This window comes from Methylobacterium sp. PvP105, assembly GCF_017876975.1.
Taxonomy (GTDB): Bacteria; Pseudomonadota; Alphaproteobacteria; order Rhizobiales; family Beijerinckiaceae; genus Methylobacterium; species Methylobacterium radiotolerans.
The window spans coordinates 98,631-155,256 of the sequence record NZ_JAGIPA010000005.1 but is presented as its reverse complement, the minus strand read 5'-3'; the positions used below and the strand labels follow the sequence as shown (position 1 = coordinate 155,256).

50 protein-coding genes are annotated in these 56,626 nt (G+C 72.1%); 30 read left to right on the top strand and 20 right to left on the bottom strand.

Annotated features, from left to right (window positions below; translation table 11 throughout):
* Positions 1-247: 247 nt before the first annotated feature.
* A complete protein-coding gene (locus J3A75_RS34320) occupies positions 248-2,515 on the top strand; it encodes a CDC48 family AAA ATPase (RefSeq protein WP_209651251.1) in 2,268 nt (755 codons plus the stop codon).
* Positions 2,516-2,653: 138 nt separating this feature from the next.
* Here J3A75_RS34320 and J3A75_RS34315 read toward each other — a convergent pair whose 3' ends face one another.
* Entirely contained in the window at positions 2,654-3,493 is an 840-nt protein-coding gene (locus tag J3A75_RS34315; protein ID WP_209651250.1) for an aldo/keto reductase, read from the bottom strand.
* Between the two features lie 283 nt (positions 3,494-3,776).
* Here J3A75_RS34315 and J3A75_RS34310 point away from each other — a divergent pair, with 283 nt between their 5' ends.
* The 3 genes from J3A75_RS34310 (at position 3,777) to J3A75_RS34300 (ending at position 8,772) form a co-directional block, all read left to right on the top strand.
* Entirely contained in the window at positions 3,777-6,476 is a 2,700-nt protein-coding gene (locus J3A75_RS34310; protein ID WP_209651249.1) for an excinuclease ABC subunit UvrA, read from the top strand.
* 94 nt (positions 6,477-6,570) lie between these two features.
* Positions 6,571-7,254 carry a type 1 glutamine amidotransferase domain-containing protein gene (locus J3A75_RS34305; protein ID WP_012329537.1) on the top strand — a complete coding sequence of 228 codons (684 nt, stop codon included), beginning with the start codon at positions 6,571-6,573 and terminating at the stop codon, positions 7,252-7,254.
* A gap of 231 nt (positions 7,255-7,485) precedes the next feature.
* Complete coding sequence (locus tag J3A75_RS34300; RefSeq protein ID WP_209651248.1) at positions 7,486-8,772, top strand: hydantoinase/carbamoylase family amidase; 1,287 nt, start codon at positions 7,486-7,488, stop codon at positions 8,770-8,772.
* Between the two features lie 11 nt (positions 8,773-8,783).
* Here the strand turns inward: J3A75_RS34300 and J3A75_RS34295 are convergent, their stop codons facing one another.
* Together J3A75_RS34295 and J3A75_RS34290 are read right to left on the bottom strand one after the other, a co-directional pair.
* Positions 8,784-10,103 (bottom strand): dihydroorotase, encoded by a 1,320-nt coding sequence (locus tag J3A75_RS34295; RefSeq protein WP_127993118.1) that lies wholly within the window; start codon positions 10,101-10,103, stop codon positions 8,784-8,786.
* A 13-nt stretch (positions 10,104-10,116) separates the two neighbouring features.
* Positions 10,117-10,797 carry an aspartate/glutamate racemase family protein gene (locus J3A75_RS34290; protein ID WP_209651247.1) on the bottom strand — a complete coding sequence of 227 codons (681 nt, stop codon included), beginning with the start codon at positions 10,795-10,797 and terminating at the stop codon, positions 10,117-10,119.
* A gap of 169 nt (positions 10,798-10,966) precedes the next feature.
* Here J3A75_RS34290 and J3A75_RS34285 point away from each other — a divergent pair, with 169 nt between their 5' ends.
* Positions 10,967-12,433 (top strand): amidohydrolase family protein, encoded by a 1,467-nt coding sequence (locus J3A75_RS34285; RefSeq protein WP_209651246.1) that lies wholly within the window; start codon positions 10,967-10,969, stop codon positions 12,431-12,433.
* A gap of 13 nt (positions 12,434-12,446) precedes the next feature.
* On the opposite strand, the gene J3A75_RS34280 is transcribed toward J3A75_RS34285, so the two are convergent.
* The 6 genes from J3A75_RS34280 to J3A75_RS34255 all read right to left on the bottom strand — a co-directional run bounded on the left by J3A75_RS34280 (position 12,447) and on the right by J3A75_RS34255 (position 18,571).
* Positions 12,447-14,039 carry an ABC transporter substrate-binding protein gene (locus J3A75_RS34280; RefSeq protein ID WP_029358152.1) on the bottom strand — a complete coding sequence of 531 codons (1,593 nt, stop codon included), beginning with the start codon at positions 14,037-14,039 and terminating at the stop codon, positions 12,447-12,449.
* Positions 14,040-14,227: 188 nt separating this feature from the next.
* On the bottom strand, positions 14,228-15,394 hold the full coding sequence (locus tag J3A75_RS34275; protein WP_209651245.1) for a M24 family metallopeptidase: 1,167 nt from the start codon (positions 15,392-15,394) through the stop codon (positions 14,228-14,230).
* 26 nt (positions 15,395-15,420) lie between these two features.
* The gene (locus J3A75_RS34270; protein ID WP_012329544.1) at positions 15,421-16,101 is read right to left on the bottom strand and encodes a GntR family transcriptional regulator; all 681 of its coding nucleotides are present in this window, start codon (positions 16,099-16,101) and stop codon (positions 15,421-15,423) included.
* A 69-nt stretch (positions 16,102-16,170) separates the two neighbouring features.
* Positions 16,171-16,980 (bottom strand): transporter substrate-binding domain-containing protein, encoded by an 810-nt coding sequence (locus J3A75_RS34265; protein WP_116656624.1) that lies wholly within the window; start codon positions 16,978-16,980, stop codon positions 16,171-16,173.
* A 66-nt stretch (positions 16,981-17,046) separates the two neighbouring features.
* Positions 17,047-17,730: an amino acid ABC transporter permease gene (locus J3A75_RS34260; RefSeq protein ID WP_012329546.1), complete on the bottom strand. Its 684-nt coding sequence runs from the start codon at positions 17,728-17,730 to the stop codon at positions 17,047-17,049.
* Positions 17,731-17,764: 34 nt separating this feature from the next.
* The gene (locus J3A75_RS34255; protein WP_012329547.1) at positions 17,765-18,571 is read right to left on the bottom strand and encodes an amino acid ABC transporter ATP-binding protein; all 807 of its coding nucleotides are present in this window, start codon (positions 18,569-18,571) and stop codon (positions 17,765-17,767) included.
* 431 nt (positions 18,572-19,002) lie between these two features.
* On the opposite strand from J3A75_RS34255, the gene J3A75_RS34250 reads away from it, so the two are divergent.
* The 5 genes from J3A75_RS34250 to J3A75_RS34230 are packed head-to-tail and all read left to right on the top strand — an operon-like array spanning position 19,003 to position 23,265.
* The gene (locus J3A75_RS34250; RefSeq protein ID WP_209651244.1) at positions 19,003-20,259 is read left to right on the top strand and encodes a Zn-dependent hydrolase; all 1,257 of its coding nucleotides are present in this window, start codon (positions 19,003-19,005) and stop codon (positions 20,257-20,259) included.
* Between the two features lie 26 nt (positions 20,260-20,285).
* The gene (locus J3A75_RS34245) at positions 20,286-21,059 is read left to right on the top strand and encodes a LamB/YcsF family protein (protein WP_012329550.1); all 774 of its coding nucleotides are present in this window, start codon (positions 20,286-20,288) and stop codon (positions 21,057-21,059) included.
* On the top strand, positions 21,052-21,786 hold the full coding sequence (gene pxpB, locus J3A75_RS34240) for a 5-oxoprolinase subunit PxpB (RefSeq protein WP_012329551.1): 735 nt from the start codon (positions 21,052-21,054) through the stop codon (positions 21,784-21,786). Before J3A75_RS34245 ends, pxpB begins: the two co-directional genes overlap by 8 nt.
* Entirely contained in the window at positions 21,779-22,813 is a 1,035-nt protein-coding gene (locus tag J3A75_RS34235; protein WP_012329552.1) for a biotin-dependent carboxyltransferase family protein, read from the top strand. The genes pxpB and J3A75_RS34235 overlap by 8 nt, the downstream gene beginning before the upstream one ends.
* Before the next feature lie 38 nt (positions 22,814-22,851).
* Positions 22,852-23,265 carry a VOC family protein gene (locus J3A75_RS34230; protein WP_012329553.1) on the top strand — a complete coding sequence of 138 codons (414 nt, stop codon included), beginning with the start codon at positions 22,852-22,854 and terminating at the stop codon, positions 23,263-23,265.
* A gap of 51 nt (positions 23,266-23,316) precedes the next feature.
* On the opposite strand, the gene J3A75_RS34225 is transcribed toward J3A75_RS34230, so the two are convergent.
* The 10 genes from J3A75_RS34225 to J3A75_RS34180 form a co-directional block, all read right to left on the bottom strand.
* The gene (locus J3A75_RS34225) at positions 23,317-24,912 is read right to left on the bottom strand and encodes an ABC transporter substrate-binding protein (RefSeq protein WP_053620966.1); all 1,596 of its coding nucleotides are present in this window, start codon (positions 24,910-24,912) and stop codon (positions 23,317-23,319) included.
* 133 nt (positions 24,913-25,045) lie between these two features.
* Positions 25,046-26,569: a class I adenylate-forming enzyme family protein gene (locus J3A75_RS34220; RefSeq protein WP_053621002.1), complete on the bottom strand. Its 1,524-nt coding sequence runs from the start codon at positions 26,567-26,569 to the stop codon at positions 25,046-25,048.
* Complete coding sequence (locus J3A75_RS34215; RefSeq protein WP_209651243.1) at positions 26,566-27,378, bottom strand: VOC family protein; 813 nt, start codon at positions 27,376-27,378, stop codon at positions 26,566-26,568. The genes J3A75_RS34220 and J3A75_RS34215 overlap by 4 nt, the downstream gene beginning before the upstream one ends.
* Positions 27,375-27,794 carry a PaaI family thioesterase gene (locus J3A75_RS34210; RefSeq protein WP_012329557.1) on the bottom strand — a complete coding sequence of 140 codons (420 nt, stop codon included), beginning with the start codon at positions 27,792-27,794 and terminating at the stop codon, positions 27,375-27,377. The genes J3A75_RS34215 and J3A75_RS34210 overlap by 4 nt, the downstream gene beginning before the upstream one ends.
* A gap of 64 nt (positions 27,795-27,858) precedes the next feature.
* Positions 27,859-28,875: a zinc-binding dehydrogenase gene (locus J3A75_RS34205; RefSeq protein WP_029358139.1), complete on the bottom strand. Its 1,017-nt coding sequence runs from the start codon at positions 28,873-28,875 to the stop codon at positions 27,859-27,861.
* Between the two features lie 31 nt (positions 28,876-28,906).
* Entirely contained in the window at positions 28,907-29,887 is a 981-nt protein-coding gene (locus J3A75_RS34200) for an ABC transporter substrate-binding protein (RefSeq protein WP_053620969.1), read from the bottom strand.
* Between the two features lie 61 nt (positions 29,888-29,948).
* Positions 29,949-30,764 carry an ABC transporter permease gene (locus tag J3A75_RS34195; protein WP_209651242.1) on the bottom strand — a complete coding sequence of 272 codons (816 nt, stop codon included), beginning with the start codon at positions 30,762-30,764 and terminating at the stop codon, positions 29,949-29,951.
* Entirely contained in the window at positions 30,758-31,525 is a 768-nt protein-coding gene (locus J3A75_RS34190) for an ABC transporter ATP-binding protein (protein ID WP_058606951.1), read from the bottom strand. The genes J3A75_RS34195 and J3A75_RS34190 overlap by 7 nt, the downstream gene beginning before the upstream one ends.
* Positions 31,522-32,286, bottom strand: coding sequence for a GntR family transcriptional regulator (locus tag J3A75_RS34185; RefSeq protein ID WP_012329562.1), 765 nt, complete (start codon positions 32,284-32,286; stop codon positions 31,522-31,524). The genes J3A75_RS34190 and J3A75_RS34185 overlap by 4 nt, the downstream gene beginning before the upstream one ends.
* Before the next feature lie 365 nt (positions 32,287-32,651).
* Complete coding sequence (locus tag J3A75_RS34180; RefSeq protein WP_012329563.1) at positions 32,652-33,182, bottom strand: MarR family winged helix-turn-helix transcriptional regulator; 531 nt, start codon at positions 33,180-33,182, stop codon at positions 32,652-32,654.
* Positions 33,183-33,303: 121 nt separating this feature from the next.
* Between J3A75_RS34180 and J3A75_RS34175 the strand changes: the two genes are divergently transcribed.
* The 13 genes from J3A75_RS34175 to J3A75_RS34115 all read left to right on the top strand — a co-directional run bounded on the left by J3A75_RS34175 (position 33,304) and on the right by J3A75_RS34115 (position 48,059).
* Positions 33,304-34,587, top strand: coding sequence for an amidohydrolase/deacetylase family metallohydrolase (locus tag J3A75_RS34175; protein ID WP_024827374.1), 1,284 nt, complete (start codon positions 33,304-33,306; stop codon positions 34,585-34,587).
* Between the two features lie 10 nt (positions 34,588-34,597).
* Complete coding sequence (locus tag J3A75_RS34170; protein ID WP_209651241.1) at positions 34,598-35,467, top strand: alpha/beta hydrolase; 870 nt, start codon at positions 34,598-34,600, stop codon at positions 35,465-35,467.
* Positions 35,464-37,818, top strand: a complete 2,355-nt coding sequence (locus J3A75_RS34165) for a xanthine dehydrogenase family protein molybdopterin-binding subunit (RefSeq protein WP_209651240.1) — start codon at positions 35,464-35,466, stop codon at positions 37,816-37,818. Before J3A75_RS34170 ends, J3A75_RS34165 begins: the two co-directional genes overlap by 4 nt.
* Entirely contained in the window at positions 37,815-38,687 is an 873-nt protein-coding gene (locus tag J3A75_RS34160) for an FAD binding domain-containing protein (protein ID WP_029358126.1), read from the top strand. Before J3A75_RS34165 ends, J3A75_RS34160 begins: the two co-directional genes overlap by 4 nt.
* The gene (locus J3A75_RS34155) at positions 38,684-39,883 is read left to right on the top strand and encodes a 2Fe-2S iron-sulfur cluster-binding protein (protein ID WP_209651239.1); all 1,200 of its coding nucleotides are present in this window, start codon (positions 38,684-38,686) and stop codon (positions 39,881-39,883) included. The genes J3A75_RS34160 and J3A75_RS34155 overlap by 4 nt, the downstream gene beginning before the upstream one ends.
* Before the next feature lie 34 nt (positions 39,884-39,917).
* The gene (locus J3A75_RS34150) at positions 39,918-41,066 is read left to right on the top strand and encodes an ABC transporter substrate-binding protein (protein WP_024827369.1); all 1,149 of its coding nucleotides are present in this window, start codon (positions 39,918-39,920) and stop codon (positions 41,064-41,066) included.
* A gap of 82 nt (positions 41,067-41,148) precedes the next feature.
* Complete coding sequence (locus J3A75_RS34145; RefSeq protein ID WP_012329570.1) at positions 41,149-42,021, top strand: branched-chain amino acid ABC transporter permease; 873 nt, start codon at positions 41,149-41,151, stop codon at positions 42,019-42,021.
* Positions 42,018-43,052 carry a branched-chain amino acid ABC transporter permease gene (locus J3A75_RS34140; RefSeq protein ID WP_209651238.1) on the top strand — a complete coding sequence of 345 codons (1,035 nt, stop codon included), beginning with the start codon at positions 42,018-42,020 and terminating at the stop codon, positions 43,050-43,052. Before J3A75_RS34145 ends, J3A75_RS34140 begins: the two co-directional genes overlap by 4 nt.
* Complete coding sequence (locus J3A75_RS34135) at positions 43,049-43,867, top strand: ABC transporter ATP-binding protein (protein WP_209651237.1); 819 nt, start codon at positions 43,049-43,051, stop codon at positions 43,865-43,867. Before J3A75_RS34140 ends, J3A75_RS34135 begins: the two co-directional genes overlap by 4 nt.
* Positions 43,860-44,564, top strand: coding sequence for an ABC transporter ATP-binding protein (locus J3A75_RS34130; protein WP_012329573.1), 705 nt, complete (start codon positions 43,860-43,862; stop codon positions 44,562-44,564). The genes J3A75_RS34135 and J3A75_RS34130 overlap by 8 nt, the downstream gene beginning before the upstream one ends.
* Positions 44,557-45,003 (top strand): Rieske (2Fe-2S) protein, encoded by a 447-nt coding sequence (locus J3A75_RS34125; protein ID WP_024827367.1) that lies wholly within the window; start codon positions 44,557-44,559, stop codon positions 45,001-45,003. Before J3A75_RS34130 ends, J3A75_RS34125 begins: the two co-directional genes overlap by 8 nt.
* Positions 45,004-45,600: 597 nt before the next feature.
* The gene (locus J3A75_RS34120; protein WP_012329575.1) at positions 45,601-46,197 is read left to right on the top strand and encodes a response regulator; all 597 of its coding nucleotides are present in this window, start codon (positions 45,601-45,603) and stop codon (positions 46,195-46,197) included.
* Positions 46,194-48,059, top strand: coding sequence for a hybrid sensor histidine kinase/response regulator (locus J3A75_RS34115; protein ID WP_116656610.1), 1,866 nt, complete (start codon positions 46,194-46,196; stop codon positions 48,057-48,059). The genes J3A75_RS34120 and J3A75_RS34115 overlap by 4 nt, the downstream gene beginning before the upstream one ends.
* Positions 48,060-48,211: 152 nt before the next feature.
* Here J3A75_RS34115 and J3A75_RS34110 read toward each other — a convergent pair whose 3' ends face one another.
* A complete protein-coding gene (locus J3A75_RS34110) occupies positions 48,212-48,655 on the bottom strand; it encodes a PACE efflux transporter (RefSeq protein ID WP_012329577.1) in 444 nt (147 codons plus the stop codon).
* Positions 48,656-48,744: 89 nt separating this feature from the next.
* Between J3A75_RS34110 and J3A75_RS34105 the strand changes: the two genes are divergently transcribed.
* The 7 genes from J3A75_RS34105 to uraH all read left to right on the top strand — a co-directional run bounded on the left by J3A75_RS34105 (position 48,745) and on the right by uraH (position 56,623).
* Positions 48,745-49,653 carry a LysR family transcriptional regulator gene (locus J3A75_RS34105; protein WP_012329578.1) on the top strand — a complete coding sequence of 303 codons (909 nt, stop codon included), beginning with the start codon at positions 48,745-48,747 and terminating at the stop codon, positions 49,651-49,653.
* Positions 49,654-49,799: 146 nt separating this feature from the next.
* Positions 49,800-50,702: a LysR family transcriptional regulator gene (locus J3A75_RS34100; protein ID WP_029358118.1), complete on the top strand. Its 903-nt coding sequence runs from the start codon at positions 49,800-49,802 to the stop codon at positions 50,700-50,702.
* 125 nt (positions 50,703-50,827) lie between these two features.
* Positions 50,828-51,991, top strand: a complete 1,164-nt coding sequence (puuE, locus tag J3A75_RS34095; RefSeq protein WP_024827364.1) for an allantoinase PuuE — start codon at positions 50,828-50,830, stop codon at positions 51,989-51,991.
* Between the two features lie 176 nt (positions 51,992-52,167).
* On the top strand, positions 52,168-53,667 hold the full coding sequence (locus tag J3A75_RS34090) for an NCS1 family nucleobase:cation symporter-1 (protein ID WP_012329581.1): 1,500 nt from the start codon (positions 52,168-52,170) through the stop codon (positions 53,665-53,667).
* Positions 53,668-53,832: 165 nt separating this feature from the next.
* A complete protein-coding gene (locus J3A75_RS34085) occupies positions 53,833-54,582 on the top strand; it encodes an aspartate/glutamate racemase family protein (RefSeq protein WP_116656634.1) in 750 nt (249 codons plus the stop codon).
* Positions 54,583-54,678: 96 nt separating this feature from the next.
* Positions 54,679-56,046 carry an MFS transporter gene (locus J3A75_RS34080; protein WP_012329583.1) on the top strand — a complete coding sequence of 456 codons (1,368 nt, stop codon included), beginning with the start codon at positions 54,679-54,681 and terminating at the stop codon, positions 56,044-56,046.
* Between the two features lie 25 nt (positions 56,047-56,071).
* The gene (uraH, locus tag J3A75_RS34075) at positions 56,072-56,623 is read left to right on the top strand and encodes a hydroxyisourate hydrolase (RefSeq protein WP_245365033.1); all 552 of its coding nucleotides are present in this window, start codon (positions 56,072-56,074) and stop codon (positions 56,621-56,623) included.
* Positions 56,624-56,626 lie beyond the last annotated feature (3 nt).

Below are 56,626 nucleotides of genomic sequence, written 5' to 3'. Positions count from 1 at the left end.
AATAGCATATCATCAAGGATCGCATCCTGAACTGCGTGCAGGCCCGCTTGTTCTGGAGATGCGGAGGCTCCCGGACCGTGTCCGGTCGTCGCGTCCTGACCGGCCCTTGGCGGTGCCGCCTCGGACCGTCGCGACGCAGCCGCCATGGTCGTGGCGGCGCGGGCATGTCCTGGCTCGATCCGAACCATCCGGATCACCGACGGTTGACCAGATGTCGTCATGACCGAGGTCCTGCCCGGGAGTTCAGATGGCTGACGCCGAGGAGCGGGCGCTCAGATTGCAGGTCGCCAATGCACGCCCCCAGGATTCGGGGCGCGGCATCGCCCGACTCGGCCATGCAGCGCTGACCCAGCTCGGCCTGCGCGAGGGCGACGTTGTCGAGGTCGTCGGCAAGCGCCACACCGCGGCGATCGCGGTCGGTCCCTACGATGAGGACGAGGGCCTGAACCTCGTTCGCCTCGACGGGCTGCAGCGCGTCAACGCCGGCACCGCGAGCGGCGACCATGTCGAGATCCACCCCGCGGAGATCCGGCCGGCCGCCCGCGTCGTCGTCGCGCCGGCTCAGAAGAACATGCGCTTGCAGGGTTCGGGGGAGGCCCTGCGCCGCACGCTGTTCCGGCGGCCGCTGGTTTCGGGCGACGTCATCTCCACATCGACTCAGTCGCGCGCCGCGTCCGACCCGCGCGTTCCACCGGAGCTGCGCCCGTATCTCGAGGGGCCGTCCTACGGCCTGCAGGAGATCCGCCTCGTCGTCGTCGCCACACAGCCCCGCGGCATCGTCTACGTGGCGGAAGGGACACAGATCGAACTCCGGCCGCTCTTCGAGGAGCCGAAGGACGGGCGGCGCGCCGACGTCACCTACGACGATATCGGCGGCCTCGGCGACACCGTCGATCAGATCCGCGAGATGGTCGAGCTGCCCCTGCGCCACCCAGAGCTGTTCCAGCGTCTCGGCATCGATCCGCCGAAGGGCGTGCTGCTGCACGGACCGCCCGGCACCGGCAAGACCCGGCTGGCGCGGGCGGTGGCCAACGAGACCGAGGCCCGGTTCTTCCACATCGCCGGGCCCGAGATCATGGGCAGCCGGTACGGCGAGTCCGAGCAGCGCCTGCGCGAGGTCTTCCAGGAAGCCGCTCAGAGCGCGCCCTCGATCATCTTCATCGACGAGATCGACTCGATCGCCCCGAAGCGCGAGCAGGTGACCGGCGAGGTCGAGCGCCGCATCGTCGCGCAGCTCCTCACGCTGATGGACGGGCTGGAGCCGCGCCAGAACATCGTGGTGATCGGCGCGACGAACCGGCGCGACGCCATCGACGAGGCCCTGCGCCGGCCTGGCCGCTTCGACCGCGAGATCATCATCGGCGTGCCGGACCAGCCGGGCCGGCGCGAGATCCTGGGCATCCACACCCGCGGCATGCCGCTGGCGGAGGATGTCGACCTGGATGAGGTCGCGCGCACCACCTACGGGTTCGTCGGGGCCGATCTCGGCGCGCTGGTGCGCGAGGCCGCCATGGACGCGGTGCGCCGGATCCTCCCGGAGGTGAACCTGCGCGACGGTATCCCGGCGGAGATCCTAGAGGGCCTGAGCGTCCGGCGCGACGACTTCCTCTCGGCGATGAAACGGATTCAGCCGTCGGCGCTGCGCGAGATCATGATCCAGGTGCCGGACGTGACCTGGGACGATGTCGGGGGACTCGCCGAGGCCCAGATGCGCCTGCGCGAGGGCGTCGAGCTGCCGCTGCGGTCGCCGCAGGCCTTCCGCCGCATCGGCATCCGGCCGGCCAAGGGCTTCCTCCTGTTCGGGCCACCCGGCACCGGCAAGACGCTGCTCGCCAAGGCGGTGGCGCGGGAGTCGGACGCGAACTTCGTCGCGACGAAATCCTCCGACCTCCTGTCGAAATGGTACGGCGAATCCGAGCAGCAGGTCTCGCGCCTGTTCCAACGCGCCCGGCAGGTGGCGCCGACGGTGATCTTCATCGACGAGATCGACAGTCTCGCGCCAGCGCGGGGCGGGGGTCTCGGCGAGCCCGCCGTCACGGAGCGCGTCGTCAACACACTCCTGGCCGAGATGGACGGGCTGGAGGATTTGCAGGGGGTTGTCGTGATGGCGGCCACAAACCGCCCGAACCTGCTCGACCAAGCGCTGCTGCGTCCGGGACGGTTCGACGAACTCGTCTATGTGCCGGTTCCGGACATCGCCGGCCGTCGCCGGATCCTGGCCATTCACACGCGGGACATGCCGCTCGCGGAAGATGTCGATCTCGACGTGATTGCCGAGCGGACCGCCCGCTTCACCGGCGCGGATCTGGAAGATCTCACGCGCCGCGCCGGTCTGCTGGCGCTGCGCGAATCGCTGGAGGCGGCCCAGGTGCAGCGTGCACATTTCGAACAGGCTGCCCGTGAGACCCGGCCTTCGGTCATACCCGAGATGGAGCGGGAATACGAGGAGATGCTGCGCACCTTGAAGCAAGAGGGCCCGCAGCGCCAACCGATCGGCTTCCTATCCCCGCGCTGAGGCGGCCCACCAGGCGAAAGGGCGGGCGGCGCCCGAAACGGGATCACGTCAGGGATTTCTTCGAATCGGACGCCGCGTCCGCTGACCAAGGCAGGCCATGCGCGAGCGCCCGTTTCGGCCGAGCGGGCATCCTGGCGCCTACAGCATCGGCAGCCGACGCGGCCGCGGCCCGAGCGGGAACGCCGCGTCGAGCCGGGCGAGCTCGGCATCCGTCAGCGAGAGCGCGCTCGCGCCCGCGTTGTCGGCGGCATGCTCTGGGCTGGACGCCTTGGGGATCGCGAAGGTCGACGGCCTCCGCACGAGAAACCGGAGCGCGACCTGGCGTGCGGTCGCGCCGTGGTTGGCCGCGATACTCTCCAACAGGCGGCCGCCCGGCGTGCGGGGGCCGGGGAAGCTGCCATGACCGAAGGGGCTGTAGGCGACGACGGCGATGCCGTGCGCCTCGCACCAGGGCTGGACCGCGTGCTCGATCGCGCGCTCCTCCAGGTGGTAGAGCACTTGGTTGCAGGCGATGCGGCCCTCGCCGCCGGCTTCCCACGCGGCCTCGAGGTCGGGCACGTCGAAGTTGCTCACCCCCCAGGACAGGATCTTGCCCTGCTCGCGAAGCCGTTCGAAGGCGGTGAAGGTGTCCTCGAGCGGGTGCGGACCGGGCCAGTGCAGGAGGTAGCAGTCCAGCCTGTCGGTGCGCAGACGCGCGAGGGAGCGCTCGCACGCGGCCACCGTCCCGGCGCGCGAGGCGTTGCTGGGGACGACCTTGGAGACGAGGAACACCGCGTCGCGCCGTCCGGCGATCGCCTCGCCGACCACGATCTCGGCGTCGCCGTACATCTCGGCGGTGTCGACGTGGGTCATCCCGAGATCGAGGCCGCGGCGCAGGGCAGCGACCGCGGTGGGCCGGTGCGCGTCGTCGATGTACCAGGTTCCCTGCCCGATCAGCGCCACCTCGTGCGGCACGAGACCGAAGGGACGTCGTTCCATTTGCAACGGCTCCCTTGAACGACGTGTGCTCTGCAGCGCCGGTTCGGGCTGCAGGTCACACCCGGCCGCGGCGGGCCGCGATCGTCCCTGTGCGCGGGCGGACAGCCTGATCACTGCGGGCTCGAAGGCCGGGATCCCGATCCTTGTCGTGAAAGACAAACGTCGGCCGTAGCCCCTGGTTTGCTACGGGGTGTCCCTAAGGATGGTCTCGCGCGTTGACTCTATCCGCGGTCCAGCGGCGTTTGCTGTTTTACGCGAGAGTGCCCGCCGAGAGAGCGATCCGATGGACCAGCCGACGCCCAGGGAACCCGGCAGGATCGCGCGATCCGGCGTCGGACGGCCGGGCTACGTCACGGTAAAGGGCGCCCGGGAGCACAACCTGCGCGACGTCGACGTGGAACTGCCGCGCGACGCCCTCGTCGTGTTCACGGGGGTCTCCGGCTCCGGCAAGTCCTCGCTCGCCTTCGGTACGCTCTATGCGGAAGCCCAGCGGCGCTACTTCGAGTCGGTCGCCCCCTACGCGCGGCGGATGATCGACCAAGTCGGCGTGCCCGACGTCGATTCCATCGAGGGCCTCCCCCCGGCGGTCGCCCTGCAGCAGCAGCGCGGCACGCCCAGCGCCCGCTCCTCGGTCGGCAGCGTCACCACCCTGTCGAGCCTCGTGCGGATGATGTACTCGCGCGCCGGCACCTACCCGCCGGGCCAACCGATGCTCTACGCGGAGGACTTCTCGCCCAACACGCCCCAGGGCGCCTGCCCGTCCTGCGGCGGGCTCGGGCGGATCTACCGGGCCACGGAAGCCTCCATGGTGCCCGACCCGTCGCTGACGATCCGCGAGCGCGCCGTCGCGGCCTGGCCGCAGGCCTGGGGCGGCCAGAACCTGCGGGACATCCTGGTGAGCCGGGGTGTCGATGTCGACACGCCGTGGAAGGACCTGCCGCGGGCGCTCCGGGACTGGATCCTGTTCACGGACGACCAGCCGCAGGAGCCGGTCTATGCCGGGCTCTCCCCAGAGCAAACGCGCCTCGCCCGCCAGCGCCGCCTGGAGCCGAGCTACATGGGCACGTTCACGAGCGCCCGCCGCCACGTGCTCGGGACCTTCACCAAGTCGCAGAGCGCGCTCATGCGCCGACGGGCGGCGCGCTACCTCGTCAGCGAGGACTGCCCCGCCTGCCACGGCAAGCGCCTGAAGCCCGAAGCGCTCTCGGTCACCTTCGCGGGCTTCGATATCGGCGACCTGTCGCGCATGCCGCTCTCCGAGCTCGCCGCGGTGATGCGGCCGGTCGCCGAGGACCGGCTGCCCGATGACGACGCCGACGCCAGCGCCGGGTCCGGGACGCTCGATCGCGAAGTGGGCCGGCGCGATCGGGCCCGGCGGGCCGCCTCCGGAGCGTCGGCCCATGCCGGCGCGCCGGACGTGCGCGCGACCCCGAACCTCTCGATCGAGAAGCGGCTCGCCGCCCAGCGCCTCGCCGCCGATCTCATCGACCGGATCGGGACGCTCACGGAGCTGGGCCTCGGCTACCTGTCGCTCGACCGGGTCACCACGACCCTGTCGTCGGGCGAGTTGCAGCGCCTGCGCCTCGCCACCCAGCTGCGCTCGCAGCTCTTCGGCGTGGCCTACGTGCTCGATGAGCCGACGGCCGGCCTGCACCCCGCCGACGGTGACGCCATGCACGACGCGCTTGCCGGGCTGCTCGCCTCGGGCAACTCGCTGTTCGTCGTCGAGCACGATATCGGCACGATGCGCCGCGCCGACTGGCTGGTCGATGTCGGTCCGGCGGCGGGCGAGCACGGGGGCACCGTGCTCTACAGCGGCCCGCCGGAGGGCCTGCGCGCCGTGGAGGCGTCGCGCACGCGCCTTCACCTGTTCGGGCTCGCCGAGCCGCCGCTGCGACCGCAGCGCGAGCCCGCGGGATGGCTGCGCCTGGAGGGGATCGTCCGCAACAACCTGCGCGACGTCTCGGTCGCGTTCCCGCTGGGATGCCTCACCGCCGTCACGGGCATCTCGGGCTCCGGCAAGTCGAGCCTCGTCAGCCAGGCCTTGCTGGATCTCGTCGGCGACCGCCTCGGCCGGCCCGTCGACACCGACGACGAGCCGGACGATCCCCTCGACGCGGCGCCGGGCCCGACGGAGGGGCGCATCGCCGGCGGCCTGGAGGGAATCCGCCGCTTGGTCCAGGTCGATCAGAAACCGATCGGGCGCACGCCCCGCTCGAACCTCGCGACCTATACTGGCCTGTTCGACGGCGTCCGCAAACTGTTCGCCGCCGCGCCCGAGGCCCGCCGGCGCCGCTACGATGCCGGCCGCTTCTCCTTCAACGTCGCGAAGGGCCGCTGCCCGGCCTGCGACGGCGAGGGTTTCGTCAGCGTCGAACTCCTGTTCATGCCGAGCGTCTACGCCCCCTGCCCGACCTGCCATGGGTCCCGCTACGCGCCGGAGACGCTGGCGGTCACCTGGAACGGGCTGACCATCGCGGACGTGCTCGGGCTGACCGTCGAGCGGGCCTGCGAAGCCTTCGCGGACGAGCCCGCCGTACTGCGGCCGCTCACCGTGCTGCGGGATCTCGGCCTCGGCTACCTGCGCCTGGGCCAGCCGGCGACCGAACTCTCCGGCGGGGAGGCCCAGCGGATCAAGCTCGCGACCGAATTGCAGAGGGGGCAGCGCGGGGGCACGCTCTACGTCCTCGACGAGCCGACGACCGGGTTGCACCCGACCGATGTCGACCGCCTCATGCTCCAGCTCAACGGCCTGGTCGATGCGGGCAACACGGTCGTCATGGTCGAACACGACATGCGCGTCGTCGCGGCGGCCGATCACGTCATCGACGTGGGGCCCGGCGCCGGAAACCTCGGTGGCACGATCGTGGCGGCCGGCCGCCCCGAGGTGGTGGCCCGGGCGCGGGCGAGCCGCACGGCACCGTACCTGCGGGAGGAGCTTGAGGCCGACGCCAACGGGGGCTGGCAGCCCCGAGATCCGTGATGGCCCCGCCGACCCGGTTTCTGGGCTCGGCCGGCACCGGACGCGGGTGACGGCATCCAGGACGACTGACCCAGACCAGCCCCGGAGAATGACCATGAAGATCCTGATGGTGCTGACCTCCCACGACCGGCTCGGCGATACCGGCCGCAGGACCGGCTTCTGGCTCGAGGAGCTCGCCGCGCCCTACTACGTGTTCAAGGATGCCGGTGCGGAGGTGGTCCTCGTCTCGCCGAAGGGCGGGCGTCCGCCGCTCGATCCGAAGAGCAGCGAGCCGGGTTCTCAGACCGACCTGACCCGGCGCTTCGAGGCGGACGGCGAGGCCAACGCCGCCCTGTCAAGCACGGGCCGGCTCGACGGCGTCACCCACGCGGGCTTCGACGCGGTGTTCTATCCCGGCGGCCATGGCCCCCTCTGGGATCTCGCCGAGGACCCGGCCTCGATCCGGCTGATCGAGACGACGCTCCGGGCCGGCAAGCCGGTCACCCTCGTCTGCCACGCCCCCGGCGTGCTGCGTCATGCCAAGACGCCCGACGGCCAGCCGCTCGTCGCCGGCAAGGCGGTGACCGGCTTCACCAACACCGAAGAGGAGGCCGTGGGCCTGACCGCGGTGGTTCCCTTCCTCGTCGAGGACGAGCTCAAGCGGAAGGGCGGCCTGTTCTCCAAGGCCGGCGACTGGCAGCCCTACGTGGTCGGGGACGGGCTGCTGATCACCGGCCAGAACCCGGCCTCGTCCGGACCGGCGGCCGAGCGCCTCAAAGCGACGCTCGACGATCGATGACCGGAGGGGGCGCATACCGGCCGGTTTGGGCTTCGGATCCCCGCGACGCCGGCGCCGCGGGGCTGACCCGCGCCTCTGGTCGCACGGCCGGCGATCCGGCAGACTCGGCCACCGTGACGGGGCCCGCCGCTCCGGCGGCCGCTTGATGACGCGCCCCCCGGCGGGCCGGCACGAAAGTGGCAGGGGCGACCGGCGGGCCCGTCCCGGGGCCCCGCCCGGGGAGGCGTAGCGATGGACCGCGTGTCCGCCATCAAGGCAGCCGTGCGCGCGCAGCACGGCCGGGTCGAGGCCCTGTTCGCGGAGCTGGCCCGGTGCGGCCGGACGGAGCCGGGCTTCACCCGCCCCTCCTACAGCCCGGAGGAGACCGCGGCGCACGCGGTGGTCGCGCGCTGCGCTGCGGATCTGGGCCTCGCGATCGGCCGGGACGCCGCCGCCAACACCGCGATGACGCTGCTGGGGCGGGACCGGACCCTGCCGCCGATCCTGATCGGCTCCCACCTCGACACCGTGGCCCAGGGCGGCAACTTCGACGGCGCCGCCGGCGTGGTGGCCGGGCTCGCCGCCGTCGCGGCGATCCGCGTGCTCGGCCTGGAGCCGGAGCGGGACATCACCGTCCTCGGCATCCGCGCCGAGGAGAGCGTCTGGTTCCAGGTCTCCTACATCGGCAGCCGCGCGGCGCTCGGAGCGCTGCCGGACGGGGCGCTCGACGCGGCCCGGATCGACACCGGCCTCAGCCTCGCCGCCCACATCGCCCGGGAGGGCGGCGACCCGGACGCGCTCGTCCGCGGCCCGGCCGCCCGCGCCGCCGCCGCGATCCACGCCTTCCTCGAGGTGCATATCGAGCAGGCGCCGAGCCTCGAGGAGGCCGGGATCTCGGTCGGCTTGTGCACCGGGATCCCCGGCAACGTCCGCTATCCTGACGTCCGCATCGCTGGCCGCTACGACCATGTCGGGACGCCGCGCCGCTTCCGGCGCGACGCGGCCATGGCGGGGGCCGAGATCGCTCTGGCGCTGGACCGGGTCTGGGCGGAGCGCGAGGCGGCCGGCTGCCCGATGGCCGTCACCTTCGGCCGGTTCCACACCGACGCCGCTGCGCACGGCCTGACGACCGTACCGGGTGAGTTCCGGTTCAGCCTCGACATGCGGGCCTACGCCGCCGGGGTGCTGGCCGCGCTGGAGGCGGCGTTCCTGGCGGCGGTGGCGGAGGTGTCGGCGCGCCGCGGCGTGACGGTGACGCTTGGCCCGCGCGCCGAGGCGGGCGTCGGGACTGTCGCGCCCCGGATCCGCGACGGGTTCGCGGCGGCCGCGGACGCGCTCGGCATCGCGACGCGGCTCCTCGGCAGCCCGGCCTCCCACGACGCCGCCGCCTTCGCCAAGGCCGGCGTGCCGATGGCGATGCTGTTCGTGCGCAACGCCAACGGCAGTCACAATCCCGACGAGACCATGGCGATCGACGACCTGCTCGACGCCGTGGCGATCCTCACCGCGTGGCTGGTGGCGGAGACGTGCGGCGGCTGAGGGGCGCCCCGTCAGGCGGCGAAGCGCGCGAGGCGACCGACGGGTTCGCCCAGCACCGCGTCGTCGCGCATGACGGGGGTCCCGCGCACGATCGTGGCGACGGGCCAGCCGGTGACCTCGAGGCCCGCGAAGGGCGTCCAGCCGCAGGGCGAGGCGATCCACGATTCCTCGATCCTGCGGTGGGCCTTCAGGTCCACCAGGGTGAAGTCCGCGTCGTAGCCGGCGGCGATGCGGCCCTTGCCCAAGAGCCCGTAGACGCGGGCCGGCCCGGCCGCCATCAGGTCGACGAGGCGGGCGAGGGACAATCGCCCCGCCGCCACGTGATCGAGCATCACCGGCACCAGGGTCTGGACCCCGGTGAGGCCGGCCGGGCAGTCCGGCCAGGGCTGCGCCTTGGCCGCCCGCGCGTGGGGCGCGTGGTCGCTGCCGACCGTGTCGACGGTGCCGTCGCGCACGGCCGCCCAGGCGGCCGCCCGGTGGCGTGCGTCGCGGATCGGCGGGTTCATCACGCCGAGCCCGCCCAGCGTGTCGTAGCATTCCGGCGCCACCTGGGTCAGGTGGTTGACCAAGACCTCGACGGTGGCGACGTCGCGGAAGTCGCGCAGGTAGGCGAGTTCCTCCGCGGTCGAGACGTGGAGGATGTGGGTCGCCCGGCCGGTCCTGCGCGCGAGGGCCATGAGGCGCCGCGTGCCCAGGAAGGCGCATTCCGGGTCGCGCCACGCCATGTGAGTCCGGTAGGGCTGCCCCCGGCTGAACAGCGCCTTGCGCGCCTGGAGCCGGTACTCGTCCTCGCTGTGGAAGGCCATGCGCCGGTGGCCGGCGCGCATCGCCCGCTCGAGGTGCGCGTCGTCCTCGATCATCAGCGCCGCCGTGGAGCTGCCGGCGAAGACCTTGACGGCGCAGACCCCGGCCTCGCGTTCCAGGGCCGCGAGCGCGTCGATGTTGGTCTTCGTCCCGGCCACGTAGAGGCCGATGTCGCACCAGCTGCGGCCCGCGACGTAGTCGCGCTTCCAGGCGACGCGCCCGGCGTCGGCGATCGGCGGGACCGTGTTGGGCATGTCGAACAGCGTGGCGATCCCGCCGAGGATTGCGGCCCGCGTGCCGGTCTCGATCGTCTCCACCGCCGGGTCGCCGGGATCGCGCAGGTGGACGTGGCTGTCGATCAGGCCGGGCAGGACGTGCAGGCCCGCGGCGTCGATCACCGCCTCCGCGGTCGCACCGGCCGGGACCCCGAGGGCCGCGATGCGCCCGTCGCGGACCCCGACATCCATCGTGTCGGAGCCCCAGGGTGTCACGCAGGTGCCGCCGCGGATCAGGAGGTCGTAATGCATGCCCGGTTCCTTCTCACGGGGCCGTCCGAAGCAGCACGGCCCCGAGGGCCGCGGCGGCCGCCTGCTGGCAGGGCTCGATGACGGGACACCCGATCGCGCTCGCCACGGCGGCCCGGTGGCGCGCCATGCCGGCGCAGCCGAGCACGACCACGTCGGCGCCGTCGCGCTCGACCAGGGTCCGACCGGCCGCGATCAGGCGCGAACCCATCGCGGCGTCCGCCGTCTCGGAGGCCCGCGCCTCGACGGGTCGGCTTCCGGCATAGCGATCCCCGACGCCCATCTGGCGCACCATGCGGCGCTGGCGCCGGACGCTGCCCTCCGACAGGGCCACGATGCCGAAGCGCTCCCCGAGCGTCAGGGCCCGCAGGATCCCCCACTCGGCGATGCCCATCACCGGGCGTCCGCGGGCCGCCTCCCGGACCGCGTGCAGGCCCGGATCGCTGAAGCAGGCGATGACGAAGGCGTCGGACGGATCGTCCGCCACGCGCCGCACGAGCGGCAACACCACCGAATCCGCGTCCTGCTGGGTCGCGATGCTCTCCGGGCCCTCCGGCAGGTCGGTCACCGCGAGAACGGGGCCGCCCGGCAGGCGCAGCGGTGCCAGCGCGGCGTCGATGGCGTCCGTCACCGCCTGGGACGCGTTCGGGTTGATGACGAGGATGCGCGGGGGCGCGGTGGTGTCGCGAGGCTGCACGGCGCCCTCTCTCTGAACGCGGTTCGATCCGGACCGACCTCGATGCCGCGACATCGACCGCTCTGTCGTGACCGCGGAGGGGTCCAAGCGAAACCCGGGCCGCACGGCCGCCGGTCCGAGTGCGAGGCACCGATCTTGCCCGCCCGCCGACGCAAGCGAGAGGTTATCGATGCACGACGAAGCTCCGGACGCCACCGCCGCCGTCACCCTGGTCAAGGGAGCCCGGTGGGTCGTCGCCTGGGATCCGGACAGCGGCGGTCACGTCTACCGCACCGACGCGGACGTCGCCTTCGCGGACGGGGCCCTCGTCCATGTCGGGCCGGGCTACGCGGGTCCCGAGCCGGCCCGGACCATCGACGCCTCCGGCTGCATGGTCATGCCCGGGCTCGTCGACATCCACACGCACCTGTTCTCGGAACCGATGAACAAGGGCATGTGGGACGAGGTCGGCAGCCAGCGGCTCTACAACACCTCGCTCTACGAGTACCTACCGATCCTACGGCCCGACGCGGAGGGTACCCGCGCCGCCTACGGGGTGGCGCTCGCCGAGCTGGCGCTCTCGGGCGTCACCACCGTCTGCGATCTCGCCCTGCCGAGCGAGGGCTGGCTCGACCTCCTCGGCGCCTCGGGCCTGCGGGTCTGCATCGCCCCGATGTTCCGGTCGGGGCGCTGGCTGACCCGGAACGGCCACAGCGTCGAGTACGAGTGGGACGCGGCGGCGGGCCAGCGCGGCCTGGAGCAGGCGCTCGCCGAGATCGAGGCCGCGCGAAGGCACCCGAGCGGGCGCCTGTTCGGCATGCTCTGCCCGGCGCAGGTCGATACCTGCACGGCGGAGCTGCTGCGGGACGCTTACGCCGAGGCGGTGCGGCGCGACCTGCGCTTCCACACGCACGCGGCGCAATCGCTGTCGGAGTTCCACGAGATCACCCGCCGCAGCGGGATGACGCCGATCGAGTGGCTCGACGACCTCGGCGTGCTCACCGAGCGGACCATCGTGGGTCACGGGATCTTCCTGGACGACCACCCCTGGACCCACTGGCACAGCCCGGGCTCGGACATGCGCCGCTTGGCCGAGCGCGGCGCCACGGTCGCCCACTGCCCGACGGTCTTCGCCCGCCGCGGCATCGCGCTCCACCATTTCGGGCGCTACCTCCAGGCGGGCGTCAACATGGGCATCGGCACCGACGTCTACCCGCACAACATGCTCGACGAGATGCGCCTGGTCTCGTACCTCGCCCGGGTCGTCGCCGAGAATCCCCGCGACACCCGCGCGGCGGACGTGTTCCACGCCGCCACGGTGGGGGGCGCCAGGGCGCTCGGGCGCGGCGATATCGGCCGTCTCGCGCCGGGCTGCAAGGCCGACTTCGTCCTCGTCGACTGCGCGCATCCCGCCATGCGGCCGTGCCGCGATCCCGTGCAGTCGCTGATCTACTCGGCCGGCGACCGCGCGGTCCGGCAGGTCTTCGTCGGCGGCCGCGAGATCGTGCGCGACGGCCGCGCCCTGACGATCGACTATGCGGCGGCCGCGGCGGCGCTGGAGGAGGCGCAGGGCCGCGCGCTGGCGCAGATCCGGCAGCTCGACTGGGCCGGGCGCGGCCCCGACGCCATCGCGCCTCCGACCTTCCCGGGGCTGTGAGGCCCCGCGCTCCTCAGGCGGGCCGGACGTTCCAGAAGGTCGGGAACCCGTCGAGGATGCCGGTGAGCCGGGAGCGGTAGGCGGTCGGCTGCAGGTACTGCCCGAGGGGATAGTAGGGCACGTCCTGCATCGCCTGGAGCTGGATGTCCCGGCAGAGCGCGGCGCGCGCCGCCTCGTCCGGGGCGGTGAGCCAGGCGTCGCGCAGGGACTCGATCCGCGGGGTCGTGGCCCAGCCGGCGTAGCCGGTCTCGCCGGTGCCGCGCAGGGCGATGTAGCCCGCGGGGTTGAGCCAATCCATGCCGGACCAGTTGGTGACGAAGGCGCTCCAGCCGCCCTCGGAGACCGGCCCCTTGCGGTTGCGCCGCTGCAGCATCGCGTTGAACTCGACCGCGTAGACCTCGACCGTCATGCCGACGCGCTGGAGCAGGTCGGCCGCGACTTGGCCGAGCGCCAGAAGGGGCGCCGAGTTCGACGGCACCATCAGCAGCACGGTCTCGCCATTGTAGCCGGCCGCCTCGAGGTCGGCGCGCACCCGCGCCGGATCGCGCGGATCCGTGAGCGGCTGCAATCCGTCCGTCGAGGCCATCGGCGTGCCCGGGCAGAAGAAGCCGAGGGGCACGTGGAACAGGCCGGGATCCTCGGCGCCGACGACCCCCTGCATGCAGGCGGTCTGGTCGATCCCACCCCAGAGCGCCCGCCGGATCGCCGGGTTGTTGAAGGGCGGCTGCAGGTGGTTGACCCGCAGCATGGTCACGAAGCCGGTCGGGTCGAGGACGCGGGTGCTCACGCCTTTGGCGGCGTGCAGGAGCCCGAGCTGGTCGTGCGAGGCGTATTCCTGCCAGTCCGCCTCGCCGGCGATCAGCGCCGAGGTCGCCGTGGAGGTGTCGCCGATCACGCGCCACTCGACCCGGTCGAAGTGGACGACCTTCGGACCCGAGGTCCAGGTGAGCGGGCCGTCCCGGCGCGGCACGTAGCCCTCGAAGCGGGTGTAGACGACGCGGTCGCCGGGCACCCGCTCGTCCGCCTTGAAGCGGAACGGGCCCGAGCCGATGAGCTCCGGCACCTGCTGGAACGGGTCGGTGGCGGCGAGGCGCTCCGGCATCATGGCGCAGACCGGGACGGACGCCTTGCCCAGCGCGATCGGCAGCAGCGGGAACGGGTGCTTGAGGCGGAACCGGATCGTCCGGTCGTCGGGCGCGGAGAGCTCGTCGGTCGCCTCCATGAGGGAGCCGCCGAACGGGTCGCGCTTCGCCCAGCGCCGCAGGGAGGCGACGCAGTCGCGGGCCAGCACCGGCGTCCCGTCGTGGAAGCGCAGGCCCTCGCGCAGGGTCAGGTCCCAGCGGCGCCCGTCCGCCTCGACGCGGTGGCCCTCGACCATCTGCGGCGTGGCGCGATAGGCCGCGTCCATGCCGTAGAGCGTGTCGAAGACCATGTAGCCGTGGTTGCGGGTGATGTACGCGAAGGTCGTCACCGGATCGAGGGTGACGAGATCCTGCTGCGGGATGAAGCGCAGGGTCCTGGCAGCCTCCGCACGGACGAGGGCCGGCGCCGCGACGGCGCCGGCGACGAGGGCGCCGGCTCCCTGCAACAGCGTGCGTCGCTTCATCCGAAACCTCCCGCTCTGCTCCGGCACCGCGCCTCGCGCGCCTGCGGCCCGAGGCCCCGCTGGGCGCCCGGCCCGGCATCGCTTGCAGGAACGGGGCCGGCTTCCGCTCGGGGGGGACCGGCCGGCCCTCGACCGGGGGCGCGAGGCGGCGGCCCGTCAGTCCGACCTCCGTTCGTGAAAGCAGCGCCTCACCGCAGCGACAGGGTGCGGGGCAGGTCGGACAGGGGCTCGGCCCCGCTGGCGGTGACGATGACGGTCTCGGACGCGCCGACCGTCCAGGCGCCGTAGCGGCGCAGGGTGGCCGGCAGGTGGAAGACCATCCCGGGCTCGATCGGCCGGTCCTCACCGGTGAAGAGCGAGAGCAGACCGCCCTCCCCCCAGTCCGGGGCGAAGGCGACGCCCATCGAGTAGCCGATGCGCTTGCGGAAGGCCGGGCCGTAGCCCGCCGCGTCGATGACGGCCTGCGCCGCTTCGTGGGGAGCCGAGCAGGGATGGCCGGGGCGAATCGCGTCGAGTGCCGCGTCGAGGGCGCGCAGGGCGCAGTCCATCATCCGCGACGCCTCGTCCGGCGGCGGGCCGATCCAGACGCTGCGCATCAGCGCCGCGTGGTAGCGGGCGTGGCTGCCGGCGAGTTCGAGGAAGACCGCGTCGCCCGGCTCCAGCCGTCGCCGCCGCCACGTCATGTGCGGCAGCCCGCTGCGCGGGCCCGACGCGACCAGGGGCTCCATCGCCATGGCCTCGGACCCGGCGGCCGTCGCGGCCGCCAGCATGGCGGCGGCGACGGCGTTCTCGTCGGTGCCCGCCGCGCAGGCATCGAGCCCCGCGGCGAGCCCGGCCTGCGCGTACCGGGCGGCGGCCCGGATCGCCTCCAGCTCGGCCGCCGACTTCATCGCCCGCAAGGGGGCCAGGAGGCCGGAGCCGTCGGGCAGCGGGCCGCGGCCGAGGGCAGCGTCGATCCGTCCCGCGAGCGCCGGCGAGACGAACCAGCCGTCCCGCTCCAGGGCCGGCCGGGCGAGCCCGCGCCGGCGCACGAGGGCCGCCAGGGCCTCGACCGGGTCGGCGCCGTCCGGATAGGCCTGGATGTCGTCGAGCCACGTGTTGGCGGCCGCACCCGGCAGTTCGAGCTGCCGGACGAGGAGCGCCGGGTCGCCCTCCACCGGCACGAGGAGGGCCTGGAAGGCGAAGTAGCCCGCGGTCTGGCGGCCGGTCAGCCAGTAGATCGTCTCCGGGCCGGTCACCACCAGGGCGTCGTGGCCGGCCGCCGCGATGGCGGCCCGGGCCGCCCCCTGCCGGGCGGCGAACTCCGCCTCCGGGAAGGCCGCCTCGCGGCCGCGCAGGTCCGTGAACTCGTGCATCGCGCCGCCCTCGTCTCAGACTGCGCTCAGACTTCGCTCAGGCGTCGGATGATGCCCTGCTTGAAGTTCTCGAGATGGGCCGCGATGGCGTCCGCCGCCGCCGCCGCGTCCTTGGCCCGCAGGGCGGCGACCACCGCGAGGTGTTCGCGATGGACCGCCTCGAACCGCTCGGGCATCCGGCTCAGGTTGAACATCTGCGTCTTGAGCCGCAGGTCCTTGATCGTCTTGGCGAGGATCGCGTTGTGGCTGTGATCCGCGATCAGGTCGTGGAAGCGCCTGTCGACCTCCCAATTGCCCGGCGCGTCCGGATCGCCCGCCGCCAGAAGCGACTCCATCTGCCGCTGCAGGTCCGCCAGCACCGCGTCGGCGATCCGGCCGGTGGCCAGCGTGACGCTCTCCCGTTCCAGCAGGCGGCGGACATGCAGGATCTCGATCAGCTCGCGCAGGGAGAACTCCTTGACCACGAGCATCCCGCCGGGCTGCCGCTCGATCAGCCCCTCGGTCTCCAGGCGCGACATCGCCTCGCGGGTCGGGGTCCGCGAGATGTCGAGCATCTCGGCCAGGCGGCGCTCGTGCAGCACGGTGCCGGCCGGAAGGTCGCGGCGGACCAGCATGTCGAGCAGACGGTCGTAGGCCATCTGACCGAGACTCTGCTCGCGCCGGGCACTGAGCGCCGTCGTGTAGGACGATGCGTCGAGGGTCTTCATCGCGTCCTCCCGGGGCGGCCGACCGGGCCGCCCCCTGTTTTCTTTTTCTCTGGCGTCCGGCGCGCCCGCCTACATGGCAGGCGTGCGGATCGGCTCCTTCGGGGCCGGGTCATAGCCGATCAGCGGCGTGACGAGCTTGGCGTAGGTACCGTCGGCGACCATCTCGGCCAGGGCCTTGTTGACGGCGGCGTGCAGGTTCGGCTTGCCCTTCTTGATGGCGAAGCCCTTCTGGACCGTGCTGAGCGGGGTCTCGATCATCACCAGCGGCAGCTTGCGCGCCTTGATCGCGTAGTTGCCGGCCACCGCGTCGTTGATCACCGCGTCGATGTTGCCGCCGACGAGGTCCTGCATGGCGTCCGCGGCGGTCTTGTAGCTCTTCAGGGTGGCACCGTGCTCCTCGGCGAGCTTGCCGAAGGTCGAGGCCGAGAGGGCGCCGACGTTGCGGCCCTTGAGATCGTCCGGCCCCTTGATGCCGGTATCCTTGCGGGTGACGATCCGCGCGCCGGATTCGAGCCACCCGTCCGCGAAGGCGACCTGCTTCTGGCGGGCGGGGGTGATGTCCATCGACTCGCTGGTGATGTCGTACTGATCGGCCATCAGGCCCACCAGCAGAGCGTCGAACTTGATGTTGACCGGGCTGTATTCGAGTCCGAGCCGGCGGCAGACCTCGCGCATGACCCGGACCTCCAGGCCGTCGAGCTCGCCGCTCGGCGTGCGCATGCTGAACGGCGCGAAGGTGCTGTCGGTGGCCACGATCAGCTTGCCGGGCTCGATCAGCTCGAGCTTGCCCTCGGCGGCGTGGGCCGGTGGAGCGGCGAGGAGGCCGGTGCCGAGGCTGGCGCAGAGGGCGGCGAGGGCGAGGACGTGGCGGCGGTTCATGGCAGTCTCCGGTCTCGGGACGGGGCGGGAGGGGTCGGCCGCGGCCCGTCCCGCGGCGGGTGAGGCTCAGGACAGGCGGGCGTAGCGCCGCTCGAAATAGGCCGAGAGCTGCGACAGGATCGACGTGAGGCCGAGGTAGATCAGCGCCGCCGCGATGTAGAAATCGAACGGCCGGAAGGTCGTGGCGATCATGAGCTGCGCGTAGAGCGTCAGCTCGACCACCGTGATCGTCGACAGGAGCGAGGTGTTCTTGACCGCCGAGATCGCCTCGTTGGTCAGGGACGGCAGGATCATGCGGAAGACCTGCGGCAGGACGATCCGGACCATCATGATCCGCGGGTTCATGCCCAGCGCGAGCGCCGACTCGACCTGACCCCGGGGGATCGCCGCGAGGCCGGCCCGGATGGTCTCGGCCACGTAGGCGCCGCTGCTGACGCCCAGCGCGATGATGCCGGCGGTCACGGGCGAGAGCTTCACCCCGATCTGCGGCATGCCGAAATACACGATGAAGACCTGGATCAGGGTCGGCGTGCCGCGGATGAACCAGACGTAGAAGCTCGCCAGCGCCCTGAACGGCGCGAAGGACGAGCGCTTGCCCAGCGCCCCGAGCAGGCCGCAGACCCAGCTCACCAGGATGCTCGCCACCGTGACGCCGAGCACCACCAGGGTCGCCGAGAGGAAGCCGGGGCCGTAGGTGACGACCTCGTCCGAGAGGGTGAGCCACAACTCCTGCAACGCCGTGCCAGTCATCGCCGTCCGATCTCCTTGGGGATGGGCCGGCGGCTCACGCCGTCTGTCCGGGCGCGGCGGGCTGATGCAGCACGCGCCGGAGGAACTGGCGCAGCCGCTCGCTCCGGGGCGCGCCGATGATGTCGTCCGGCGGCCCGTCCTCGGCGATCACGCCGCCGTCGAAGAACAGGGTGCGGGTGCCGACGTCCCGGGCGAACGCCATCTCGTGGGTGACGAGCAGCATCGTCATCCCGTCCGCCGCGAGGGAGCCCATCAGCGCCAGCACCTCGCCCACCAGCTCCGGGTCGAGGGCCGAGGTCACCTCGTCGAACAGCATCACCTTGGGCGCCATCGCCAGGGCGCGCACGATCGCCACGCGCTGCTGCTGCCCGCCGGAGAGCTTCGACGGGTAGGCGTGCCGCTTCTCGTAGAGGCCGATGCGCTGGAGCAGCGCCTCGGCCTCCGCGACCGCCTGCCGCCGCGGCAGCCGGCGCACCCGGATCGGCGCCTCGATGACGTTCTCCAGCACGGTCATGTGCGGCCAGAGATTGTAGCTCTGGAAGACCATGCCGATCCGCGCGCGCAGCTCGCAGAGCTGCTGCGGCGTCGGCTGGCGGCGGGCGCCCTGCTCGTAGTCGAAGGCGAAGCGCTCGAAATCCATGAAGCCGGAGGTCGGCGTCTCCATGAGGTTCAGGCAGCGCAGGAACGTGCTCTTGCCCGAGCCGCTCGCGCCGATGATCGACACGACCTCGCCCTCGTGGATGTCGAGGGAGATGCCTTTCAGGACCTCGTTGGCGCCGTAGCTCTTGTGCAGCTTCCTGATCTTCAGGAGCGGAGGCGCGGCCGTCTCGATCTGAGTCATCGTCGAACCCGATGTGATGCGATTCCGTCGCGGATCTCTGCTTCGATCCACGCCAGATCGGCGCCTGTTTTTCAATATTTTGCTTGTCAAAGCCGTCGTATGGGAGCTTTTATTTCGCCATCTGACCCGTTTTACGTTGCCAAGTCCGCTTCGATGTCTTAGCAGAGCCGGTATACCGCCGGCATTCAAGCGGTATTTTTGAGCATGGCTTCCTTCGACATGGTCATCGAGCCCCTGGATCCCGGTCTTCCCTTCGCGATCGCGCAGGACCCGTGCCTCATAGTTCAGCCGATGGTCCGGCTCGGGCCGGCGCATCGGCGGGCTGCGGCCTTGGAATCCCGGGCCGCCACCGGCCGCGGTCCCGCGATCCGCGCCGAACCGGATGGCGGCGATCGGCGACGGTCGGAGGCCGCACGCACGGGGCAGGCGGCATGACCGGCCTCGCGATCGACCCGGATTTCTGCGCGGGCCTGTTCGCCAAGCTCCTGGCCTTCAGCCAGGACGCGCCGGGCGTGACGCGGGCGGCCTACGGCGCCGGCGAGGAGCGCGCCCACGCTCTGATGCGGGCCACCGGACTGGCGCTCGGACTCACCGCCGAGACCGACGCGGCCGGCAACCTGTTCCTGACGATGGCGGGGCGCGAGCCGGCGCTGGCGCCCTGGATGGTGGGCTCGCACGTCGACACGGTGCCCCACGGGGGCAATTTCGACGGGGCGGCGGGCGTGATCGGCGGCCTCGCGGCCGTGGAGGCCCTGCGCCGAGCGGGCGTCGTGCCGGCGCGGCCCGTGACGGTGGCGGTGTTCCGGGCCGAGGAGAGCGTGTGGTTCCCGGCCTCCTATGTCGGCAGCCGGGCCGCCTTCGGCCTGCTGCCGCCGGAGGTGCTCGACCTGCCCCGCGCCGATACCGGCCGGAGCCTGCGCGACCACATGGCCGATCTCGGCTTGCGGCCGGAGGCGGTGGCGCGGGGCGAGCGGCTCCTCGACCCGGCGCGGATCCACGGCTTCGTGGAGATGCATATCGAGCAGGGGCCGGCGCTGGAGGCGGCCGGGATCCCGGTGGGCTTCGTCACGGCGATCAGCGGCAGCTTCCGCTACCGCAAGGCGGCTTGCTTCGGCCGCTACGGCCATTCCGGGGCCGTGGCGCGGAGCGAGCGCAGCGACGCCGTCTTCGCCCTCGCCGACCTGATCACCGGGCTGGACGCGCTCTGGGGCACGCTGGAGGCGGAGGGCTGCCCGGCCACGATCACGCTGGGCGAGGTCGGCACCGACCCGGTCCAGCACGCCTTCGCCAAGATCCCCGGCGAGGTCCGCTTCTGCCTCGACGTGCGCAGCACCGAGCCGGCCGTTCTCGACCGGATCGAGGCGGCGCTCGCCGAGCGCGTCGCCGCCGTCGAGGCCGCCCGCTCGGTGCGCTTCGTCCTGGGCGAGCGCACCGGCAGCACGCCGGCGCGGATGAGCGCCGCGCTGGTCGAGGCCCTGTCCGGACACGCGCACCGGCTCGGGATGCCGTTCCGCACGATGGCGAGCGGGGCGGGGCACGACACCGCGACGCTGGCCGGCCAGGGCGTGCCGAGCACCATGATCTTCATCCGCAACCAGAACGGCAGCCACAACCCGGACGAGGCGATGCGGATCGAGGATCTGTGCGCGGCCGCGACCCTGGTGGCCCACTTGGTCGCTGAAGCCTGACCCCGCGCGCGAGAAAGGATGCACCGATGATCGTCGATCTGAACTGCGACATGGGCGAGGGCTTCGGCGTCTACCGCCTGGGCGACGATGCCGAGATGCTGACCGTGGCGACCTCGGCCAACATCGCCTGCGGCTTCCATGCCGGCGACCCGCTGGTGATGCACGAGACCCTGAGCCGCGCCGCCGCGAACGGCGTCCAGGCCGGCGCCCATCCGAGCTTCCTCGACCTCTGGGGCTTCGGCCGGCGGCCGATCCACGGCGAGCGCCCCGCCGACATCGAGAAGGCGGTCCTCTACCAGGTCGGCGCCCTCCTGGCGCTCGCGCAGGATGCCGGCTGCCCGGTGCGCCACGTGAAGACTCACGGGGCGATGGGCAACATGGCCAACGAGGATGCCGACCTCGCCCTGGCTGTGGCGCGGGCGATCCGCACCCTCGACCGCGACCTGATCTTCGTGGTCATGCCGGGCCTGGAGACCGAGCGGGCCGGCGAGAAACTCGGGCTGCCGATCGCGCGCGAGATCTACGCCGACCGCGCCTACGCGGATGACGGCACCCTGGTCTCGCGCAAGCTCCCCGGCGCCGTGCTGCACGATCCCGACGCCGTCTCGCAGCGCGTGGCGCGGATGCTGGAGGACGGGGCGATCACCTGCCTGTCCGGGCGGCGCATCCCGACGCGGATCGACACGGTCTGCGTCCACGGGGACACGCCCGGCGCCGTCGCCATGGCCCGCCGCCTGCGCGCGGAGTGCGCCGCCAAGGGGATTGCCCTGCGCCCGATGGCGGAGGTGCTGGGTGTCTGAGCCCGGCTACCGCCTCCTCGATTGCGGTGACCGGGCCCTCACGGTGGAGCTCGGCCGAACGGTCGATCCCGCGGTCAACGCGCGGGTCATCGCCCTCGACGCGGCGCTCCGCGGCGCCGGCCGTCCCGGCCTCCTGGAGACCGTGCCGACCTACCGCTCGCTCCTCGTCCTCTACGATCCGGACCTGCTGCCCCGGGCCGACCTCGTCGCGCTGATCGCCGCGCACTGGCCGCCGCCGGACGGGGCGGCGGGGTCCCTGCGCCGCTGGCGGGTGCCGGTCCATTACGGCGGCGCGCACGGCGCCGACCTCGACGACCTCGCCGCCGGGGCCGGGCTCAGCCCGGAGGCGGTGATCGCCCTTCATTCCGGCCGTGACTACCGCGTCTACATGATCGGGTTCGCCCCCGGCTTCGCCTATCTCGGCGGCCTCGATCCCCGGCTCCACGCGAGCCGGCGCACCGATCCCCGACCGAAGACCCCGGCGGGCAGCGTCTCGATCGGCGGGAACCAGACCGGCGTCTCGCCGCCCCTGGAACTGCCGAGCGGCTGGCAGCTCATCGGCCGCACGCCCGCGCGGTCCTACGATCCGGCCCGGGCCGAGCCGTTCCTATTCGCGGCCGGCGACCTGATCCGGTTCGAGCCGATCGACCGCGCCGCGTTCGACGCCCTCAGCGAGGCCGCCCGCGCCGGCGAGACCGTCGCGACCCTGGAGCGGATCGATGCCTGAGGGCCTGCGCGTCATCGCCCCCGGCGTGTCCTCGACCCTGCAGGATGCCGGGCGGCCGGGCTACCTGCGCTACGGCATCTCGGGGTCCGGCGCGATGGATCCCGACCTTCTGGCTCTGGCCAACGGACTCGTCGGCAACCCGCTCGACGCCGCGGTGATCGAGATGGCGATGGTCGGTCCGACGCTCGTCTGCGAGACGGACATCTGCCGCGTCGCGCTCGCAGGGGCACCCTTCGCGATGAGCGTGAACGGGCGCCCCCTCGACCCGTTCACGGCCCACGACCTGCGGCGGGGCGACCGGCTCGTCCTCGGCGGCCCGCGGCAGGGCCTGCGCGCCTGCCTCGCGGTCGCCGGCGGTCTCGCCGTCGCGCCGATGCTCGGCAGCGTCGCGACGCACACGCGCACCCGCCTCGGCGGCCTCGACGGCAATCCCCTGGCGGCGGGCGACCTGCTGCCCCTCGCGGCGCCCGCGCCCCGCGACCGCCCTCTGACCCTGCCGACGGCCCACCGGCCGACCTTCGGCGGACCCATCCGGGTGGTGCTCGGGCCGCAGGCCGACGGCTTCACCGAGGACGGCCTGCGGACCTTCCTCTCCGAACCCTACACCCTCACGGCGCGGGCGGACCGGATGGGCTGCCACCTCGACGGGCCGCCGATCGCCCACGCCGACGGCTTCAACATCGTCTCGGACGGGATCGTGAACGGCTCGATCCAGGTGCCCGGCCACGGGCGGCCGCTGATCCTGCTCGCCGACCGCCACACCACCGGCGGCTACCCGAAGATCGCCACCGTGATCTCGGCGGATCTCGGCCGCCTCGCGCAGGTGCGGCCGGGCGAGACCATCCGGTTCGCGGCCGTCGCCGTCGCGGAGGCCCAGGCCATCGCCCACGCGGCGCGGCGCGGCCTGGCCGCGCGGTTGGCGGCGCTGGTGCCGGCCGGCGGCGGCGATCTCGACAGCGCCTTCCTGCTGTCCTGCAACCTCGTCGGCGGCGTCGTCTCGGCGCGCGCCCTCGACCCGGCGCCCTGACGGCGTCGCACCCCCTCCCACCCAGCAAGAGACCGTCGATGCTCACGCCGTTCCATCTCGCCTACCACGTCACCGACCTCGACGCGGCGCGCCGCTTCTACGGCGGCGTCCTCGGCTGCCAGGAGGGCCGCAGCACCGAGACCTGGGTCGATTTCGACTTCTTCGGCCATCAGCTCTCGCTGCACCTGGGCGAACCCTTCGCCACCACCCGGAGCGGGAAAGTCGGCGACCACACGGTGATGATGCCGCATCTCGGCGTGGTGCTGCCGCTCGACGCCTGGGAGGCGCTCGCCGGCCGCGTCGAGGCGGCCGGCATCGCCTTCGACATCCCGCCGGTCGTCCGCTTCGCCGGCGAGCCCGGCGAGCAGCGCACGATGTTCTTCTTCGATCCGAGCGGCAATCCGATCGAGATCAAGGGTTTCCGGGATCTGGCCGGCGTCTTCGCGCACTGAGGCGCGCGCGCCCGTCGCCGACGGCGACGGGCGGCTCGGACGGGCCGCCCGTCAGGCGCGGCGGGCGTTCCAGAAGACGAACTGGCCGTCGACCACGTCCCGGAGATCGCGCCGGAAGGCCGTCCGGTAGAAGTACTGGCCGGTCGGCAGGTACGGCACGTCGCGCATCGCCAGGGTCTGCATCTTGGCCGCGATCGTCTTGCGCGCCGCCTGGTCCGGCGCCTCGATCCAGGCCTCGCGCAGGCTCTCCAGTTCGGGCAGGTCAGGCCAGCCGAAGAAACCCTTCTCGCCGCCGCAGCGCAGGACCTGCTCCACGACCGGGTTGGCCATGTCGAGGCCGGTCCAGGTCGTGGTGAAGATGTTCCAGCCGCCCTGGTCGGGGGGCGCCTTGCTGGCGCGGCGCGTGACCAGCGTGCCCCAGTCGGACACGACGTACTGCACGTTCATCCCGAGGCGCTGGAGCAGGTCGTGCATGATCTCGCCGAGGGCGCCGAGCACGGGGTTCTCGCTCGTCGACATGAGCACGACGCGCTCGCCCTTGTAGCCGGCCGCCACGAGGTCGCGCTTGGCCTTGGCGAGATCGCGCGGCCGGGTGAGCACGTCGAGGCCGGCATCGGTCGCCATCGCGGTCCCCGGCGTGAACAGGCCGACATCCTTGCGCCACAGCTTGGGATCGTCGCCGGCGGCCGCCGCCATGAAGTCCGCCTGCGACAAGGCCTCGAGGACCACGCGCCGGACCGCGGGCTTGTCGAAGGGCGGATAGAGGTGGTTCATGACCCCGGTGCCGAGGTTGCCGAGCGGCGAGGCGAGCTGCGTGGCGATCTGCGGGTGGGCCTGCAGGGTCGGCACGAGATCGCTGATCGGGTTCTCCCACCAGTCGACCTCGCCGTTCTGGAGGGCGGCGGCCGCGGTGCCGGGGTCGGGCATGACCTGCCACTCGACCCGCTCGAAATGGACCCGCTTCGGCCCGGCCACCCAGGAGACCGGGCCGTCCTCCCGGGGCCGGTAGTCCGGGTTGCGGTCGTAGACCACGCGGGCGCCGACGAGCCGCTCCTTGGCGTTGAACCGGAACGGGCCGGAGCCGATCAGCTCGGGGATCTGCTGGGCCGGGTCGATGGCGGCGAGGCGCTCGGGCATGATGACGAGGACCGGCGGCCCGAGCTTCGCCAGGGTCTCGAGCATGAGCCCGTAGGGCCGCTTCAGGCGGATGACGAAGGTCCGGTCGTCCGGCGCCTCCAGGGCGTCGGTGCGCGCCATCAGGGCCTGTCCGAGGCTGTCGCGCTGCGCCCAGCGCCGGATCGACGCGACGCAGTCGCGGCCCCGCACCGGCTCGCCGTCGTGGAATCTCAGGCCCTCGCGCAGCCGGAAGGTCCAGCGCCGCCCGTCCTCCTCGACCGTGTGGCCCTCGACCATCTGCGGCTGCGGCGTGAACTGCGCGTCGAGGCCGTAGAGCTGGTCGAACACCATGAGCGCGTGGTTGCGCGTGACGTAGGCCGTGGTCGTCACCGGATCGACGATGGTGAGGTCGGATTGCGGCACGAAGCGCAGGACGCTCGCCCGGCCGCCCTGGGCCAGGGCCGGGCGGGCCGGCAGGAAGGGCGCGGCGGCCGCGGCGGCGGTACCGCCGAGGAAGGTTCGTCGCAGCATCGGGGTCACTCCTGGCGTTCCGGGTCAGGCGGGCGGGGACGGGTGCGCCGGGCGGCATCCCTCGCGAGGATGCCTTCTGCGGGCGCGCATTCCGTAGGAACACAACCTGCAAGGGCCGTTCCGCCCGGGCCGGTCACCGGGCCCGGACGGCCTCTTCGGCGCGCCGGCGCAGGGCCGCGCGGTCGATCTTGCCGGTCGAGGCGAGCGGCAGCGCCTCGACGAACCAGACCCGGCGCGGGTGCTGGTAGGCGGGCGCGTGTTCGAGCGCGTGCTCCTTGAGGGCGGCCTCGTCGACGGTGGTGCCGGGCCGGCGGACCGCGAAGGCGACGGGCTTGGTGCCCTTGATGGCGTCGTCCACGGGCACCACGCAGGCCTGGAGCACCGCGGGGTGGCGCTCCAAGACCAGCTCGACCTCGCCGGGGAAGATGTTCTCCCCGCCCGAGACGAACATGTCGTCGGTCCGGCCGAGGAAATAGTAGAACCCGTCCGCGTCGCGGCGGAAGACATCGCCGGTGTCGTAGAACCCGTCCGGGGTGATCGGCACGGGGACGTCCGGCCGGTTGTGGTAGCCCAGCATGATCGCGGGGCTGCGCATCTGCAGGACGCCGGTCTCCGGGGCGTCCGGTCCGACGAGGCGCACCGCGACCCGGGGGTGCGGCGCGCCGACGGAGGCGACCGGCGTGGGCAGGCCGTCCGGATGGTCGCCGAACACGACCGGGCCGCCCTCGGTGGTCCCGTAGGCGTTGAGGATGCGCGCGTTCGGCAGGAGGGCGCGGATCTGCCGGGCCAGGGCGTCGCTGACCGGCGCCGAGCCCATCCGCACCGTCCGCACGCGGGTGAGGTCGGCCTCCGCCAAGACATCCCGCTCCCGCAGCATCATGGCGATCATCGGCGGCACGGCGGTGAGCCACGTGCAGCTTTGGCGGTCGATCGCCGCGATGTAGGCCCGCGCCTCGAACTGCGGCAGCAGCACCATCGTGGCGCCGGCCGCGCAGACGAGGAGCGCCAGGGCCAGCGCGTTCATGTGGTAGAGGGGCGCCGCCACGAGCAGCCGTTCGTCGCGCAGGTCCGTGTCCGCGGCGCGGGTCCGGGCCACCCAGAGGTGGCTGGCATGGCTCAGCCGCACGCCCTTCGGCCGGCCCGTGGAGCCGGAGGTGTACAGGAACAGCGCCGCCTCGTCGGGCTCGGGCACAATCGGCGCGAAGGGCCCGGGATCGAGCCAGGCCGCGAAGCCCTCCGGTCCGTCATCGTCGAACCCGGCGACCCGGACCCCGGGGCCGAGCCCCGCCAGCACGTCCCGGCGCGGGCCGTCGCAGAGCACGAGCCGGGCCCCGCAATCGGCGAGCACGGCGGCGATCGTGGCCGGCGGAAACTTGTGGTTGACCGGGACCGGGACCACCCCGGCCCGCATCGCGCCGAGCAGGGCCGCGATCGTGTCGGGCCGGTTGGCCGCGAGGATCGCGAGCCGCGCGCCGCGGCCGATCCCGCCGCGCACGAGACCGCGCGCGAAGGCGTCGGCCCGGGCATCGAGGTCGGCGCGGGTCATCACCGTCGCCCCGACCCCGGGGTCGACGCCGATGATCAGCGGCCTGTCCGGCGACCCGGACCGGTCGACGAGATCGCCGAGATTGGTCGGACCCGTGGCCGCGCGCGTCATGGGGCCGCCCTGCACGGGAGACGGAGGTCGAAGGCCGGCAGCGTCAGCGTGGCCGCCTCCGGCCCGTGCCTGACCCAGGCCGCCTCCGGGAGCGCGACCGCGCGGGCCTCGAGGGCGTCGAGGCCGCGGAAGCGCAGGGTCAGGGCGGCGAAGCGGGCGGCCGGCCCCGGCACGATCGCGACCCGCGTCTCCCCGAGCCGCAGGGTCCAGCCATCGCCTGTGGCCTCGGCCGCGGTGCCTGTCGCGGCGGCGTAGAGAGCGGCGTCGGCCTCGGGCGCCGGGCTCTCGATCGTCAGCGCGTCGATGCCCGAGAAGCCGTTCGGATGGTCGAGCCATTCGGGGCGCCAGACCAGATCCGGGGTCCGGTGCTCGCAGTGGTAGAGGCGGCCCGCCGGGAACCGGTCGGCCGGCACCCGAACCGTGCGGAACCGGGCCGCCGCCTCGCGGCCGTCGACGGTGACCGGGCGCGAGAAGGCGACGGGCGGTCCGGCCGCCAGCCCCAGAGCGGCCAGCCGCGCCTGGGTCGCGTCGGCGTCCCGGCTCGCCACGACGAGCCCGTTCAGGCCGAACGGGCTGTCCAAGACGTCCTGCCGCTGCGGACCGGTGTCGGGCACGCCCACGAGTTCGAGGTACGGGCCCGCCGTCATCATTAGGTGGTTGATGGAGCCGAGCGAGTGGTGGCCGCGCGGCGTCAGGCGGAATCCGAGGGCGGCGAACAGGTCCGCCGCCTCGTCCATCCGCCGCAGCACGTTGATCACGACGTGGTCGAGGGCCCCGTCCGCCGGGGCGCCGGGGGCCTGCCCCATCATCTCGCCGGCGCCGTCATGTAGACGCCCCGGCCGCTCGCGAGCAGGCGCCCCGCGTCGTCGAGGATCTGCGCCTCGGCCACCGAGAGCTGGTTGCCGAACTTCACCACCGTGCCGCGGCAGGTGAGATCGCCCTGCATCGCGGCGCGGTGGTAGTCGACCCGCAGGTCCACCGTGGGGACGCCGCGGCCGGTCTTGGAGACCAGCGCCCAGTCGGCGGTGAGATCAACGAGCGTCGCCAGGATGCCGCCGTGGACGTAGCCGCGCTCGGCGTTGACGACCCATTCCGGCCGCCACGTCGCCTTCAGCTCGATCGTGCCCTCGCCGACGGCGACGACGGAGAGCCCGAGCCACTGGTGGAACGGGCCGCGCAGCAGCAGCGCCTCGACCTGCTCCTTGCTGAGGGGGGTGTCGGACATGGCTTCGGGATCTCCTTGGGCGAGGGCAGAGGCGACGACGCGCGCCGGACCGGCTCGGGCGGTGTCAGGGGGTGACGACGATCTTGCCCATGACCTCGCGGTCGCGGATCATCCGCAGGCCTTCGGCGGCCTCTTCGAGAGGCAGGATCTTGTCGATGGTCGGCTTCAGCGTGCCGGCCTGGATCATGTCCATCAGGGCCGACAGGTCGTCGTCGTAGAAGCTGTTCGAGCCGATCACCCTGAGCTCGAAGCTCCAGATGTAGCGGAGATCCTCCTTGGGATCGTGCCCCGCGGTCGCCCCGCAGACGAGCAGCGTCCCGCCGCGCTTCAGGCACTTGAGCGAGGGGACCCAGGTGTCGCCGCCGGTGAAGTTGATCACCACGTCGACGCCGCCCTCGTAGGTCCGGCGCTGCGGCTTGCCGTACTGCTGGATCGCCCACTTGGAGAAGTCGGTCTCGCGGTAGTTGACGACGTGGTCGGCCCCGAGCGCCTTGAGCGCCGCCATCTTCTCCGCGCTGCCAGCGCAGGCGATCACCTCGGCGCCGAGCTGCTTGGCCAGCATCACACAGCCCGTGCCGACGCCGCCGCTGGCACCCAGGATCAGGACCCTGTCGCCCGCCTTCACGGTGTTGTGGGTGATCAGCATGCGGTGGGCGGTGCCGTAGGCCACCGGCAGGGAGGCGGCGTCCGCGTAGCTCACGTCCGGCGGCATCGCGATCAGCTGGCTCGTCGAGACGCGGCAGTACTCGGCCATGCCGCCGTCGAGCATCTCGCCCATCAGGCCCTTGGCCTTGTTGAGCGGGTTGACCAGGACCCGGTCGCCGACGTGCCACTCGGCGACGCCCGCGCCGAGCTCGACGATCTGGCCGGCCATGTCGAGGCCGATGACCACCGGCATCGGCACCTTGATGCCGGGCATGCCCTTCACGGTGAACACGTCGTGGTAGTTGAACGAGGACGCGCCGACGCGGATCAGGACCTCGCCCGGGCCGGGCGACGGCTTCGGGTAGTCGTCGACCACTTTCAGCGTGTCGATGTCGCCGTGCGCCTCCAGCACGAGCGCCTTCATCGTCTGAGCCATCGTGGAAACCCTCTTCTGCAGGTCGGAAAGGCTACGGGATCGACTTCGACCGCTCGTAGGGGCCGGGAACCAGGGCCGTGTCGGGCAGGCTGCCCTGGACGGCGCCGACCGCCTTGAACACCTCGAACTCCCGCTTCAGCGAGGCGATGTCGGCGGGCTCCAGACTGACCGTGTAGATGCCGTCCCAGAGACCCGCGTAGGCGGCGGCGTCGGCGTCGCTCAGGTTCGCGGCCGCCGTCAGGATCTTGGCCACGCCCGGCTTGTCGGCCTGGCCGAAGGCGTAGGCCTTGCGCATCGCGGCCACGACCTTGGCGGGGGCGTCGGGGTTCTGCGTCATCCAGGCGTTGCGCATGAGGCCGACGCCGAGGACAGGCGGCGCGTCCTGCCGGGTGAGGCGCTTCCACTCCTCCCGGAAGGTGCCGAGGCGGCGCAGCTTCACGTCCGGCAGGAGCGCCAGGGTCACGGTGCGCAGGGCCGCGGCGTCGATGTCCTTCTGGACGAGGAATTGTGCCAGCCGGGAATCGTTGCCGGGCACGGCCTGGTAATCCGCGGGCTTGAGCCCGTGATTGGTCTCCAGGATCGCCGCCGCGATGGCGGCGGTGCCGCTGCCGGCCGGCGAGGTGCCGATCTTCTTGCCCCTGAGGTCGGCCATCGTCTTGATCGGCGAGTCCGCGGGGACCACGAAGTCGAGATCGGCCACCTGCGTCGCCAGGACGATGCTCATCGGCAGCCCGTCGGCGGTCACGCTCAGCGCCGTCCCCGCGCTCGCCGCGATCGCGAAATCGATGGCTCCGGCCGCCATGGCCTTGGTCGGCGCGTTCACGTCCGGGAACTTGACGTACTCGGCCGTCAGGCCCTCCTTCTCCATGAACTTTCCGGCCTCCAGCACGGCGCCGAAGCCGAGGCTGATGCCGGAACTCCAGTAGCCGATGCGCACCGTCTCGGCGCGCGCGAGGCCGGGCAGGCCGATCGCGCAGAGCGCGGCGGCGGCGAGGACGCGGATCCGGTTCAAGGCGATCTCCTGGACGGGGGATGGGAGGGCGTTCCGCGGGCGTGGCGCCGTGCGGTGGCCGTCATGGCCGCGTCGCCTTCTTCCAGGCGAACAGGCGCTGCTCGGCCGGCTTCAGGACGAGCGTCTCGAGGCCGATCATCAGGGCGACGAGGGTGAGGGTCCAGGCGAAGACCTGATCGGTCTGGACGAGGTCCGCCGCCTGCCGGAGGCGGTAGCCGATGCCGCTGCTCGCCCCGAGCGACTCCGCGACGAGGACGACCCGGGCCCCGAAGCCGATGGCGAGGCGCGCGCCCGAGAAGAAGGCCGGCAGGATCGTCGGCAGGTAGATCTTGGTCAGCACCTTGTGGCGCGGCATGCGGAAGGTGCGGGCGAGTTCGAGGTGCTCGGCGCTGACCGTGCGCGTGCCCTGCCAGACGTTGGTCAGGATCAGCGGCATCGCGGTCATGAACACCACGAAGATCGTGGTCCAGTTCGAGAGGCCGAACCAGATCAGCGCGAAGATCGCCCAGATCGCGGAGGAGACGGTGTTGGTCACCGTCAGCACCGGCTCGAAGAAGCGGCCGAGGCGGGGGCTGGCGCCGAGCAGCAGGCCGAGCGGCAGCCCCACGAGGGCCGCGAGGGCGAGGCCGGCGCCGATCCGGCCCAGGGTGATGCCGAGATCGGCGGCGAAGCTCGGCGTGGCGACGAGGCCGAGCCACGTGTGCCAGACCCGCGCGGGGCTCGGCAGGACGAAGCTCGGCGCGTGCAGCGATCCGAGCTGCCACGCCGCCAGCGCCAGGGCGAGGAGGGCGAGCCGCTGCAGCAGCACGCCCGCCCGGCGCCCGGCCCGGGACAACCGCGTCCGCCGGATCAGGCGTGGCGGGGTCTGCACTAGCATCGCGCGCTCGCGGCGGAGAGGCTGATGCGCAGGCGCCGGACTTCCTCGGCGACCTCCGGCGAGAGGGGGTCGCGGGGATACGGCAGATCGATCGACCGGACCGCGCCGATCCGGCCCGGCCGCGGGTGCAGGACGACCACTTGGCTCGCCAGCACCACCGCCTCCTCGACGTCGTGCGTGACGAAGACCAGGGTCATCGCCCGCAGCTCGGCGATGCGCAGCAGTTCCGCGTGCATCTGCGCGCGGATCTCGGGATCGAGCTTCGAGAACGGCTCGTCGAGGAGCAGGATCCTGGGCTCGGTGACGAGGCTGCGCGCGAGCGCCACCCGGCTGCGCATGCCCCCGGACAATTCGTGCGGGTAGGCGTCGCGGAAGGCCTCCAGCCCGACGAGCCGCAGGGTCTCGTCGACCCGCCGGACCCGCTCCGCCCGGCCCATGCGCCCGGCCTCGAGCCCGAAGGCGACGTTCTGGGCGGCCGTGCGCCAGGGGAGAAGCCGGTCCTCCTGGAACATGTAGGTCATGGCCCGCCAGTCGCGGAAGGCGTGCGACGGGATGCCGTTCAGGAGGACGGCGCCCCGGTCGGGCTCGACCAGCCCGGCGATCATGTTCAGGAGGGTGCTCTTGCCGCAGCCCGACGCCCCCAGGATCGCGACGATCGCGTGCTGCGGGATCGCGATGTCGACGGCGTCGAGGACGTGGAGCGGCCCGCCCTCGCGCCGGTCGAACCACTTGCTGACATGGTCGAGCTCGACGGCGTTCACGGCTCGCCCCCGTCGGCCCGGGATGGCCGCGCCGGCGCCACCACCGCGGTGTCGCGCAGGCTCGCGATGACCTTCTCCATCGTCATGGCCCGGAAGGTCTCGACGTGGCGGCGGGCCACCAGGGCGGCGCTGTCGGCATCCCCCGCCGCGAGATGCTCGATCATCGCCGTGTGGTCGTTCTCGATGTTCGGTCGCACCCCCTGCACGCCGAAGCCGAGGGCGACGAGGCGGGTCATCTCGTCGAGGAGGCCCGACAGCGTCCGGTACAGGCGCCCGTTCCCCGACGCGGCGGCGATCGCGAGGTGGAAGCCCCGGTTGGCCTCCAGGAAGAAGTCGATCTGATTGCCCATCTCCACCGTGATCTTGCGGCGGCAGGCCTGCTCCAGGCGCTCCAGATGCGCCCGGTTCACGCGGCCGGCGGCGCCCCTTGCCGCGAGGGGCTCGAGCTCCATCCGCAGCGCGAAGACCTCGTCGACGTCCTTCACGGTCACCGGGCTGACCCGGTAGCCGTGCCGCGGCATCGAGCTGACGAAGCCTTCCTGTGCCAGGCGCTGCAGCGCGATCCGGCAGCTCGCCTTGCCGATCTCGAAACGCTCCATCACCTCGGCCTCGGTGAAGCGCGTACCGGGCAGGAGGCGGCAGGCGACGATCTCGCGCCGCATCAGGTCGTAGGCTTGGTTCCCCTTGCGCGTGGCGTCGGGGACGGCGAGCACCGTCGCGGTCGGGCGATCGAGCCGGGACCTGTCATCGCGTGTCGTCATCGCACCTCGCTGTCTGGGCATTGAGGCTCCCACAGCATGCTGTGAGCTGCTCACCGCACGCAGAACATGTGCCAACCCCGCGCTGAACCCGTTCGCGCGCGGCGCGCATCGGCGCGCGGAACGGTGCTCGGAGCCGGCATTCAGCACGCGCTGGGAAGCTCAGACGCGCCGCGTGATCAGATCAGCGTGCGCTGTGGGCATCCCATGCCGTATTTATGCGCAACGCCCCCGCGTTCTGTAAATGGAATACGCGTCCAATTTTCCCGAAGAGGTTGGAATAATGGGCTTTTCAACGCGGTCGGATGCAGAACAATCTGTGTTTTCTTTGAGCAGACGGTGCGTGCTCGAGGCCGCGCCGGCGCGCCTCACAGGATGTCGGGCTGATCTCTCCGGTGCTCGTGCCCCGCGATAACGCGGCGCAGGAGCCGGGTCAGGGTGTCCTGCTCCGCCGGCGTGAGGGCGTCGACGGTCAGCGCGTGAGCGGCCCGCGCCGCCGGCTCCATCGCTCCGTGGAGCGCGGCGCCCGCCTCCGTCAAACGGCAGACCTGCGCGCGGCGGTCGAGCGGCGACGTCGTGCGGCTCACGAGGCCGCGGGCCGCGAGGCGCTTCAGGGCGCCGGTCGTCGTCGTGCGGTCGAGGGCGACCGCGCTCGCGAGCGTCGTCTGATCGGCCTCCTCCAGGTCCCGCAGCAGCGAGAGCAGGCTGTACTGGAGCGGGGTGACGCGGAACGCGGCACAGCGTTCGGCGAAGAGGCTGACGTGGATCTGGTGCATGCGGCGAGCGAGGAAGCCCGGGCGCTCGGCCAGGGGCCAGTGCCGCGCGTCCGCCGCCCCCGCCGCCGCCGCTTCCGCCTCTGCCGCCCCCGCCGCGGAACCGGCAACCGGGACCTCATCCATCGTCCGCCTCCGCAGAACGGTTCCAGCCTTGGCACGCCACGTGCAACGCCGAAATACGAAGCATGCTTCGCTTTTGGCAAGGGCGAGGCCGGCGCGCGCCGGCCGGGACCACGAGGTCGAAATGGACAATCGCCGCTATGATCTGGTTCTGCGGGGCGGGCGGGTCATCTGCCCGGCCTCCGGCATCGACGGCATCCGCGACGTGGCGGTGCAGGACGGGCGCATCGCCGCCGTGGCGGAGACGATCCTGCCCTCGGCCGCCGCCGAGGTGGTCGACGTCGCGGGCAAGCTCGTCCTGCCCGGCATGATCGACACCCACGCGCACGTCTACCAGTACGTCACCGGCCGGTTCGGCCTGAATCCCGACATGGTCGGCGTGCGCTCGGGCGTCACCACGGTGGTGGACCAGGGCGGCCCGTCCTGCATGACCCTGCCGGGCTTCCGCCACTTCATCGCCGAGCGGTCCGAGACGCAGGTGCTCGCCTTTCTGTCGGCCTACCTCGTGGGCGGCCTGGAGGGGCATTTCTACCCGAACCTCTACAGCCCGGACGGCGTCGATATCGACGCCACGGTGAAGTCGGCGACCGAGAACCGCGACCTCGTGCGCGGCATCAAGGGCCACGCCGAGATCGGCGGTTTCGCCCGCTGGGGCATCAAGGTGATGGAGATGGCGGCCGAGATCAGCCGTCGCGCCGACATGCCGCTCTACGTGCATTTCGGCCAGCTCTGGGGCCTGCCGGAATCGGGCGCCAACGGCGAGGATGCCGACACCATCGTCGAGCGGGTCATCCCGCTGCTGCGGCCGGGCGACGTGCTGGCCCACCCCTTCACCCGCCATCCGGGCGGCTTCATCAACGAGCAGGGCGAGGTCCACCACATCATCCGCCGGGCCATGGAGGCCGGGCTGAAGGTCGACGTCGGCCACGGCAGCCACTTCTCCTACCGCGTGGCGCGGGCCTCCCTGCCGGCCGGCGTGATCCCCTACACGCTGGGCGCCGACATGCACGGCTACAACACCGAGATCCCCGAGGTGAAGAAGCCCGCCGGCACACCGGACGAGCACCACGACGACGAGAACCACCCCTTCCTCGGGCAGGCCCGGTTCAGCCTCACCCAGGCGATGAGCTCGATGATGGCGCTCGGCATCCCGCTGGAGGACGTGGTGCCGATGGTGACGTCGCACCCGGCCGAGATGCTGCGCATGAGCGACCGGATCGGTGCCCTCAAGGTCGGCTACGCGGCCGACGTCTCGGTGCTGCATGATGACCGCGGCCGCTTCCTGCTGCGCGACAACGAGGACACGCGGGTGATCGCCGACCGCCTGCTGCGCCCGGCCTTCTGCCTGCGCGCGGGGAAGCGCTTCGAGGCCGACTCGCCGATCCTGCCCCAGGCGATCGCGGCCTGAGGTGGCTCCGGTGCCCGCCTTCGTCCTCGACGACCCGACCCCGCCGGACCCGCGCCGCCGCTGGGACAGCCTGGACTTCGCGGCCCGGGGCGCCTGCTACGACAACAACGCGGGCGTGCCCGACAGCGCCGCGCAGGTCGCGGCCCGCAACGCCGCCTCGGCCGTGTACCGGGCCGCCCATCCCGCCGGGCTCGACATCCCCTATGCCGCAGGCGAACGCACGGCCTTCGACCTCTACCCTGCGGCGGACGCGCAGGCCCCCTGCCTCGTCTTCGTCCACGGCGGCTACTGGCAGCGCAACGCCCGGGCCGACTTCGCGTGCTTCGCGGAGGGGATGAACGCGGCCGGCTGGTCGGTGGCGATGCCGGGCTACACCCTGGCGCCCGAGGCGCGCCTCGCCGGCATCGTCGCCGAGATCGGGGCCGCCCTCGACTGGCTCGCCGACCATGGCGCGGCGCGCGGGATCGGCGGGCCGATCGTCCTGGCGGGCTGGTCCGCGGGCGCGCAGCTCGCCGCGCTCCATCTCGGGCATGCCGCCGTGTCCGCGGTCCTGGCGATCTCCGGCGTCTACGACCTCGCGCCGATCCGCGAGACCTACCTGAACGAGAAGCTCGGGCTGAGCGACGTCGAGATCGAGACCCTGTCGCCCCTGCGGCTGCCGGTCACGCCCAAGCCCATGACGGTCGCCTACGGCAGCCGGGAGCTGCCCGCCCTCGTTCGCGACGCGCGCAACCTCCACGCCCTGCGCAGCGCCGCCCACGCGCCGGGCGCGCTGCTGCCGGTGCCGGGCGCCGACCACTTCTCGATCCTCGACGGGTTCCGCCGGCCCGAGGGCCTCCTGGTCCGCGCCGCGCAGGATCTTCTCGGAGGCATCCGATGAGCCGCGAGGGCGTCGGGGCGCCCCTACCCCGCAAGGAGGACGACCGCCTGATGCGCGGGCGCGGCCAGTATGTCGGCGATCTCCGGCTGCCGGGGATGCAGGACGTCGCATTCGTGCGCAGCCCGCTGGCCCATGCCCGCATCCGCGCCGTCCACGTCCCGGAGGCCTATCGCGACCGCGTGTTCATCGCCGCCGATCTCGACGGCGTGCTGCCGATCCGCGCCGTCTCGGGGCTGCCGGGCTTCAAGGTCTCCGAGCAGCCGGTGCTGGCCACCGGCAAGGTCCGGCAAGTGGGTGAGCTCGTCGCGATGTGCGTCGCGCCGACCCGCGCCGAGGCCGAGGACATCGCCGCCGCCGTGGTGCTCGACCTGGAGGAATTGCCCGCCGTCCACGACATGCTGGCCGCGCGCGCGCCGGGCTCCGCCCTCGTCCACGAGCACTGGGGTGACAACGTCTTCCTGGAGACCCTGGTCGACGTCGGCATCGAGAGCGCCCTCGACGCGCCGATCAGGGTCAGCCGCACCATCTCGACGGGGCGCCAGTGCATGGCGCCGATCGAGGGCCGCGGCACCGTGGTGCAGCTCGATCACCGCCTCGACCAGCTCGTCGTCCACACCGCGAGCCAGATGCCGCACATCGTGCGCAACGGCCTCTCCGAATGCCTCGGGATCGAGCAGGGACGCATCCGCATCGTCTCGCCGGATGTCGGCGGCGGGTTCGGCTACAAGGCGATCCTGCTCGCCGAGGACGTGGCGCTGGCGTGGCTCGCCCTCCGCTGCGGCCACCCGGTCCGCTGGCTGGAGGACCGGCGCGAGCACCTGACCGCCAACGCCAATTGCCGCGAGCACCATTACCGCATCACCGCCTACGCGGAGCGGGACGGAAGGCTGCGCGGCATCGACTGCGAGGCCACCGTCGATTCCGGCGCCTACTCGGCCTACCCCTTCTCGGCCTGCCTGGAGGCCGCGCAGGTCGCCAGCATCCTGCCGGGTCCCTACGACTTCCCGGCCTATCGCTGCCGCACGTGGTCGGTGGCGACCAACAAGTGCCCGATCCTGCCCTACCGGGGCGTCGCGCGCACCGGCGTCTGCTTCGCGCTGGAACTGGTGCTCGACGCCGTCGCCCGCGCGGCCGGGATCCCGCCCGAGGCGGTGCGCGAGAGGAACCTCGTGCGGCCCGAGCAGATGCCGTTCGAGAACATCACGAAGAAGCATTTCGACAGCGGCGACTACCCGGAGGCCCTCGCCCGGGCGCTGAAGGCGATCGACGTGGAGGCGGTCCGCGCCCGCCAGCGTCAGGTCGAGCCGGACGGGCGCCGGATCGGCCTCGGCCTCGCGATCTACTGCGAGCAGGCGGCGCACGGCACCTCGGTCTATTCCGGCTGGGGCATCCCGATGGTGCCCGGCCACGAGCAGGCTAGCGCCCGCCTGACCCCGGACGGCGGCCTGGAGCTGCGGATCGGGGCCCATTCCCACGGCCAGGGCTTGGAGACGACCCTCGCGCAGGTCGCCCACGAGATCCTGGGCGTCCCGGTGGCGCGCACCCGCCTCGTCCACGGCGACACCGCGATGACCCCCTATTCCACCGGCTCCTGGGGCTCCCGCGTCATGGTGATGGCCGGCGGCGCGGTGGCGGCGGCCTGCGAGGAGCTGCGCGCGCGCGCGATCCGGATCGGCGCCCACCTGCTCCAGGCGAGGCCCGACGAGTGCCGGTTCGAGGGCGGCCACGTCGTCGGCCCCACCGGCGACGTGCCGCTGGAGGCGATCGCCCGCACCTGGTACCGGCGCCCGCAGGATCTCGCGCCCGACACCGATCCGGGCGGGCTCGAAGTCACCGCCGGCTACAAGCCGGTGCGCGATTCCGGCACCTTCTCGTACGCGGCGCACGCGGCCGTGGTGGCGGTCGATCCCGATCTCGGGGCGGTGGAGATCCTCGACTACGTCATCGTCGAGGACGGCGGCACGCTGGTGAACCCCCTCGTGGTCGACGGCCAGATCTACGGCGGCCTCGCGCAGGGCATCGGTACGGCCCTGTTCGAGGAGATGCGCTTCGACGGCCGCGGCCAGCCGCTGGCCTCGACGTTGGCCGACTATCTCCTGCCCGGCGCCGCCGATGTGCCGATGGCGCGCATCGACCACATGGAGACGCCCTCGCCCTACACGCGCTTCGGCCAGAAGGGCATCGGCGAGGGTGGCGCCATCGCGCCCCCGGCGGCGCTCGCCAACGCGGTCAACGACGCGCTGGCGCCGCTCGGTGTCGAGCTGCTGCATTCGCCCATCACCCCCCGGCGGATCGTGGAGGCGGTGCTCGCCGCCGGGACCCCCGCCGTGACCGCGCGGGAGGCCGCATGAAGCCCGCCGCCTTCTCCTGGGAGCGCCCCGACAGCCTGCCCGCGCTGCTGGCGCGCCTCGCCGAGGCTCCCGCCGGCGTGAAGCTGATCGCGGGTGGCCAGTCCCTAGGGCCGATGCTGAACCTGCGCCTCGTCGAGCCCGTCCTGATCCTCGACATCACCGGCGTGCCCGAGCTCCGGACCGCGCGGGTCGAGGGCGACACCCTCGTCCTCGGGGCCTGCGTGACCCATGCCGACATCGAGGACGGGCGCGTCCCGGACCTCACCGGCGGCGCGCTGCGGCGGGTCGCCGCCGCGATCGCCTACCGGCCGGTCCGCAACCGCGGCACGATCGGCGGCAGCCTCGTCCACGCCGACCCGGCCGCCGACTGGGTGAGCGCCCTGACCGCCCTCGGCGCCGAGGTCGAGATCGCGGGGCGCAACGGCCGCCGCACTCTGCCGGTCGAGCGCTTCGTGACCGGCGCCCTCGCGGTCGCCCTCGGCGCGGACGAGATCCTGGTCGCGGTGCGCGTGCCGGCGCTGCCGGCAGGCGCGGCCTGGGGCTACGTCAAGCACTGCGCGAAGATCGGCGAGTTCGCCCACGCCATCGGGGCGGTGCGGCTCGAACCCGGCGCGGGCCGGGGCCGGGCCGTGATCGGCGCGGTCGAGGGGCCGCCCGTGCTCCTGGCCGATGCCCGACCTCTCTTCGGCGGCCGTATCGGCCCCGACTTCGCCGCGCGCTTCGACCCCCGGGCCGCCGACCAGGCCTTGCGGGACGCCGGGATGGCCGACGCGGTCGAGCGGCACATCCACGTCACCGTCCTGGGCCGCGCGGTGGCCGCGGCGGCCGAGCCCGATCCCCGATCCAATACCCTTCCGGAGGCCGCATGAGCGCCGCGCTGGCCGAACCCGGGCCGTCCCGCATGGCCGTCGCGCTGACGGTCAACGGCCGCGCCGTGCGCGTCGCGGCCGAGCCGCGCAGCCATCTCGGCGACGTGCTGCGCGACGGGCTCGACCTGACCGGCACGCATCTGGGCTGCGAGCACGGCGTCTGCGGCGCCTGCACGATCCTGCTCGACGGCGAGCCGGCCCGCGCCTGTCTGACCTTCGCGGGCGCCTGCGCGGGCGCCGCGATCACCACGATCGAGGGTCTCGATACGGACGCGATCGCGGGCGAGCTGCGGGCCGCCTTCAACCGCGAGCACGCGCTCCAGTGCGGCTACTGCACGCCCGGGATGCTGGTGGCGGCCCGCGATCTGGTCCTCCGGCTGCCCGAGGCCGACGAGCGGCGGATCCGCGCCGGCCTGTCGGGCAATCTCTGCCGCTGCACCGGCTATGCCGGCATCGTCCGGGCCGTGATGGCGGTCATCGCGGCGCGGCGGGCGCGCGGCATCCCCCCGGAGACCGGCGCGGCGCGCGCCCTCGGCCCGGTCGGTGCCCGGGTCGGCGGCGCGACGGTCGCGCCCCTGGATCCGCCGGCGAACCGGATCGCCCCGGCGGCACCCGCGGCGGTTGCGGACCTGTCCGACGCGTTCGTCCCGGCCCACAGCTTCACGCAGGTGCTCGACCTCGCCCACCCGCCGGAGGCCGTCTTCGCGCTGCTGGGCGACATCGCAGCGGTCGCCGCCTGCCTGCCGGGCGCCGTGCTGACGGCGCAGCCCACCCCTGACACGGTGGAGGGTGGACTGCAGGTGCGGATCGGGCCGATCGCCGCGACGTTCCGCGGCCGTGCCCGCCTCGCGCGCGACGAGGCCGCGCGGACCGGCGCGGTCCACGGGGCCGGCAGCGACGCGGGCGGCCGCTCGGCGACCGAGGGCCGGATCCGCTACCGGGTCGAGGTCGGGCCGACGCCCGGCACCGCCCGGGTCGCGCTCGACGTCGGCTACACCCTGACCGGGCCGCTGGCGCAGTTCGGCCGCCCCGGCCTCGTGCGCGACCTCGCCGGCCGCATCGCGGCGGAGTTCTGCCGCAACCTCGATGCCCGGCTCTCGGGCGTCGCGGCGCCGGCGCCCGCCCGCCTCGACCCGCTCCGCCTGATACTCGGCCTCGCCCGCGCGCGCCTCGCGGCGTGGTTCGGCCGCGCCTGATCCCCTCCCGCCTCAATCCACCGGAGACACGCGAATGCTTGGCAGGTTCACCCTCACCACCGCGATCCTGCTGGCGCTGACGGCGACGGGCGCCCGGGCGGACGCGATCCGCATCGGCGTCAACGAGCCCCTGACCGGACCGTTCGCGGCGTCCGGCACCTACGTGGTGAACGGCGCCAAGATCGCCGCCGACGAGATCAACGCCAAGGGCGGCGTTCTCGGCAAGAAACTGGAACTCGTGATCGAGGACAACAAGAGCAACCCGACCGAGGCCGCCGCGGTCGCCGAGAAGCTGATCACCAGCGACAAGACTCCGGTGATGATGGGGGCCTGGGGCTCCAGCCTGACGCTCGCGGTCATGCCCAAGCTCGCGGATTACGAGACGCCGATGCTGGTCGAGACCTCCTCGTCCGGCAAGATCACGACCTCCGGCAATCCCTACGTGTTCCGGATCTCGCCGCCCTCGTCGCTCGAGGCCGAGACCTTCGCGCCGATGGTTGCGCGCCTGGGGCTGAAGAAGGTCGACTTCCTGGTCCTCAACAACGATTTCGGCCGCGGTGCCGCGACCGACTTCGGCAAGATGCTCAAGGACAAGGGCGTCGCGGTCGGCCTCGTCGAGACCATGGACCAGGGCGCGCAGGACATGAGCGCCCAACTCGCCAAGCTGAAGGCGTCGGATTCCGACACGATCATGATCACGAGCTCCGTCGATCAGCTCGTGCTCCTGTTCAAGCAGATGGCGGCGCTCGGCCTGAAGAAGCGGGTGATCACCACCGGCGGCTCCCAGAACCCGGACCAGATCATCGCCCAGGCCGGCGCGGCGGCCGACGGCACGATGCACCTCACGACCTTCCTGCCCTGGTCGCCCGACAAGACGCCGGACCCGAAGGCCACAGAGGCCTTCATCGGCGCCTGGAAGAAGCGCGGCTTCGACTTCGCGGGCGTCACCGAGAGCTTCCGCGGCTACGACGGCATCCGCGCGATCGCCCACGCCATCGAGAAGGCGGGCTCGGCCGATCCGGCCGCGATCACCAAGGCCTTCTGGTCGGTCGACTTCGTCGGGCTCAACGGCCCGATCCGCTTCGCCAAGGCCGGCCCCGCCGGGAAGGAGAGCGGCCAGAGCAAGCCCGACGTCTACCTCATCGAGATCAAGGACGGGAAAGTGATCGTGCCGGCGCTGTGAGCGCCCCGGACCGGCGGCCTGACGCCGGTCCCTTCGCCCGTCCACCGGCCTCCGGGCCGGGGCGCATCCTCGGAGGCGGCCCGTGAACGAACTGATTCAGCACCTCGTCAACGCGCTCATCCTCGGCGGCACCTACGCGCTGCTGGGGATCGGCCTGACGCTGATCTTCGGGATCATGAACGTGGTGAACTTCACCCACGGCGCGCTCTACACGGTCGGCGCCTACGTCATGTATCTCGCGGTCGCCGCCCTGGGGCTGAACTTCTTCCTGGCGCTGCCGGTGGCGATCCTCGGCGGCCTGCTGCTCGGGGCCGCGATCGAGCTGCTGCTGCTGCGCCCGTTCCGGGGCTCGGACATCGACACCACCATGCTGGTGATGATCGGCGCCGGCATCGTCCTGCAATCCGGCACGCTCTGGACCTTCGGCGGCGTCGCCAAGGCGATCCCGTCGCCCTTCCCCGAGGCGCCGCTCCAGGTCGGCCCGGTCTCGGTGTCGTGGCTGCGGCTGTTCGTGCTCGGCGCGGCGCTGACCCTGATCGCCCTGACCTACGCGCTGATCAACCGGACCAAGCTCGGTCTCGCCATGCGCGCGGCCTTCCAGGATTCCGACACGGCGGCGCTGATGGGCGTCGACGTCCGCCGGATCTACACCGCGACCTTCGCCCTCGGCTCGTCGCTGGCGGCGGCGGCGGGCGCGCTCCTCGGTCCCGTCTACGTGGTGTTCCCGCAGATGGGCGGCCTCGCCGAGCTCAAGGCCTTCGCCATCGTCATCCTGGGCGGGCTCGGCAACGTCACCGGCGCGGCGATCGGCGGCTTCATCCTGGCGCTCGCCGAGGAGCTGGGCGCCGGGTACGTCTCCTCCGGCTACCGGGACGCGATGGGGTTCCTGATCATCATCGCGGTTCTGCTCTACAGGCCCACCGGGCTGTTCGCGAAGGCGGAGCGCATCGGATGAACCGGCTCCTCCCCCTCGCCCTGCTCGCCGGCCTCGTGGCCCTGCCCCTGGGACTCGGCGCCAACCCCTACCTCCTCAACGCGCTGATCGTGACCGGCATCCTGACGATCGGCGCCATGAGCCTGAACCTGCTCCTGGGCTTCACCGGGCAGCTCAGCCTCGGCCACATCGCGTTCTTCGGGATCGGCGCCTATGTCAGCGCGCTGACGAGCCTCGGCTTCGACGTGGATCTCGGCTTCGGGATCCGCGCGGTCCACGAGCCCTGGCCGGCGGTCGTCGGCCTCCTGCTGGCGACGGCGGCGGCGGGCGCTTGCGGCTACCTGATCGGCCGGCTCTCCTTCCGGGTCCGGGGCGCCTACTTCGTGATCGTGACGATCTCGTTCGCCGAGGTCGTGCGGCTCGTGGCGCTCAACTGGGTGGAGCTGACCCAGGGGCCGCTGGCGCTGACCAACATCCCGGCCATCACCCTCGGCCTGCCGGGCCTCGGGATGTGGACCCTCAAGACCAAGCTCCAGAACTACTACCTCGTTCTGGCCGTGGGGACGCTCTGCTACGCCGTGATCGCCCGCCTGGTCGGCGGGCGCTTCGGCCGGGCGATGCGGGGCCTCAAGGAGAACGAGCCGCTGGCGCTGTCGGTCGGCATCAACGCCACCCGCACGCTGACGGTGGCGGCCGTCATCTCGGCCGCGATGGCCGGCGCGGCGGGCAGCCTCTACGCCCATTACCTGCGGATCATCGATCCCGACGTGTTCCTGTTCGCCACCACGGTCAGCATGGTCATCATGGTGGTGGCGGGCGGCAAGGGTACCCTGATGGGCCCGGTCGTCGGCGGCCTGATCTTCGGCCTGCTGCCGGTGGCGCTCCGCCCGGTCATGGCGCCGGAGGCGCAGTGGATCGTCTACGGCCTCGTGCTGATCGTGATCCTGTTCGTGATGCCGCGGGGCATCGTCCCGGGCCTGGCGGCGCTGCTCGGCCGCCGGCCGGCCCCGGCCGCCCCCGTCCTCGAGGCCAATCCGGCGGTGCAGCGATGAGCGCGATCCTCTCCGTCGAGCATGTCGGCGTCCGCTTCGGCGGCCTCGTCGCCATCGTGGACCTGCATTTCGACGTCCGGGCCGGCGAGATCGTCAGCCTGATCGGCCCGAACGGGGCCGGCAAGACGACGGCCTTCAACGTGATGACCGGCTTCCTCAAGCCCAGCCAGGGCGATGTCCGCTTCCGCGGCACGTCCCTGAAGGGCCTGCCGCCGCACGCGATCACGCGGCTCGGCCTCGCCCGCACCTTCCAGCGCACCAGCGTCTTCCCGGACGACACGGTGTTCGAGAACGTGATGATTGGCCTGCACCAGATGGGCGCCGCGGCGGGCCGCGCGCCGGTGCTCGACGCGCTCCTCGGCCGCGCGGGGGCCGGCGAGCGGCAGCTGCGCGCCCGCGCCGCGGCGCTCCTCGACTGGGTCGGGCTTGCCGGCCGGGCGCAGGAGAAGGCCGGCGCCCTGGCCTACGGGGAGCAGCGCCTCGTCGGCGTGGCGCTGGCGCTCGCCACTGAGCCCGCCATGCTGCTCCTCGACGAGCCGGTCTCGGGGATGAACGCCTCCGAGACGCGGGTCTTCGTGCGGCTGATCCGGCAGATCCGGGAGCGCGGCGTCACCATCCTGCTCGTCGAGCACGACATGCCGATGGTGATGGAGGTCTCCGACCGCATCGTCGTCCTCAATTACGGCCGCCTGATCGCCGAGGGGCCGCCGGACCGGATCCGCAGCGACCCGGCGGTGATCGAGGCCTATCTCGGCCAGGGCAGCGCCGCCCGGCAGGCCGCCGCCGCTGCCGCGCAGGAGGCGGTCCATGCTTGAGATCCGCGACCTCGTCTGCGGCTACGGGCACGTCACGGCGCTGAAGGGACTCACGATCGACGTGCGCGAGGGCCAGCTCGTCGCCCTCGTCGGCGCGAACGGGGCCGGCAAGTCCACGACGCTGCGGGCGATCTCCGGCCTCGTCCCGCCGCGATCCGGCGCGATCCGGTTCGCCGGCCGGGACATCGCCGGGGCGGAGCCCCGCCGGATCCTGGCCGCGGGCATCGCCCATTGTCCGGAGGGGCGGCGCGTCTTCCCGCAGATGACGGTCGCCGAGAACCTCGCCATGGGCGCCTATCTGCGCCGCGACCGGGCGGCGGTCGCGGCGGACCTGACGCGCATCTACGGGGAGTTCCCGCGCCTCGCGGAACGCCGCGACCAGGCGGCCGGCACGCTCTCGGGCGGCGAGCAGCAGATGCTGGCGATCGGCCGCGCGCTGATGGGGCGCCCGAAGCTCGTACTGTTCGACGAGCCGTCCCTGGGCCTCGCGCCGAACATCGTCGAGCGGATGTTCGCGGTGATCGGGGCGATCCGCGATGCCGGCACGACCGTGCTGCTCGTCGAGCAGAACGCCTTCGCGGCCCTCGAACTCTGCGACTACGCCTACCTGCTCGAGACCGGCCGCATCGTCCTCGAGGGGCGCGGGCAGGACCTCATCGCCGATCCCCACGTCCGGGACGCCTATCTCGGTGGCTGAGGCGGTACCGCCGGGGTGGATCCGCCTCGGCCCGACCGACCTTCTCGGCGATCGGGACCTGCTCCCCGTCACCGCGGGCGGACGCCAGCTGCTCCTCGTGCGGGCCGGCGCGCGGATCGTGGCCGCCGAGCGCGCCTGCCCGCACGAGGGGGCCGACCTGGCCCTCGGCCGCTGCGTCGCGGGCCGGCTGCTCTGCCCCCGCCACCAGGCCTCGTTCGACCTCCGGGACGGCGCCGTCTCGCCGGGCTGGTCCTTCCGTGCCCTGCGCCTGTTCGCGATCGAGGCGGCCCCGGACGGGCTCTGGCTCAGGACCGGATCGGACCTTCTCGCGCCCAACACGGCGCGGTCGGGCTGCACCCGCCGGGCGGGCACGGGAGAGCGGTCGGAAGCGGGACCGGACGGTAGAGCGACCGCGAGCGGCCGACAGATCGGGATCTAGGGCCGCGCGGTCGGGATCGCGGCGCTCACCGCGCGTCTCGCGCGGACGATCGTGCTGCACCCGCTCCTGCTCGGGCGGGGGCGCATCGCGAGGACGGTCGCGGGGGCGTCCTCCCGCTGGGGACGTGGGCCGATCGCCCGTCCGAAGGTGTCGGCCCAGGCCAGCCTCGTCACGTTGTCCGGGCTCGGAGTCGTCGGGGCTTCCTGGCGGGCCGCTCGGCGGCGCTTGCGGGCCGCGGCGCCGATCCACCGCTTGATCAGGGGACCCCTCGCGGCGAATGTCGGATCCGACGCGGTCCAGCCGACGCTTCGTCTATGACGGCGATGAGCCATGGAATCCCCTCAAACCGACTTCGGCGGGCCGCTCGCGCGCGGTCCGTCGGACAGCATCGCACCGCCGCGTGGGTCGCACAGGATCGCGGGCGCGCGCCCAGCATCCGATCCCGTCCGCGTGGCCTTCTGCTGCATCCCCGGGCGCGTGCGATTGAATGTCCCGAACATCAGCTTAGCCGATCGGGATAGCTTCGTGGACCAGTCCACATGGACTGGTCTATGACCCGTGACGGCGCCTGCGCGGTTGCTCTAAACAGGATCCGGCATGGCGCAGGAAGCAATCCTCATCATCGATGACCACGCGCTGTTCCGATCCGGCATCGTCTCGATGCTGTCGACGGCGTTCGACGAGATTCCGGTTCTCGACAGTGCATCGCTGCACGAGGCGCTCGCCATCGTCGCCGTCGTCCCGACGATCGTCCTCCTCGACATCCAGTTGCCGGGCATCAGCGGCCTCGAGGGGATGGGCCTGCTCCAGCAACGCTGGCCGGCCGCCCGGATCGTCGTGGTGTCCGGCCTGGATCTGCCCGACACCGTCAGCACGGCCCTGGCGCATGGCGCCTGCGCGTTCCTGTCCAAGGCCGACCGTCCCGACCGGATGATGACGGTCCTGCGCGAGATGCTCGCGCGGTCGTCCGCGGCCCCGCGCGCGGGCGCCGCCCTCTGCCCGACGCTCACGCCGCGCCAGGCCGAGGTGCTGACCCTGGTCGGGCGCGGCTTGTCCAACAAGATGATCGGACGCAGTCTCGGCCTGTCGGAACACACGGTCCGGGGCCACGTGCAGGGGCTGCTGTCGGTCCTGGGGGTGACGCGGCGCGCGGAGGCGGTCTTCAAGGCTCAGCAACTCGGCCTGATCCGATGAGCCCGTCGCAGGAGGACCGGATCGCGGCGGAGCAGCTGCGCCTCGTTCTCGACGGCGTCACGCAGTCGGTCGCCGTCGGTTTCCTCGTCTCGACGCTCATGCTCGCCGTGCTGTGGGAGCTGGTGCCCCACGCCGTCCTGCTCGGCTGGTACGGCGCGTTCCTCGTCGAGCGGTTCGGGGCGGCCGCCTACGCGCGCCGCGTGCGCGAGGCGGTCGGCGAGCCCGATTGCGCCCGCCGGGTGGAGCGCGTCGTCTTCGCGAGCAAGATCGTCGAGGGCGCGATCCTCGGGTCCCTGATCTGGATCGCGCTCCCGCTGCAGATCCCGGCGGTGAGCATCCTGACCATGTCGCTGCTGGGCGCGACCTGCAGCAACGGCGTCTCGCTCCTGGCGCCGCGGCGGCACCTCTATCTAGCCCTCGTCGTCCCCGTCGCCGTCCTGGCCGCCGGAACCCTCTGGTCGCTCGGCGGCGCGCCCTACAGGGCCCTGGCGGTCTGCTCGATCCTCTTCGTGGTCGGGCAGTACGGTCAGGTCGTGCTCGCCAGCCGCCGCGTGCGGGAATCCATCGAGCTCCGCTTCGAGAACGCGGCCCTCGTCGAGCAGCTGCGCGCGGAGAGCGCCGCGGCGCACCGGGCCCGCCGCGACGCCGAGCACGCCAACACCGCCAAGTCGCAATTCCTGGCGGCGGCCAGCCACGATCTGCGCCAGCCGGTCCACGCCCAGGGCCTGTTCCTCCAGGCGCTGAGCCAGACGGATCTCGCCGCGCCGCAGCGGCGGATCCTCCAGAACGCCCAGACCGCGAACGTCGCGTCGACGGACATGCTCAACACGCTGCTGGACTTCTCGCGCCTGGAAGCCGGGGTCATCACGCCGCGGCGCCGCGCCTTCGAACTCCAGCCGCTCCTCGACAAGATCGAGAACGATCTGGCGCATCTGGCCGACGCCAAGCGCCTGATCTATCGAACCCCCCAGACCGATCTGGCGATCGTCTCGGACGCGGCCCTGCTGGAGCTGGTCCTGCGCAATCTCGTCCTCAACGCCATCCGGTACACCGAGCGCGGCGGCGTCCTCATCGGCTGCCGCCGCCGGGGCGCGGGCGTGTCGATCGAAGTCTACGACACCGGGATCGGCATCCCCGTCGACCAGCGCGAGGACATCTTCCGGGAGTTCTACCAGCTCGGCAATCCCGAGCGCGATCGGCACAAGGGCCTGGGGCTCGGGCTCGCGATCGCGCGCGGGATCGCCGCCTCGCTCGATCATCCGCTCTCCCTCTCGTCGGAGGTCGGGAGCGGCAGCGTCTTCCGCATCCTCGTGCCCAGGAGTCTCGACGCCGTGCCCGACAACGTGCTCGACACCGTGCACGGCGCCGACCTCGACGCCGCGGGCGAGGCGGATATCTCGGAGAGCGGCGGACTGGCCGGCGCCCGCATCCTGATCGTCGACGACGACGCCATCGTCCGCGACGCGATGGTGGCTCTCCTCTCGGGCTGGGGGTGCTTGTGCTGGGCCTTCGAGGACCCGACCGAAGTCACCCGACTGCCCTGGCAGGGGCCGCCGCCGGATGCGCTGATCTGCGACTATCGCCTGAGACGGGACCAGACCGGCGCGGAAGCCATCGCGACGCTGCGGCAGCATTGGGGGCGGCCGGTCCCGGCGATCCTCATCACCGGCGACACCGCGCCCGTCCGCATGCGGGAGGCCTCGGAGAGCGGGATCCCGCTGATCCACAAGCCGGTCCGACCGGACCTTCTCCAGACCGCGCTCGCCGCGCTGATCCCGCCGGGCCGGCCGCCCGTCGGGCCCGTGAGCGCGGAGGCTCGGCGCGGACCGGAGGACACGGGTCTCGTCCGCGCGGCGGGATAGTCGGCGCCTCCCAAGCTCCGCGGGCCGCCGAACGCCCGCCGCGCCATCGTCGCGGCCCACCCGGCGCGGCCGGCGGCGGGTTGGGCCGGATCGGCGTGCACGGGATCGGTGACGCGACGGCGCTGCGCGGCCGCGTCGCCGAACGCAGAGCGTCAGCGGGACGGCTCGGCGGCCGCGTCGGTCCAGCTCGGAAGCGGGAAGGTCCGATCGTAGGCCAGATTGAACACGAAGGCGTAGGCCACGTAGAAGGCCGCGATCGCGAGATCCATGAAGAAGGCCTCGACCAGGCCGATGCCGAGGTACCACGCGATCGGCGGCAGCAGGATCATGAGCAGACCCGCCTCGAACAGCACGGCGTGGAAGACCCGCAGGACGAGGCTCTTGCGCGTGTGCCCGGCGAGCCGCTGCATCGCCCGGTCGAAGCCGAGATTGTAGACGTAGTTCCAGCTCGTCGCGACGAGGGCGCTGCCGACGCCGATCACGCCCATGTCGGCGGCGTGCAGGCCGAAGGCCGCGGTCCCGAGCGGGACGATGAGCAGGAGGCCGATCACCTCGAACAGGATGGCGTGGCGGATACGGTCGCGGGTGCTGCGCATGGTCTCGCTCTGCGGAGGCGGTTTGGTCGGCCGCTCTCTATCTGCGATAACGCCATCCTCAAGTTAGGACGTATCTGAGAATCCGATAGATGGCGGTGTCGCTGGACCAGCTCCAGGCTTTCGTGGCCGCGGCGGAGGCCGGCTCCTTCTCGGGCGCGGCGCGGGCGCTGCGGAAGGCCCAGTCGGCCGTCAGCGCGCAGGTGGCCAACCTCGAAACGGATCTGGGGTTGGCGCTGTTCAGCCGCGCGGGCCGGAACCCGGTGCTGACCCCCGCGGGGGAGCGGCTGCTGCTGGAGGCGCGCGTGGTGCTCGACCGGCGGGAGCACCTGATCGGCGTCGCGAGCAGCCTGGAGCAGGGCGTCGAGAACCGGCTGGTGGTCGCCATCGACGAGCTCTACCCGGAGCACGCCCTCGGCGCCCTCTTCGCCAGCTTCGCCCAGCGCTTCCCCTTCGTGGAACTCGAACTGCTCTTCCCGCTCATGGAGGATGTCAGCCGCATGGTTCAGTCGGGGGCCGCCGACCTGGGTGTGATGTGGCGCCAGGAGGAGCTCCCCACGGAACTCGGGTTCCAGACCATCGGCTGGGTGCCGCTCAAGCTCGTCTGCGGCCGCGATCACCCGCTCGCGAAGGCGCGGGTGGAGTGGGAGGAGCTGAAGCGCCACCGCCAGATCCTCGTGGCCGCCCGCGGCGACGGGGCGGAGAAGCGCCGTCTGCGGGTCGCCGCCGAGGTGTGGTGGGTGGAGAGCCACTGGGTCATCCTGGAGATGGTGAAGCACGGGATCGGCTGGGCCTTCGTCACCGACCACGTCATCGCCGCGTCCCTCACGGCGCCGTACCTCGTGACGCCGGACCTTCAGTTCGACCAGGGCGACTGGCCGATCGCCCTCGAACTGGTCTGGCACAAGCAGCGGCCCTGCGGCCCCGCCGCGACCTGGCTCCGGGAGCGTTTCGCGGCGGAGCGCGTCGGCGGCCTCCCGGTCGAGGGCTGGCCACGCTGAGAAGGGGCGCCGCGCGGAGCCGCGATCGACGGGCCCGCCGGTGAGCGCGACCCGGCGCGACTCCGGGCGCGGTCGTCACGACAGGCGGTCTGGACGCGGAAAGACCTCTGTGTTCCTATCCATTCGAATTTCCTATGGTCCGGCCCATGGAGCTCCGGCATCTTCGCTACTTCGCCGCGGTGGCGGAGCATCTCAGCTTCACCGCCGCCGCCCAGAGCCTGGGTGTGTCGCAACCGCCGTTGAGCCAGCAGATCCGCGATCTCGAAGTGGAGATCGGCGTCAACCTGTTCGAGCGCTCGAGCCGGCGCGTCGTCCTGACCGCGGCGGGCGAGGACTTTCTCGGGAACGCGCGGGCGGTTCTCGCGCAGGTCTCCGACGCCGTCGACCGGGCGCGCACGATCGGCACCGGAGCGGCCGGCATCCTCAACATCGGCATGACGAGCTCCGTCCTCGCAGGGCCGGCCGGATGCCTGATCCGGGCCTTCGAGCAGCGCTTCCGGGCGGTGGACGTGCGCATCCACGAGATGGCGCCGACCGACCAGATCGCGGCCCTCAAGGCGAACCGGACGGATCTCAGCTTCCTGCGCAGCCCCCCCGAGGACCCGGATCTCGTCGCCCACATGGCGTGGCCGGAGCGGCTCTGCGTGGCCGTGCCGCGCGAGCACGCCCTCGCCGCCGGTCGGAGCGTCGCGATCGACGTCTTCCGCAGCGAGCCGCTGATCTCGCTCGGCCTCGAGAGCTCGCGCTTCGCCGCGGACATCTACCATGCCTGCATCCAGAGAGGCTTCACGCCGAGCATCTCGCAGCAGGTCAACGAGGCCTCGTCGCTGATCAACTTGGTCGCGGCCGGCTTCGGTCTCGCCATCATCCCGGAATTCGTCGGTCGTGCGAGACATCCGGACGTCGTCGTCTTGCCGATCAAGCCGTCATTCCTGTCGGCGGACGTCTATGCGCTGCATCATACTCGACGAAATCCGGTCATCGACAATTTCCTCGCGCTGATTCGCGAGGAGGCGCCGGGCTTGATCGCGCGGTTCCAGAAGCGGTGACGCCGTCCGGAGGCCGGATCAGTTGTCCCGCCATCTAAACGTGCAGCCTATCAATCAAGCCGAACAAGATATTGGACCAACGGACGTCGGTGCGTCTATCTCGCGTTGGAACGAGGGATCACGCCATGTTCGACCTCGACCAGGACTATCCCCGCGACATGGTCGGATACGGTCGGCATCGACCGGACCCGGCCTGGCCCGGGGGCAAGCGCGTCGCCGTCCAGTGCGTCATCAACTACGAGGAGGGCGGGGAGAACTGCATCCTCCACGGTGACGCGGCGTCCGAGGCCTTCCTCTCCGAGATCGTCGGGGCCCTGCCCTGGCCGGGGAAGCGCCACGCCAACATGGAGTCGATCTACGAGTACGGTGCCCGCGCCGGCTTCTGGCGCCTCTGGCGGGCGTTCACGCGCCGCAACCTCCCGGTCACGGTCTTCGGCGTCGCCTCGGCGATGCAGCGCAACCCCGAGGCCGTCGCCGCCATGGTCGAGTCCGGCTGGGAGATTGCCAGCCACGGCCTTCGCTGGATCGACTATCGTGACCACAGCCCGGAGGCCGAGCGCGCCGATATCGACGCGGCCGTCGCGCTGCAGACGTCGCTGACGGGCAGCCGGCCCCTCGGCCTCTACCAGGGGCGGACCTCCGCGAACACGCTGGCGATCGGCGCCGCCGAGGGCGGTTTCCTGTACCTCGCCGATTCCTACGCCGACGACCTGCCCTACTGGCTGCGGATCGGGGGGCGTCAGCAGCTCGTCGTTCCCTACACCCTCGACGCCAACGATATGCGGTTCGCGACCGCCCAGGGCTTCAACAACGGCGACCAGTTCTTCGGCTACCTCAAGGACACGTTCGACGTCCTGTACCGCGAGGGCGAGGCGGGCCGGGGCGGCATCATGTCGGTGGGGCTCCACTGCCGCCTGGTCGGGCGTCCGGGGCGGATGGCCGCGCTGGAGCGGTTCCTCGACTACGTGGGCGATCACCCGGACGCCTGGGTGACCACCCGGCTGGACATCGCCCGCCACTGGATCGCGGCCCACCCGCCGCGCGGCGGCTACCGGCCGACCCGCATGGGCCGCGCCCTGTTCGGCGAGGTCTTCGGCCCGGTCTGCGCCGGCCTGTCCGGCGCGTCGCCCGCGGCCGGCGCGGCGATGGCGGAGCGGGTCCGCGCGGGCGGACTCCCCGCGGAGGCGGACGACCTGTCCGGTCTGGCCCGGCTCCTCGCGGAGGCCGCGGGTGTCCCGGCCGACGCGCGCGGCCTCCGGAGCCGACTCGAGGCGCTCACCGGAGAATAGAGCCGACGCCTCGACCGGGTCGTGAATGCCCCAACGCGGTCGTTATCTGTATTCGGTTCGGGTTTACGAGGATCAGGAGACGGAGAGACGTAGGTCTTGCTTGACGGGCCGCAAAGGGCCGTCAGGGTCACGGGAAAAGCCCGGCAACAGGGCTGCGCCAGTCAGGGAGAAACGCCATGTACGCACAGGTCGAGGCCGCCGGCATCAGCACCGCCGTGTCGGATGAACGGGACGCCGTCGTCATCAAGCCGAGCTACGATCCGGATCTCGTGAACAAGGATCTGGCGCCGCTGCGCAAGCAGACCTGGGGCACCTACAACATCTTCGCCTTCTGGATGTCTGACGTTCACAGCGTCGGCGGATACGTGACCGCCGGCTCCCTGTTCTCGCTGGGACTCGTGAGCTGGCAGGTGCTGATCGCCCTGCTGGTCGGCATCGTCATCGTCCAGGTCTTCTGCAACCTCGTCGCCAAACCCAGCCAGCGGACCGGCACGCCCTATCCGGTGATCTGCCGCGCCTCCTTCGGCGTGAAGGGCGCCAACATCCCGGCGATCATCCGCGGGCTGATCGCGGTGGCGTGGTACGGCATTCAGACCTACCTCGCCTCGGCGGCGCTGACCGTGGTGGCGCTGCGCTTCTTCCCTGAACTCGCCGTCTACGCCGACCTCAAGCAGCACGGCTTCGCCGGCCTGTCGAGCCTGGGCTGGGCCGCCTTCATGACCCTCTGGGTCCTGCAGGCTCTGGTCTTCTGGCGCGGCATGGAGGCGATCCGCGTGTTCATCGACTGGGCGGGACCGGCGGTCTACGTGGTGATGATCGCGCTCGCCGCGTACCTCGTCGCCAAGGCCGGGCTCGGCGAGATCGGGCTGACCCTGGGCACCGTGAAGTACACCGGCTGGGACGCCCTGCCGGTGATGATCAACGCCGTCGCCCTCGTGGTCTCCTACTTCTCCGGGCCGATGCTGAACTTCGGCGACTTCTCGCGCTACGGCGAGAGCTTCGACGCGGTGAAGAGGGGCAACTTCTGGGGCCTCCCGGTGAACTTCCTCGGATTCTCGCTCCTGACGGTCGTCACCGCCTCGGCGACGGTGCCGGTCTTCGGTCACCTGATCACCGACCCGGTGGAGACGGTGAGCCGCATCGACAGCACCTTCGCGGTCGTGCTCGGCGCCTTCACCTTCATGACGGCGACCATCGGGATCAACATCGTCGCGAACTTCGTCTCGCCCGCGTTCGACTTCTCGAACGTGTCGCCGCGGCGGATCTCGTGGCGGATGGGCGGGATGATCGCGGCCGTCGGCTCGATCTTCATCACGCCCTGGAACCTCTACAACAATCCCGCCGTGATCCACTACACGCTCGACGTCCTCGGCGCTTTCATCGGCCCGCTGTTCGGGATCCTGATCGCCGATTTCTACGTCGTGAAGAAGGAGAAGGTCGTCCTCGACGACCTCTACACGATGAGCCCCGCCGGGACGTACTGGTACACGGACGGGTACAACCGCGCCGCCGTGGCCGCCCTGATCCCCTCGGCCCTGATCCCCGCGCTCTGCGTGATCCTGCCGGGCCTGGAGAGCGTGGCGAACTTCACGTGGTTCATCGGCTGCGCCCTGGGCTTCGCGATCTACACGGCCCTCATGCGCCGCCGCCCCGCCGGCGCGGTCCGTCCGGCCTGAACCGGACCGATCGGGCCCGGCCCCGGTCCGTATCGGAGACACGAACCCGCCCGACGGCGCGGACCGACCCGCGCCGCGCGGCCCTGCCCGATCTCACCACCTCAGGCCGGCTTCGTGCCGGCCGTCGCCCGGCCGTCCGGCCGGCTCCCGCCAAGCGAGGGCGCCATGCGGATCCTTCTGCTCAATCCGAACACCAGCACCTCTGTGACCGAACTCCTGGCCGCGCAGGTCGGGACGATGTCGGGTGCGGCGGCGACCTTCATCCCGGCCACGGCGCGTTTCGGCGCCGCCTACATCGCCAGCCGGGCGGCCCTGGCCATCGCCGGCCACGCGGCCCTCGACGCCTTCGCGGAGCACGGCCAAGGCTGCGACGCGGTCTTCCTCGCCTGCTTCGGCGATCCCGGCCTGCTCGCCCTGCGCGAGGTCTCGCCGGTCCCGGTGGTGGGGATGCTCGAAGCGTCGTGTCGCGAGGCCCAGCGGACCGCCGCGCGCTACGCCATCGTGACCGGCGGGGCCCTGTGGAAGCCGATGCTCCACGAGATCGTCGCCGGCCTCGGCGTCGGTGACGGCCTCGTGGGCATCCGGACGATCGCGCGCACCGGCGGCGAGATCGCGAAGGACCCGGAAGCCGCGCTGTCCGATCTCGCGGCCGCCTGCCAAGCCTGCGCCACCGAGGATCGCGCCGAGGCGGTGATCCTCGGCGGCGCCGCCCTGGTCGGCCTCGCCGCCCGCGTGCAGCCGCACGTGCCGGTCCCGGTCCTCTGCTCGGTCGCGTCGGGGGTGACGGCGGTCCTGGCCGCCGCGGCCGCGCCCTACCGGCGACCGCCCGTCATCGCCACCGACACCGTCGGTCTCGGCACCGCCCTCGGGACGCTGCTCGCGCCGCGCCAAGCCGTCGGCCAAGCCGCCGGTTGAGGCGGGACGGAGGCCGCCGGCGCGAGACTGGCAGCCGTCCTGCATCGCTCGGGATCCTTCGCCGTTCCAGACGGAACAAGCCACGTGGGGACAGCCATGACGATCCAGGCGCAACCCGCGACCGACGGGCCGGTCATCGCCGCGACCGCGCGTCTGGACGACACCTACCGGCGGATCACGTGGCGGCTGCTGCCGTTCCTGATGGTCCTCTGGATCCTGTCCTGGATCGACCGGGTGAATATCGGCTTCGCCAAGCTGCAGATGCTGGCCGAGCTCCGGTTCAGCGAGACCGTCTACGGCATCGGCGCCGGGATCTTCTTCATCGGCTACTTCCTCTGCGAGGTGCCGAGCAACCTGCTGCTGGAGCATATCGGCGCCCGCAAGACGATCGCGCGGATCACGCTGCTGTGGGGGATCTGCTGCGTGGCGATGATGTTCGTGACCACGCCGGCATTCTTCTACATCCTGCGCTTCCTGCTCGGAGTCTTCGAGGCCGGATTCTATCCCGGCGTCATCCTGTACCTGACCTACTGGTATCCCAGCGAGCGCCGGGCCAAGGTGTTCGGGCTGTTCATGTCGGCCTCCGCGCTGGCCGGCGTCATCGGGGGGCCGCTCGCGGGCGCGATCATGTCGGGGATGCACGGCGTCAACGGCTGGTCCGGCTGGCAGTGGGTGTTCCTGCTCGAGGGCATCCCCTCGATCCTGGCCGGCATCGTCACGCTGTTCTACCTGACCGACCGACCCGCCAAGGCCGGCTGGCTGACGCCGGAGCAGAAGGCGCTGGTCGAGGCCGACCTCGCGCGCGACGCCGCGGCCCTGGGCCACCGCGAGCACCGGATCCTCGCCTCGCTGAAGGACGCGCGCGTCTGGCAATGCATCGCGATCTTCTTCTGCATCGTCACGGCGAACTCGGCCCTGACCTTCTTCGGGCCGAGCGTGGTGCGCGATGCCGGCTTCACCGACCCGCTCGCGGTCGGCTGGATCATGTCGGCGGCCTATCTCTGCGGCGGCGCCGGGATGATCCTCAACGGCCGCCACTCGGATCGGACCGGCGAGGCGCGGCTGCATTGCGGGGTCCCGGCCCTCGTCGGGGCGTTGGCCATCGCGCTCACGGGGGTCTTCATCGCGAACGCCCCGATCCTCGCGCTGCTCATGCTCGGGGTGGCGGTCGTCGGCACGATGAGCGCGATCCCGGTCTTCTGGCAGATCCCCGGCCGCTTCCTCGCGGGGTCGGCGGCGGCGGCCGGCATCGCGCTCATCAATTCGGTGGCCAACCTCGCGGGCTTCGGAGCGCCGGCGGTGATGGGTTACCTGCGCGAGCAGACCGGCTCGGTCGCGACCGGACTGTGGCTGGTCGCGGCCGTCGAGGCCGCGGCGCTCGTCCTGATCCTGGCCTTCGTCCCGCCGGCGACGCCGGAGATGGGGCGGCGCGCCCGGGCTCGCGCGGCGCACGAGCCGGCATGAACCGATGCAAGAGAGGGAGGCCGTCTTGAGACACGTACTTGACCGACAGGCTCTGACGCGGCGCGGCCTCGTGGCGACGGGGCTCGGCGCCGCGGCCGCGATCTCCGCGGGTCCGGCGCTGGTCCAGGGCACGCCCGCACCGGCGGCTCCGGCCAGCCCTCCGGCCAACTCTTCCGCCAAGCCCGGCACGTTGAGCGCCGCACCCGTCTCGCAGGCCGGCCTCTCGCCGCGGCTGACCCTGCACGCCATCGACAATTTCCACGGCACGCCCGGTGCCGGCATGGTCTGCGACCTCGCGCTGCACGACGGCGACGGTTACCGGCTGATCAAGACGGTCACCACCGCGCCGAACGGTCGGACCGCCGAGCCGCTCCTGGTCGACGCGGCCTTCAAGCCGGGCCGCTACGAGCTGGTGATGCACGTCGAGGCGTATTTCGCGGGTCTCGGCGTGAAGCTCCCGACCCCGAACTTCCTCGGCCTCGTGCCGATCCGCTTCCGGATCCGCGACGCGAGCCAGCGCTACCACCTGCCGGTGCTGTTCACGCCCTGGGGCTACTCCTACTACCGCGGCAGCTGACCC

Excerpts from the sequence above, each read along its gene's own strand:
- J3A75_RS34090 (WP_012329581.1), top strand. The coding sequence starts at position 52,168 with ATGTACGCACAGGTCGAGGCCGCCGGCATCAGCACCGCCGTGTCGGAT.
- J3A75_RS34280 (WP_029358152.1), bottom strand. The coding sequence starts at position 14,039 with ATGAAGCGACGCACGCTGTTGCAGGGAGCCGGCGCCCTCGTCGCCGGC.
- J3A75_RS34080 (WP_012329583.1), top strand. The coding sequence starts at position 54,679 with ATGACGATCCAGGCGCAACCCGCGACCGACGGGCCGGTCATCGCCGCG.
- J3A75_RS34135 (WP_209651237.1), top strand. The coding sequence starts at position 43,049 with ATGAGCGCGATCCTCTCCGTCGAGCATGTCGGCGTCCGCTTCGGCGGC.
- J3A75_RS34300 (WP_209651248.1), top strand. The coding sequence starts at position 7,486 with ATGGACCGCGTGTCCGCCATCAAGGCAGCCGTGCGCGCGCAGCACGGC.
- J3A75_RS34245 (WP_012329550.1), top strand. The coding sequence starts at position 20,286 with ATGATCGTCGATCTGAACTGCGACATGGGCGAGGGCTTCGGCGTCTAC.
- J3A75_RS34195 (WP_209651242.1), bottom strand. The coding sequence starts at position 30,764 with ATGCTAGTGCAGACCCCGCCACGCCTGATCCGGCGGACGCGGTTGTCC.
- J3A75_RS34180 (WP_012329563.1), bottom strand. The coding sequence starts at position 33,182 with ATGGATGAGGTCCCGGTTGCCGGTTCCGCGGCGGGGGCGGCAGAGGCG.
- J3A75_RS34140 (WP_209651238.1), top strand. The coding sequence starts at position 42,018 with ATGAACCGGCTCCTCCCCCTCGCCCTGCTCGCCGGCCTCGTGGCCCTG.
- J3A75_RS34320 (WP_209651251.1), top strand. The coding sequence starts at position 248 with ATGGCTGACGCCGAGGAGCGGGCGCTCAGATTGCAGGTCGCCAATGCA.
- J3A75_RS34250 (WP_209651244.1), top strand. The coding sequence starts at position 19,003 with ATGACCGGCCTCGCGATCGACCCGGATTTCTGCGCGGGCCTGTTCGCC.
- J3A75_RS34165 (WP_209651240.1), top strand. The coding sequence starts at position 35,464 with ATGAGCCGCGAGGGCGTCGGGGCGCCCCTACCCCGCAAGGAGGACGAC.
- J3A75_RS34285 (WP_209651246.1), top strand. The coding sequence starts at position 10,967 with ATGCACGACGAAGCTCCGGACGCCACCGCCGCCGTCACCCTGGTCAAG.
- J3A75_RS34230 (WP_012329553.1), top strand. The coding sequence starts at position 22,852 with ATGCTCACGCCGTTCCATCTCGCCTACCACGTCACCGACCTCGACGCG.
- J3A75_RS34275 (WP_209651245.1), bottom strand. The coding sequence starts at position 15,394 with ATGCACGAGTTCACGGACCTGCGCGGCCGCGAGGCGGCCTTCCCGGAG.
- J3A75_RS34205 (WP_029358139.1), bottom strand. The coding sequence starts at position 28,875 with ATGGCTCAGACGATGAAGGCGCTCGTGCTGGAGGCGCACGGCGACATC.
- J3A75_RS34130 (WP_012329573.1), top strand. The coding sequence starts at position 43,860 with ATGCTTGAGATCCGCGACCTCGTCTGCGGCTACGGGCACGTCACGGCG.
- J3A75_RS34085 (WP_116656634.1), top strand. The coding sequence starts at position 53,833 with ATGCGGATCCTTCTGCTCAATCCGAACACCAGCACCTCTGTGACCGAA.
- J3A75_RS34110 (WP_012329577.1), bottom strand. The coding sequence starts at position 48,655 with ATGCGCAGCACCCGCGACCGTATCCGCCACGCCATCCTGTTCGAGGTG.
- J3A75_RS34100 (WP_029358118.1), top strand. The coding sequence starts at position 49,800 with ATGGAGCTCCGGCATCTTCGCTACTTCGCCGCGGTGGCGGAGCATCTC.
- J3A75_RS34120 (WP_012329575.1), top strand. The coding sequence starts at position 45,601 with ATGGCGCAGGAAGCAATCCTCATCATCGATGACCACGCGCTGTTCCGA.
- J3A75_RS34260 (WP_012329546.1), bottom strand. The coding sequence starts at position 17,730 with ATGACTGGCACGGCGTTGCAGGAGTTGTGGCTCACCCTCTCGGACGAG.
- J3A75_RS34150 (WP_024827369.1), top strand. The coding sequence starts at position 39,918 with ATGCTTGGCAGGTTCACCCTCACCACCGCGATCCTGCTGGCGCTGACG.
- J3A75_RS34105 (WP_012329578.1), top strand. The coding sequence starts at position 48,745 with ATGGCGGTGTCGCTGGACCAGCTCCAGGCTTTCGTGGCCGCGGCGGAG.
- J3A75_RS34210 (WP_012329557.1), bottom strand. The coding sequence starts at position 27,794 with ATGTCCGACACCCCCCTCAGCAAGGAGCAGGTCGAGGCGCTGCTGCTG.
- J3A75_RS34225 (WP_053620966.1), bottom strand. The coding sequence starts at position 24,912 with ATGCTGCGACGAACCTTCCTCGGCGGTACCGCCGCCGCGGCCGCCGCG.
- J3A75_RS34270 (WP_012329544.1), bottom strand. The coding sequence starts at position 16,101 with ATGAAGACCCTCGACGCATCGTCCTACACGACGGCGCTCAGTGCCCGG.
- J3A75_RS34295 (WP_127993118.1), bottom strand. The coding sequence starts at position 10,103 with ATGCATTACGACCTCCTGATCCGCGGCGGCACCTGCGTGACACCCTGG.
- J3A75_RS34315 (WP_209651250.1), bottom strand. The coding sequence starts at position 3,493 with ATGGAACGACGTCCCTTCGGTCTCGTGCCGCACGAGGTGGCGCTGATC.
- J3A75_RS34265 (WP_116656624.1), bottom strand. The coding sequence starts at position 16,980 with ATGAACCGCCGCCACGTCCTCGCCCTCGCCGCCCTCTGCGCCAGCCTC.
- puuE (WP_024827364.1), top strand. The coding sequence starts at position 50,828 with ATGTTCGACCTCGACCAGGACTATCCCCGCGACATGGTCGGATACGGT.
- J3A75_RS34220 (WP_053621002.1), bottom strand. The coding sequence starts at position 26,569 with ATGACGCGCGCGGCCACGGGTCCGACCAATCTCGGCGATCTCGTCGAC.
- J3A75_RS34255 (WP_012329547.1), bottom strand. The coding sequence starts at position 18,571 with ATGACTCAGATCGAGACGGCCGCGCCTCCGCTCCTGAAGATCAGGAAG.
- J3A75_RS34310 (WP_209651249.1), top strand. The coding sequence starts at position 3,777 with ATGGACCAGCCGACGCCCAGGGAACCCGGCAGGATCGCGCGATCCGGC.
- J3A75_RS34160 (WP_029358126.1), top strand. The coding sequence starts at position 37,815 with ATGAAGCCCGCCGCCTTCTCCTGGGAGCGCCCCGACAGCCTGCCCGCG.
- J3A75_RS34185 (WP_012329562.1), bottom strand. The coding sequence starts at position 32,286 with ATGACGACACGCGATGACAGGTCCCGGCTCGATCGCCCGACCGCGACG.
- J3A75_RS34305 (WP_012329537.1), top strand. The coding sequence starts at position 6,571 with ATGAAGATCCTGATGGTGCTGACCTCCCACGACCGGCTCGGCGATACC.
- J3A75_RS34175 (WP_024827374.1), top strand. The coding sequence starts at position 33,304 with ATGGACAATCGCCGCTATGATCTGGTTCTGCGGGGCGGGCGGGTCATC.
- J3A75_RS34215 (WP_209651243.1), bottom strand. The coding sequence starts at position 27,378 with ATGATGGGGCAGGCCCCCGGCGCCCCGGCGGACGGGGCCCTCGACCAC.
- J3A75_RS34115 (WP_116656610.1), top strand. The coding sequence starts at position 46,194 with ATGAGCCCGTCGCAGGAGGACCGGATCGCGGCGGAGCAGCTGCGCCTC.
- J3A75_RS34235 (WP_012329552.1), top strand. The coding sequence starts at position 21,779 with ATGCCTGAGGGCCTGCGCGTCATCGCCCCCGGCGTGTCCTCGACCCTG.
- J3A75_RS34155 (WP_209651239.1), top strand. The coding sequence starts at position 38,684 with ATGAGCGCCGCGCTGGCCGAACCCGGGCCGTCCCGCATGGCCGTCGCG.